Source organism: Streptomyces sp. NPDC002403, from assembly GCF_053593015.1.
In genome coordinates this window covers 1-56,929 of record NZ_JBSFBQ010000045.1, presented here as the reverse complement: position 1 = coordinate 56,929, position 56,929 = coordinate 1, and the positions used below count along the sequence as shown (strand labels likewise).

The 56,929-nt window shown below is 68.8% G+C and carries 48 protein-coding genes, 5 pseudogenes and 1 riboswitch (1 of these 54 cut by a window edge); of the genes and pseudogenes, 18 read left to right on the top strand and 35 right to left on the bottom strand.

The genetic code is table 11. The features are described from left to right. The 5 genes in view from ACWCPY_RS33565 to ACWCPY_RS33545 are tightly spaced (at most 2 nt apart) and all read right to left on the bottom strand, a layout consistent with a single transcriptional unit that may run on beyond the window. Positions 1-994: the 5' portion of a LacI family DNA-binding transcriptional regulator gene (locus ACWCPY_RS33565; RefSeq protein ID WP_451271395.1), read on the bottom strand. The gene continues 113 nt to the left of window position 1, outside the view; the window shows 994 of its 1,107 coding nt (coding positions 1-994); it begins with the start codon at positions 992-994; the stop codon falls past the left edge of the window. Continuing rightward, entirely contained in the window at positions 910-2,667 is a 1,758-nt protein-coding gene (locus ACWCPY_RS33560) for a glycoside hydrolase family 36 protein (protein WP_451271393.1), read from the bottom strand. Before ACWCPY_RS33560 ends, ACWCPY_RS33565 begins: the two co-directional genes overlap by 85 nt. 2 nt (positions 2,668-2,669) lie before the next feature. Beyond that, the gene (locus ACWCPY_RS33555) at positions 2,670-3,536 is read right to left on the bottom strand and encodes a carbohydrate ABC transporter permease (RefSeq protein ID WP_451271391.1); all 867 of its coding nucleotides are present in this window, start codon (positions 3,534-3,536) and stop codon (positions 2,670-2,672) included. Continuing rightward, on the bottom strand, positions 3,533-4,459 hold the full coding sequence (locus ACWCPY_RS33550; RefSeq protein WP_451271389.1) for a carbohydrate ABC transporter permease: 927 nt from the start codon (positions 4,457-4,459) through the stop codon (positions 3,533-3,535). Before ACWCPY_RS33550 ends, ACWCPY_RS33555 begins: the two co-directional genes overlap by 4 nt. Next, positions 4,456-5,766 (bottom strand): ABC transporter substrate-binding protein, encoded by a 1,311-nt coding sequence (locus tag ACWCPY_RS33545; protein ID WP_451271387.1) that lies wholly within the window; start codon positions 5,764-5,766, stop codon positions 4,456-4,458. The genes ACWCPY_RS33550 and ACWCPY_RS33545 overlap by 4 nt, the downstream gene beginning before the upstream one ends. 246 nt (positions 5,767-6,012) lie before the next feature. Between ACWCPY_RS33545 and ACWCPY_RS33540 the strand changes: the two genes are divergently transcribed. Next, a complete protein-coding gene (locus ACWCPY_RS33540; RefSeq protein ID WP_451271385.1) occupies positions 6,013-7,968 on the top strand; it encodes a hypothetical protein in 1,956 nt (651 codons plus the stop codon). A 328-nt stretch (positions 7,969-8,296) separates the two neighbouring features. Here the strand turns inward: ACWCPY_RS33540 and ACWCPY_RS33535 are convergent, their stop codons facing one another. From ACWCPY_RS33535 to ACWCPY_RS33495, 9 genes and pseudogenes are all read right to left on the bottom strand, one after another. Further along, the gene (locus tag ACWCPY_RS33535; protein WP_451271383.1) at positions 8,297-8,992 is read right to left on the bottom strand and encodes an HAD family hydrolase; all 696 of its coding nucleotides are present in this window, start codon (positions 8,990-8,992) and stop codon (positions 8,297-8,299) included. Between the two features lie 60 nt (positions 8,993-9,052). Next, positions 9,053-12,094 (bottom strand): alpha-mannosidase, encoded by a 3,042-nt coding sequence (locus ACWCPY_RS33530; RefSeq protein ID WP_451271381.1) that lies wholly within the window; start codon positions 12,092-12,094, stop codon positions 9,053-9,055. Positions 12,095-12,397: 303 nt separating this feature from the next. Beyond that, positions 12,398-12,841, bottom strand: a pseudogene (locus ACWCPY_RS33525) (alpha-amylase family glycosyl hydrolase); the annotation flags it as partial. 79 nt (positions 12,842-12,920) lie between these two features. Continuing rightward, positions 12,921-14,675 carry a glycoside hydrolase family 35 protein gene (locus ACWCPY_RS33520; protein WP_451271379.1) on the bottom strand — a complete coding sequence of 585 codons (1,755 nt, stop codon included), beginning with the start codon at positions 14,673-14,675 and terminating at the stop codon, positions 12,921-12,923. Positions 14,676-14,723: 48 nt separating this feature from the next. Next, positions 14,724-16,682, bottom strand: coding sequence for a glycoside hydrolase family 5 protein (locus ACWCPY_RS33515; RefSeq protein ID WP_451271377.1), 1,959 nt, complete (start codon positions 16,680-16,682; stop codon positions 14,724-14,726). 88 nt (positions 16,683-16,770) lie between these two features. Continuing rightward, positions 16,771-17,616, bottom strand: a complete 846-nt coding sequence (locus tag ACWCPY_RS33510) for a carbohydrate ABC transporter permease (protein ID WP_451271375.1) — start codon at positions 17,614-17,616, stop codon at positions 16,771-16,773. A gap of 5 nt (positions 17,617-17,621) precedes the next feature. Continuing rightward, positions 17,622-18,614 (bottom strand): carbohydrate ABC transporter permease, encoded by a 993-nt coding sequence (locus tag ACWCPY_RS33505; RefSeq protein WP_451271373.1) that lies wholly within the window; start codon positions 18,612-18,614, stop codon positions 17,622-17,624. Then, a complete protein-coding gene (locus ACWCPY_RS33500) occupies positions 18,611-19,885 on the bottom strand; it encodes an ABC transporter substrate-binding protein (RefSeq protein ID WP_451271371.1) in 1,275 nt (424 codons plus the stop codon). Before ACWCPY_RS33500 ends, ACWCPY_RS33505 begins: the two co-directional genes overlap by 4 nt. A gap of 141 nt (positions 19,886-20,026) precedes the next feature. Then, positions 20,027-21,184, bottom strand: coding sequence for an ROK family protein (locus ACWCPY_RS33495; RefSeq protein ID WP_451271369.1), 1,158 nt, complete (start codon positions 21,182-21,184; stop codon positions 20,027-20,029). A gap of 156 nt (positions 21,185-21,340) precedes the next feature. Here ACWCPY_RS33495 and ACWCPY_RS33490 point away from each other — a divergent pair, with 156 nt between their 5' ends. From ACWCPY_RS33490 to ACWCPY_RS33475, 4 genes are all read left to right on the top strand, one after another. Next, positions 21,341-23,458: an alpha-galactosidase gene (locus ACWCPY_RS33490; protein ID WP_451271367.1), complete on the top strand. Its 2,118-nt coding sequence runs from the start codon at positions 21,341-21,343 to the stop codon at positions 23,456-23,458. A gap of 44 nt (positions 23,459-23,502) precedes the next feature. Continuing rightward, a complete protein-coding gene (locus ACWCPY_RS33485) occupies positions 23,503-24,363 on the top strand; it encodes an alkaline phosphatase family protein (RefSeq protein ID WP_451271365.1) in 861 nt (286 codons plus the stop codon). Between the two features lie 709 nt (positions 24,364-25,072). Next, positions 25,073-25,258: a hypothetical protein gene (locus ACWCPY_RS33480; RefSeq protein WP_451271363.1), complete on the top strand. Its 186-nt coding sequence runs from the start codon at positions 25,073-25,075 to the stop codon at positions 25,256-25,258. A 49-nt stretch (positions 25,259-25,307) separates the two neighbouring features. Further along, positions 25,308-25,808 carry a pyridoxamine 5'-phosphate oxidase family protein gene (locus ACWCPY_RS33475; RefSeq protein ID WP_451271361.1) on the top strand — a complete coding sequence of 167 codons (501 nt, stop codon included), beginning with the start codon at positions 25,308-25,310 and terminating at the stop codon, positions 25,806-25,808. A 79-nt stretch (positions 25,809-25,887) separates the two neighbouring features. On the opposite strand, the gene ACWCPY_RS33470 is transcribed toward ACWCPY_RS33475, so the two are convergent. Beyond that, entirely contained in the window at positions 25,888-26,634 is a 747-nt protein-coding gene (locus tag ACWCPY_RS33470; RefSeq protein ID WP_451271359.1) for a DUF2071 domain-containing protein, read from the bottom strand. Further along, the gene (locus ACWCPY_RS33465) at positions 26,631-26,963 is read right to left on the bottom strand and encodes a metalloregulator ArsR/SmtB family transcription factor (RefSeq protein ID WP_362449092.1); all 333 of its coding nucleotides are present in this window, start codon (positions 26,961-26,963) and stop codon (positions 26,631-26,633) included. The genes ACWCPY_RS33470 and ACWCPY_RS33465 overlap by 4 nt, the downstream gene beginning before the upstream one ends. 375 nt (positions 26,964-27,338) lie before the next feature. On the opposite strand from ACWCPY_RS33465, the gene ACWCPY_RS33460 reads away from it, so the two are divergent. Together ACWCPY_RS33460 and ACWCPY_RS33455 are read left to right on the top strand one after the other, a co-directional pair. Further along, the gene (locus tag ACWCPY_RS33460) at positions 27,339-27,743 is read left to right on the top strand and encodes a nuclear transport factor 2 family protein (protein WP_451271357.1); all 405 of its coding nucleotides are present in this window, start codon (positions 27,339-27,341) and stop codon (positions 27,741-27,743) included. A 1,433-nt stretch (positions 27,744-29,176) separates the two neighbouring features. Next, positions 29,177-30,709, top strand: coding sequence for an amidohydrolase family protein (locus ACWCPY_RS33455; RefSeq protein WP_451271355.1), 1,533 nt, complete (start codon positions 29,177-29,179; stop codon positions 30,707-30,709). A 390-nt stretch (positions 30,710-31,099) separates the two neighbouring features. Here the strand turns inward: ACWCPY_RS33455 and ACWCPY_RS33450 are convergent, their stop codons facing one another. The 6 genes and pseudogenes from ACWCPY_RS33450 to ACWCPY_RS33425 all read right to left on the bottom strand — a co-directional run bounded on the left by ACWCPY_RS33450 (position 31,100) and on the right by ACWCPY_RS33425 (position 37,332). Next, positions 31,100-31,624 carry a DUF1877 family protein gene (locus ACWCPY_RS33450; protein ID WP_451271353.1) on the bottom strand — a complete coding sequence of 175 codons (525 nt, stop codon included), beginning with the start codon at positions 31,622-31,624 and terminating at the stop codon, positions 31,100-31,102. A 243-nt stretch (positions 31,625-31,867) separates the two neighbouring features. Then, positions 31,868-32,326, bottom strand: coding sequence for a hypothetical protein (locus ACWCPY_RS33445; protein WP_451271351.1), 459 nt, complete (start codon positions 32,324-32,326; stop codon positions 31,868-31,870). Positions 32,327-32,530: 204 nt separating this feature from the next. Next, positions 32,531-33,053, bottom strand: a pseudogene (locus tag ACWCPY_RS33440) (hypothetical protein). 143 nt (positions 33,054-33,196) lie between these two features. Beyond that, a complete protein-coding gene (locus ACWCPY_RS33435; RefSeq protein WP_451271349.1) occupies positions 33,197-33,652 on the bottom strand; it encodes a hypothetical protein in 456 nt (151 codons plus the stop codon). A 345-nt stretch (positions 33,653-33,997) separates the two neighbouring features. Continuing rightward, positions 33,998-35,062, bottom strand: a complete 1,065-nt coding sequence (locus ACWCPY_RS33430) for a 2,3-butanediol dehydrogenase (RefSeq protein ID WP_451271347.1) — start codon at positions 35,060-35,062, stop codon at positions 33,998-34,000. A 269-nt stretch (positions 35,063-35,331) separates the two neighbouring features. After that, positions 35,332-37,332 carry a hypothetical protein gene (locus ACWCPY_RS33425; protein WP_451271345.1) on the bottom strand — a complete coding sequence of 667 codons (2,001 nt, stop codon included), beginning with the start codon at positions 37,330-37,332 and terminating at the stop codon, positions 35,332-35,334. 295 nt (positions 37,333-37,627) lie between these two features. On the opposite strand from ACWCPY_RS33425, the gene ACWCPY_RS33420 reads away from it, so the two are divergent. After that, positions 37,628-38,266, top strand: coding sequence for a LysE family translocator (locus ACWCPY_RS33420; protein WP_451271343.1), 639 nt, complete (start codon positions 37,628-37,630; stop codon positions 38,264-38,266). 226 nt (positions 38,267-38,492) lie between these two features. After that, entirely contained in the window at positions 38,493-39,053 is a 561-nt protein-coding gene (locus tag ACWCPY_RS33415) for an SMI1/KNR4 family protein (protein ID WP_451271341.1), read from the top strand. A 164-nt stretch (positions 39,054-39,217) separates the two neighbouring features. On the opposite strand, the gene ACWCPY_RS33410 is transcribed toward ACWCPY_RS33415, so the two are convergent. After that, positions 39,218-39,706 (bottom strand): universal stress protein, encoded by a 489-nt coding sequence (locus ACWCPY_RS33410; protein ID WP_451271339.1) that lies wholly within the window; start codon positions 39,704-39,706, stop codon positions 39,218-39,220. Between the two features lie 5 nt (positions 39,707-39,711). Continuing rightward, on the bottom strand, positions 39,712-40,968 hold the full coding sequence (locus tag ACWCPY_RS33405) for an SLC13 family permease (protein WP_451271403.1): 1,257 nt from the start codon (positions 40,966-40,968) through the stop codon (positions 39,712-39,714). Positions 40,969-41,199: 231 nt separating this feature from the next. Between ACWCPY_RS33405 and ACWCPY_RS33400 the strand changes: the two genes are divergently transcribed. Together ACWCPY_RS33400 and ACWCPY_RS33395 are read left to right on the top strand one after the other, a co-directional pair. Then, positions 41,200-42,114 carry an aminoglycoside phosphotransferase family protein gene (locus ACWCPY_RS33400; protein ID WP_451271337.1) on the top strand — a complete coding sequence of 305 codons (915 nt, stop codon included), beginning with the start codon at positions 41,200-41,202 and terminating at the stop codon, positions 42,112-42,114. A gap of 113 nt (positions 42,115-42,227) precedes the next feature. Beyond that, positions 42,228-42,590 (top strand): annotated as a pseudogene (locus ACWCPY_RS33395) (GNAT family N-acetyltransferase); the annotation flags it as partial. Positions 42,591-42,648: 58 nt separating this feature from the next. Here the strand turns inward: ACWCPY_RS33395 and ACWCPY_RS33390 are convergent. From ACWCPY_RS33390 to ACWCPY_RS33380, 3 genes are all read right to left on the bottom strand, one after another. Beyond that, the gene (locus tag ACWCPY_RS33390; RefSeq protein WP_451271335.1) at positions 42,649-43,467 is read right to left on the bottom strand and encodes an alpha/beta fold hydrolase; all 819 of its coding nucleotides are present in this window, start codon (positions 43,465-43,467) and stop codon (positions 42,649-42,651) included. Positions 43,468-43,622: 155 nt separating this feature from the next. Continuing rightward, positions 43,623-44,288, bottom strand: a complete 666-nt coding sequence (locus tag ACWCPY_RS33385; RefSeq protein WP_451271401.1) for a DUF4097 family beta strand repeat-containing protein — start codon at positions 44,286-44,288, stop codon at positions 43,623-43,625. 381 nt (positions 44,289-44,669) lie between these two features. Then, positions 44,670-45,260 (bottom strand): isochorismatase family protein, encoded by a 591-nt coding sequence (locus ACWCPY_RS33380; RefSeq protein ID WP_451271333.1) that lies wholly within the window; start codon positions 45,258-45,260, stop codon positions 44,670-44,672. A 457-nt stretch (positions 45,261-45,717) separates the two neighbouring features. Here ACWCPY_RS33380 and ACWCPY_RS33375 point away from each other — a divergent pair, with 457 nt between their 5' ends. From ACWCPY_RS33375 to ACWCPY_RS33365, 3 genes and pseudogenes are all read left to right on the top strand, one after another. Further along, positions 45,718-46,800: a hypothetical protein gene (locus ACWCPY_RS33375; RefSeq protein ID WP_451271331.1), complete on the top strand. Its 1,083-nt coding sequence runs from the start codon at positions 45,718-45,720 to the stop codon at positions 46,798-46,800. After that, entirely contained in the window at positions 46,785-47,285 is a 501-nt protein-coding gene (locus tag ACWCPY_RS33370) for an inorganic diphosphatase (RefSeq protein ID WP_451271329.1), read from the top strand. Before ACWCPY_RS33375 ends, ACWCPY_RS33370 begins: the two co-directional genes overlap by 16 nt. Positions 47,286-47,377: 92 nt before the next feature. Further along, positions 47,378-47,584, top strand: a pseudogene (locus tag ACWCPY_RS33365) (phosphopyruvate hydratase); the annotation flags it as partial. Between the two features lies 1 nt (position 47,585). On the opposite strand, the gene ACWCPY_RS33360 reads toward ACWCPY_RS33365, so the two are convergent. From ACWCPY_RS33360 to ACWCPY_RS33350, 3 genes are read right to left on the bottom strand one after another with little or no spacing between them, the layout of a single operon-like run. Then, positions 47,586-48,122: a SixA phosphatase family protein gene (locus ACWCPY_RS33360; RefSeq protein WP_451271327.1), complete on the bottom strand. Its 537-nt coding sequence runs from the start codon at positions 48,120-48,122 to the stop codon at positions 47,586-47,588. Between the two features lie 4 nt (positions 48,123-48,126). Beyond that, positions 48,127-48,915, bottom strand: coding sequence for a hypothetical protein (locus ACWCPY_RS33355; protein ID WP_451271325.1), 789 nt, complete (start codon positions 48,913-48,915; stop codon positions 48,127-48,129). A gap of 27 nt (positions 48,916-48,942) precedes the next feature. After that, on the bottom strand, positions 48,943-49,428 hold the full coding sequence (locus ACWCPY_RS33350; RefSeq protein WP_451271323.1) for an inorganic diphosphatase: 486 nt from the start codon (positions 49,426-49,428) through the stop codon (positions 48,943-48,945). A gap of 31 nt (positions 49,429-49,459) precedes the next feature. Beyond that, a riboswitch (Fluoride riboswitch) is annotated at positions 49,460-49,524 on the bottom strand. 150 nt (positions 49,525-49,674) lie between these two features. Here ACWCPY_RS33350 and ACWCPY_RS33345 point away from each other — a divergent pair. Next, a pseudogene (locus tag ACWCPY_RS33345) lies at positions 49,675-49,928 on the top strand (fluoride efflux transporter FluC); the annotation flags it as partial. Positions 49,929-49,974: 46 nt separating this feature from the next. On the opposite strand, the gene ACWCPY_RS33340 reads toward ACWCPY_RS33345, so the two are convergent. Beyond that, positions 49,975-51,567, bottom strand: a complete 1,593-nt coding sequence (locus ACWCPY_RS33340; protein ID WP_451271321.1) for an oleate hydratase — start codon at positions 51,565-51,567, stop codon at positions 49,975-49,977. A gap of 225 nt (positions 51,568-51,792) precedes the next feature. Here ACWCPY_RS33340 and ACWCPY_RS33335 point away from each other — a divergent pair, with 225 nt between their 5' ends. After that, a complete protein-coding gene (locus tag ACWCPY_RS33335; protein ID WP_451271319.1) occupies positions 51,793-52,338 on the top strand; it encodes a YciI family protein in 546 nt (181 codons plus the stop codon). A 114-nt stretch (positions 52,339-52,452) separates the two neighbouring features. Here the strand turns inward: ACWCPY_RS33335 and ACWCPY_RS33330 are convergent, their stop codons facing one another. Beyond that, entirely contained in the window at positions 52,453-53,961 is a 1,509-nt protein-coding gene (locus tag ACWCPY_RS33330; RefSeq protein WP_451271317.1) for a carotenoid oxygenase family protein, read from the bottom strand. Between the two features lie 398 nt (positions 53,962-54,359). On the opposite strand from ACWCPY_RS33330, the gene ACWCPY_RS33325 reads away from it, so the two are divergent. Continuing rightward, positions 54,360-54,866 carry a DUF6624 domain-containing protein gene (locus ACWCPY_RS33325; protein ID WP_451271315.1) on the top strand — a complete coding sequence of 169 codons (507 nt, stop codon included), beginning with the start codon at positions 54,360-54,362 and terminating at the stop codon, positions 54,864-54,866. Between the two features lie 74 nt (positions 54,867-54,940). Here ACWCPY_RS33325 and ACWCPY_RS33320 read toward each other — a convergent pair whose 3' ends face one another. The 3 genes from ACWCPY_RS33320 to ACWCPY_RS33310 form a co-directional block, all read right to left on the bottom strand. Then, complete coding sequence (locus ACWCPY_RS33320; RefSeq protein WP_451271313.1) at positions 54,941-55,177, bottom strand: hypothetical protein; 237 nt, start codon at positions 55,175-55,177, stop codon at positions 54,941-54,943. Beyond that, a complete protein-coding gene (locus tag ACWCPY_RS33315) occupies positions 55,174-55,578 on the bottom strand; it encodes a DUF6221 family protein (protein WP_451271311.1) in 405 nt (134 codons plus the stop codon). The genes ACWCPY_RS33320 and ACWCPY_RS33315 overlap by 4 nt, the downstream gene beginning before the upstream one ends. A gap of 146 nt (positions 55,579-55,724) precedes the next feature. Beyond that, positions 55,725-56,528 (bottom strand): TSUP family transporter, encoded by an 804-nt coding sequence (locus ACWCPY_RS33310; protein WP_451271309.1) that lies wholly within the window; start codon positions 56,526-56,528, stop codon positions 55,725-55,727. A 145-nt stretch (positions 56,529-56,673) separates the two neighbouring features. Between ACWCPY_RS33310 and ACWCPY_RS33305 the strand changes: the two genes are divergently transcribed. Then, positions 56,674-56,929: helix-turn-helix domain-containing protein (locus ACWCPY_RS33305; RefSeq protein ID WP_451271307.1), on the top strand; the 256-nt coding region annotated here is incomplete at its 3' end.

Below are 56,929 nucleotides of genomic sequence, written 5' to 3'. Positions count from 1 at the left end.
CTTCGAGGGCGAGCCGGTCGGCCGGCTGTCTCACGGTGGTCAGGGGCGGATCGACAAACTCTGTGATCATGGAGCCGTCGTAGCCCACGACGGAGACATCCCCAGGGACCGAGAATCCCTGCCGGCGGATGCCGCGGATCGCGCCGAGGGCCATGTAGTCGCTGGCTGCGACGATGGCGGTGGCACCGAGCTGTAGCAGGGTATGCGCGGCTGCCTGACCGCCTTCGACGGTGTAGGACTGCCTGATCACCCAGCGTTCGGCGTCCTGGCTGCCCCGTTTGGCCATGGCGTCGAGGAAGCCCTGCACACGCCGGTCGGCCGGGTGGTTGCCAGTCGGCCCGGATGCCATGCCGATGGCGCGGTGACCGAGACGGTGCAGATGGTCCACGGCCAGTTCGGCTGCCAGCGCGTCGTCGGTGGAGAAGACGGGCGCGGGAACGTTGTCGGCGAACCCCCCATTGACACCGATGTACGGAATACGTCGGGAGCGCAGCATCTCGTACGTTTCGGTGTCGGCACCCTCCACGGTGTTGGACGAGGACAGGAACACGACGGCCGCGATGCCCTTGTCGATGATCGAGGCGATGAACTCCCGTTCCTGGACCCCTCCGGGAAATGCCGGGCACAACACGGCCTTGAGTCCGTGTGGTGCCAATGCCGCCTCGATGCGTTCGGCGACGTCGGCGAAGAAGGGGTTGGAGACGTGCTCGGTGATCACCGTGACCAGTTGGCCCTCCACGGGCCTCTCGTAGCCGAGTTCTGCCATGGCCTTTTCGACGGCGTCCCTGGTCTTCGTCGCCACTCCTTGACGCCGGTTGATGACCCGGCTGACGGTGGCCTCGCTCACACCCGCCCGGGCAGCGATCTCAACGATGCCGACCTTCATTCGTCCCCTTTTCGCTGGCAGGGTCATGCGGTTTTCCGGATCGAGGCAAGCCCCATGTTCGGCACCGGCAGGTTGTGCAGGCCGGGGGTGAGCGTGATCCGGGTCCACTCGATGATACGGCCGGAGGGATCACGGATCTCGGCCTCCACCTGCGCTCCCTCATCCTGGACCTCCAGCACCAGCCGGTTCTGGGCAGTCGCGTTGATCAGGACCGTCTCGCGATGGACCGCAGGCTGCACCGGTACGGTCCTGTCGCTGAACACGGACACCACGTTCACCCCGTCCGCTCCGGCCTGCACCAGAGTGTAGAGATCGTCGGGGCGGCCGGGCTCGATCATTCCGTCGAGCAGTTGGGGGCGCAGGCGGCGCCACTGGGCCAGCCAGAAGCGGACCGCTTCGGCGTGGTCCTCGGGGAGTGCGTCGAGGCGCACGGAGACCTGCGGAACAGAGTGAAGTGCCCCGATGAGCTGTCGTGCGGCGGTCGACGCGGGGGCCGTGGTGTCCCACAGCAAGGGGTCCGAGTGGACGACACCGCCGACGGCGAGCAGCCCGGTGTCGATCGTGCGGACGCGGTTGGCCGTGGAGTCGGCTGGGCAGTCGAAGGACCTGAGCATGTTGCCGAACGCGGCCATGCCCGGACCGACGTAGGGTTGACGCAGCTCCAGTAGCAGATCGGATCGCTCGGCGAGCAGCGCGGTGCGCAGTTCGGTGAGCAGGAGCGTGAGTGCCTGCCCGACATCGCCCCTGCCGTCGCCTGCGTAGGCCATGGCTTCGTCGAGGAAGTCGACCTTGAGTCCGTCGAGACCGTAGGCACGCACCAGGCGCACGCACAGGCGGACGATGTGGGAGCGGACTTCGGGGCTGCGTGGATCGAGGACGTGAGCACCGGGAACCTTGGCGAGGGCCGGGGCGTAGGGCGCCCATTGCTCGTAGCAGTCGGTCCGGGGGCCCAGGAGCAGGGGCGCGACCCAGGCCATGTAGCGCAGTCCGAGTCGGCGCACGCGGGCTACGTGCGTGGCGAAGTCGGGGAACTTGTCGGGGTCGGGGAGCCAGTCCCCCACCCCTGCGTATCCGCGGCCGCTGCCGAAACGCTGCCAGCCGTCGTCCAGGATGAGCGTGCCGAAGCCCATGTCCGCGGCGAGTGCGGCCTGCTGCTCGACGGCTGTCGCATCGACCTGCTGGTTGAAGGCGTACCAGGTGCAGTACAGAGGCAGTCGGGCCGCTTCGGGAACTGGCATGGCAGCCGGGGTCTGCTCTTCGTACCAGCCGCGCAGCAGGCGCATGGCCGAGGCAACTGAGGGGCTGCGTGGTACGAAGAGGATGCGGTGCGGTGTGGTGGAAGGCGGCAGTTCGAGGTGGACGACGTGGGTGTCGTTCTCCTCGGACACCCCGAAGCGCAGGGCGACCTCGGGAGCGGGGTCGGCTGCGGCGAAGGCGAGCAGTGTGGCGCCTGAGTAGTCGTAGAGGCAGCCGGCGGCGAGGCCGTCGATGAGGCTGACCCTGGACCTGCCTTCCCAGTCGGCGACCAGGGTCCGGCTCCAGCCTGCCTTCGGGTGCCAGTAGCCGGCTGTATCGCCGAGCGGGGCGGAGAGCCGGATCTCCACTGGTGAGCCGGTGGCTTCGACTTGCAGCATTCGCAGGCCGCCGGGCACTTGGGACAGTGTCCAGGCGGGCTCGACGCCCGGGGCCAGGACAGCGATCTCCACGGTGTCGAGCAGTGGCTCGAAGGTGGCGGGCGCCAGTTCCGCGGTGGTGACGGCCTCGGTGGGCTGGGTGCTCACGATCACTCCTTGACAGCGCCGGCGAGCAGGCCGGAGACGAAGTGGCGTTGAAGGGCCATGAAGACGATGATCATGGGAATGGCGGCAACGGCGGTTCCGGTGAGGATGGCCCCGTAGTCGGTGTCGTCGACGCCCTGCAGTGAGGCGAGTGCGACGGGAATGGTGAGGGAGGCGTTATCGCGCAGCACGATCAGGGGCCAGATGAAGTCGTTCCACTGGTAGAGGAACAGGAAGATGCCCAGTGCTGCCAGGGCGGGCCTCATCGGCGGCAGGACGACCCGCAGGAACAGACGCAGTTCGCCGCAGCCGTCCATGCGGCCGGAGTCGAGTAGTTCGTCGGGCAGCGCGGCCATCGACTGACGCATGAGGAAGATGCCGAACGGCAGTGCCAGATTGGGCATGATCACGGCCTGATACGTGTTGAGCCAGTGCAGCTCGGCCATCATCTTGAACAGCGGCACCAGTGTGACCTGGGTCGGGATGACCAGTCCCAGCATCAGTATGCCGAAAAGTGCATCACGGCCCTTGAAGCGGTACTTGGTGAAGGCGTAGCCGGCCAGGGTGCAGACGGCGCCTGCGCAGACTGTGTAGATGACCGCGATGAGCAGAGAGTTGAGCACGACCTGCCCGAAGGATGCGGTCTCCTGCAGGCTGGAGATGTTCTTGCCCAGGTCGCCGCCGGGAAGCAGTGGCGGCGTGGAGTCGAAGATCTCGTCGGTGCTATGGGTGCTGGCGATGACGAGCCAGTAGAACGGAAGGAGCACGCCGGCGAGCGTGATGGCCAGCCCTGAGGTCAGCAGGATGCCGCGGCCCGGGCGGTGCAGGCCGGTGCGTGGTGCGCGGGCGGCGCCAAGTGCGGGGATCGTCATGATTTGTCTCCCAGGACCCGGAACTGGATCAGGCCGAGGACCCCGATCAGCACCGCAAGGACGTAGGCGATGGCCGACGCGTAGCCGAAGTCGAAGTACGTGAAGGCGTTCTGGTACAGGTACACGCCGATGGTCAGCGTCGCGTTGTCGGGGCCGCCTCGGGTGAGGATGTACGGCTCGTCGAAGATCTGCAGGGTGCCGATGGTGGAGAGGACCGTGGCGAGGAGGATCGCCGGACGCAGTCCCGGAAGCGTCACGTGACGGAAGGACTGCCAGGCTCCGGCCCCGTCGACCGAGGCGGCGTCGTACAGCTCCTTGGGAATGGTCTGCAGGCGGGCCAGCAGAATCACCGCGTTGTAGCCGGTGTAGTGCCAGGTCAGTGCCAGACCGAGGGAGATCTTTGCCCACAGCGGATCAGTCAGCCACGGTACTTCGCCGATTCCGACGAGCGAGAGCAGCCAGTTGACCAGCCCGTACTTCTCGTTGAGCAGGACGGAGAAGACGACACCGTACGCCACGAGGCCGGTGACCATCGGCATGAAGAATCCGAGCCGGAACACCGAGCGCGCCCGCAGGAAGGCCGAGTTGAACGCGACGGCCAGGCCAGTGGCGAGCGCCAGCATGATTGGCACCTGGACCACCAGGATGACTGCCGTGTTCTTCAATGCCGTCCAGAACAGCGGGTCGTCCAGCAGACGCTTGTAGTTGTCCGCTCCGACGAAGGTGTCGACGCCGTCGACCGTCTTGTGGAGACTGAGAATGAACGACCAGCCGATCGGGTACAGCTTGAAGGCGGCGAACAGCAGCACGGCGGGCAGGACGAAGGCGTACGGCGCGAGACGGCGGGCGCTCAAGCGCGGTGGTCGGGAGTCGCGCACACCCGCCGTTGGCACCGTACGGGTCGAGGAAGTGACAACGCTCATCGGGCGACCTGGCGTCCGGTCTGGGAAGCGAGCTGGTCCGCCGCCGCATGCAGCACCTCGGCCGGGTCGGCGCCCTTGAGCAGCACCTTCGTCTGGGCGTCGGTCACCACTTTGAGCGCTCGGGCATAGTCTGAGGTGTAGTTGAACGCCGGCGAGGGCGCCTTGAGGGCACCGAAGAAAATCTCACCCTTCTTCTGACCGCCGAAGAACTTCGACGGCTCGTGGAAGACCGGATCGTCGTACGCCTTCAACAGGGCCGGGGCGATCCCCTTGCCCCGGTAGATCCTGACCTGCGACTCGGGCCGCGTCAGCGCGAACTCCACAAAGTTCCAGGCCGCGGCCTGGTGCTTGCTGGTACCGGCAACGGCCAGGTGTGTGGAATTCACGGTGGCGGCGGTGGCCCCGCCGCGGCGTACGGACGGGGGCAGACGCACACCCCACTTGCCCGCCTGGTCGGGGACCGTCTCCTCGATGATGCCGCCGAACCAGGTCGGCCACGGCAGGACCGCCGCCGTTCCCTTCTTGATCGAGCTGATCAGCGCGTTCCAGCCGCCGGAGATGTCGCTGACAAGTCCGGCGTCGTTCATCTCCTTGATGAGCGACATGGCACGCACGGCCTCGGCGGAATCGAGGGTGATGTCGCCGCCGGTGTTGAAATAGAAGCCGCCCTGGAGCTGGAGCAGCAGCTGGAAGAAGTTCGCCGAGTCCTGCTGCGAGGCGGGCTTGTCAATCCCCAGAAGGTACTTGCCCGTCTTCTTCTTGATCTTCTTGCCGGCCTCGATCGCGTCGTCCCAGGTGTCGAGCGCTCCGACATCGACACCGGCTTCCTCGAAGACATCGGCACGGTAGTAGAACCCGGCCGAGTTCGCCTCCCACGGAAGCGCGTTCACCTGTTCGCCCTTGGGCGAGACCGTCTCCCACAGGCCCTTCGCGAAGGAGTCCCGGTACTTGTGGGCTCCCAGCTTGCCGAGATCGGCAAGCTGGCCCGGGAAGCGGTCCACGTATCCGGGCAGGTAGTCGACGCCTATGTGCAGTACGTCCGCGAGGCCCGCCCCTCCGGCTGCCATACCCGTAGTGATCTTGTCCCAGATTGCCGGGTTCCCGATGTCCTGCACAGTCACCTTGATGTCCGGGTACTTCTTATTGAACGCCGGAACCAGCGCCCGCAACTCCGCCGCCGGGCCCTGCCAGCTCCACACGGTGATTGAGCCCTTGGTGGCGTCACCGACATCGCCGCCCTGAGCGCCCGTGCTGCCGGTGCCGGAGCAGGCGGTCAGGCCACCGAGGCCCGCTCCTGCGGCAAGCACGCCGCCCACTCCAAGAACTCTGCGACGACTCATGTCCATGAGATGACCACCTCTACATGCGGCTCGGGCATCGACCGAACGTCGGGTCGACTGCAGGGAAGTTAGCAACCGGTCAGACATACTTGCAATGCTTGATTGAAAACTTTCTGATCGATTCCGCATCGTAGGTCTGCAGAACTATTGCAACCCGTCGAGCGCCGCTGCTAGCTTGCGGCCACTCACTCGAGCACCGCACTGGAGTACTCCATGAGGCATCGCCGTCCTGCCCGCCTGGCAGTCGTAGCCACACTCGCCACACTCGCCCCGCTCACACCACTGACCCTGGGCAGTCCGGCCATCGCAGCCACCTCAGCGCCGGCCCTCAGCAATCCCGGCTTCGAGGACGGCACCGCGGGCTGGACGTTCACGTCTGGCACCGGAGTCGCCACCAACGCACCGCACGGTGGCGCAAAGCTCGTGTACCTGGATGCCGGAAGCGGCAACAAGGTGGCGCAGACCATCACAGCGTCCGGTGACGGTACGTACGACTTCTCCGCCTGGATCGCCACCGGCGGCACGGGGGGAAGGTTCGTCGCCCGGGTGAATGGCGCGCAGACCGGTGCGGTGGATCTGCCCAGCCGGTCCGGCTACGCCCGGTACACGATCAGCCGGGTGTCCCTGAAAAGCGGCGACCAGTTGGAGCTCGCCTTCGAATCCGGCAGCAGCTGGGTCAACGCCGACGACATCATGGTCTCCCCGGCAGCCCCTGTCGACCCGGTGATCTCGTCCTCCGACCCCAAGATCGTCGAGATGTTCGACTGGTCGAAGCGCAAGGCCAACAGCTGGGTCCAGATGCCCGGCACGACCGGTCCGCTGAACGTCGACGAGGGCAACCGGTCCGGAACCGGCACCGGCACGTACGGCCCGTCCTACTGGGCCGGGTATGCGCATCGGAGCGCCTACTACTCACGCGACATGGTTCACCAGCTCGCCGGCGCCTCCATCCTCGGACTGAACGACGCGAACAAGGCCATGCTGCGTGCCTTTGCCGGCTCCGCGACGTCCGAGCACAAGTACTACCCCGTATGGGCCATCAACTTCGACAACAAGACATACCTCTCGATCGACTACCGGAGCCCAACCTCCTTCGTCCGAGAGGTCCCGGCCACGTTCGAGCTGGTGGAGAAGGCCAGGCACGCCTACCGCTGGAGTGGCGACAGCACGTACGTCAACGACAGCACGCTCTGGGACTTCTACAAGCACGCGACCAAGGACTTCGTCGAACTCCACGACGCCAACAAGCCCAACGGTGTCGCCGAAGGCACCGGCAACGGCATCTTCGCGGGCGCCGCCAGCTACAACGAGGTCGGGGAGGAGCACCTGGCCGAGTCCGGGGACTCCATCGGATCCCAGTACCAGGCATACCGGGCGATCTCCGACCTGGCCGCCGCCAAGGGCGACGAATCCCTGTCCAAGGAGTACCGGCAGAGGGCCGACAGCCTCAAGGCGTACTTCAACGACACCTGGAGCGGCTCCGGCTCAGGGGCCGACATGGTCCGCGGCTACACCACCGACGGCAAGTCGCTCACCGGCTGGGGCAAGGAGAACAGCTGGTTCATGCCCATGAAGCAGATCATCAATCCGGGGGCGCGCGCCGAAGCCTACCTCGACTATGTCGACGAGCAGGCCAGCGGCAGCGGCAAGCCGTCCAACATCGAGGCGATCAGCTACCTGCCGGACACCTTCTTCGCCTACGAGCACAACGACACGGCCTGGAAGTGGATGCAGTACGTCTACGACAAGCGGAACGACCAGCACCCGGTGGCCAAGCAGGGCCCCAACGGGGACTACCCCGAAATCTCCTACACCTTGCTGAGCCAGACCGTCGAGGGCCTCATGGGCGTGCAGCCCAACGCCCCGGGGCGCGCCCTGAGCACCCAGTCCCGCATGCCCGCCGGAATGGGCTGGCTGCAGATCAAGGACATCAAGATCGGCGGCAACACCTTCACCCTGCGTCATGACGGTGCCACCAAGTCGACCCTGACCAACTCCACGGGTTCGGCCCGCTACAAGTGGGAGGCCCGCTTCCCCGGCAGCCACTCGACGATCAAGGTCAACGGCGTCCCCCGAAGAGCCAAGACGAAGACCGTCAACGGAAAGACCTGCACCTACGCAAAGGTGTCCGTCGCACCCGGACAGAAGGTCACTGTGCAAGTCTCGTAACGAGGGCATGGTGCCGAGGCCGAGCCGCCGCACCGGCAGATCCTCACCAGATCTGAACATCTCCGATAATTCGCACTCCTGATGGACAAGTTGAAGCAGTCCGGCCGACTACACCCCCCGAAGGTCCGCCGCTGCCACCGGGTTTCCGCGTCCGGGCGGTCACTGCCGCTGTCCGGACGGTGGGGTGGAGCAATCGGGTCGTCCGTCCGCCGAATCCTGTTCTCGTGGTCGACGTGCGGTGGTGAGCCGGCTGCCGCCGCCCTCGCAACGGCAGTCCCGAAGGTCTGGAGGCGGTTGCGAGGTCGCCGAGCAGACGCAGGAAGCGACATCAGGTGGTCGGCTTCGTCGGAACGGTCAGCGTGGACAGCAACGCCAGGTCGGCCTGCTCGAGGCTGTCCAGCAGGGTGATCCGGTCGGCCTTGGCGATCGGCACAGTGGAGGGAACGGCCAGCACCGAGCAGCCGGCCGCGCGCGCGGAGGCGACCCCGGTCGGAGTGTCCTCGACGGCCACGCAGGCCGCAGGGTCCAGCCCGAGCCGATCGGCGGCGGCCAGGTAGGGAGCGGGGTCGGGCTTGGTGTGCTCGGTGTCCTCGGCAGCAAGAGTGACGGTGAACCAGTGATCGCCGAGGCTGCCGAGGACCAGGTCCACTACGCGGCGAGGGGAGGCCGAAACCAGCGCGGTAGGCACGGCGGCGTCGCCCAATTCGGCGAGCAGCTCCAGTGCGCCGGGCCGGGGGACGACCTCGGCGGCAACCTTGCTGCTGAACGTGTCGCTGAGAATCTCGGCGATGGCGTTCGCAGTGAAGCTGGTCCGGGTCATGCGGCACAGGTGGGCAGCGGTGTGTTCGACAGCGCGGCCGAGCACCTCCGGCAGGTCCTCGTCGGTGAGGGTGTGGCCGAGACCGGCGGCGACTTCGGCCGCGGCCCGGAGCCAGAGACGTTCGGTGTCGACCAGTGTGCCGTCCATGTCGAACAGGACAGCGGCGGGGGGTACGGGCACGGCGGTCCTACCTTCTTCGGTCATGGCTTGATTGATCACTCGTAAGGTCGGTGGCCCCGGGGTTCCATTTCCGGAGAGCCTCGGTCAGTCGCTCTTCCGGGGCCTCAGCCGGAGAGTGAGGATCTGGAACGGGCGCAGCGCCAGGTGCACTCTTCGGCCGTTCGCTTGTACGGCGTCCGTGGTCCCGCGGGGGTCGAGTTCGCGCTCCAGCAGATCGGTCTCGACCACGGAGGCCAGAGGGAATCCGGCGGTCAGGACGGTTCGGGTGCGTCCCCCGCATGCCTCGTAGAGGCGTACGACGATGTCGCCGGAGCGATCGTCGGCGAGTTTGACCACTTCGATGACAACGGTCTCGTTGTCCGAAGTGACGAGCGGCTCGACCTCGGCCGAGCCGAGGAGGCTGCGCTCGGGCTGATTGAACGCGTAGCCCTCGCGGACGGCGTCGGCGATGTCGGCGCCGATCACGAAACCGTATCGCAGGCGGTGGTGGCCCTGGTCGGCATCCGGGTCGGGGAAGCGGGGAGCACGGAGCAGAGAGAGCCGGACGGTGGTGGTGGTACCGCCGTCTGTGCGGACGTCCCTGGTGACCTCGTGCCCGTAGGTCGAGTCGTTGACCACAGCCGCGCCCCAGCCCCGTTCGCCGAGGTGCAGGAAGCGGTGGGCGCAGATCTCGAACTTGGCGGCGTCCCAGCTGGTGTTGGTGTGGGTGGGGCGCCGGACGTGTCCGAAGGGGATCTCCGCGCTGGAGTGGTCGGCCCGCACGTCGAGCGGGAAGGATGCCTTGAGGAGCTTCTCCTTCTCGTGCCAGTCGATCTCGGTGTCGATGTCCAGACGCCGGGAGCCTTCGGACAGGGAGACCAACTGTTCGATGCGGGAGTCACCGAAGGTCCGCACGATCCGGACACCGCCTTCCTCTGCGATGACCGAGTCGGCGTCGAGGAGGTTGTGAACGGTGTTGCGGTAGAAAGCGTCGATGTCCCAGGCGTCGTACTCGTTGGGGAAGTCCTGGTGAAGCTGGAGGAGGTTGGCGACGGCTCCGGGGGCCAGCGCTTCGCGTTCGTCCGCGATGTCGTACGCCGAGGTCACCAGGCCCTGGGCATCGACCCGGACGCGGACCAGGCCGTTGTCCAGGGCGAAACCTTCCCCGCACGGGACCGGGGCGACGGGTCGGCCCGGCGGCCGGGTGCGGAGCGTGGCGCCGTGGGCGGGGACACCGTCGCGGGCGAACGGAGTGGCGTTGAAGACCACGGGCAGATCGCCTTCGCCGGCCAGGGCGCGCTGGGCGGCGTCCGTGATGGCGCACAGCTCGGCGGCGACGGCGCCGTAGGTCTGCTCCGCCTCCCGGTGAACCCAGGCGATGGAGGAGCCGGGCAGGATGTCGTGGAACTGGTGCAGCAGGACCGTCTTCCACAGACGGTCCAGGGCCTGGTACGGGTACTCGGATCCGGTGCGCAAGGTGGCGGTCGCCGACCACAGCTCGGCCTCTCGCAGCAGGTGCTCGCTACGCCGGTTGCCCTGCTTGGTCCTCAGCTGGCTGGTCAGCGTGCCGCGGTGGAACTCCAGATACAGCTCGCCCTGCCACACCGGCGCGTCGGGGTATTCGGCGTGTGCCCGCTCGAAGAAGTCCGAGGGGCTCTCGATGACGACCCTGGCCGAGCCCTCCAGATCGACGAGACGCTCGGCCCGGGCCAGCATCTCCCGGGTGGGGCCACCGCCGCCGTCTCCGTAGCCGAACGGGAGCAGCGAGCTGTTGGCCGCCTCCTTGTCCTGGAAGTTTCCGACGGCATGGGCGAGTTCGGCGCCGGTGATCTCGGCGTTGTAGGTGTCGACCGGCGGGAAGTGACTGAAGATCCTCGTGCCGTCGATGCCCTCCCACCAGAAGGTGTGGTGCGGGAACTTGTTGGTGGTGTTCCAGGAGATCTTCTGGGTGAGGAACCACCGGATTCCCGCCAGTTTCATCAGCTGCGGCATGGCCGCGTTGTACCCGAAGGTGTCAGGCAGCCACATCTCCTCGGTCTCGACGCCGAACTCGTCGAGGTAGAAGCGCTTCCCATGGATCAACTGCCGGACGAGAGCCTCACCACCGGTAATGTTGGTGTCGGGTTCCACCCACAGGCTGCCGACAGGCAGGAACTGCCCCTTCTCCGCCTTCTCCTGGACCCGGGCGTAGACCTCGGGGCGGTGCTCCTTGAGCCAGGCCAGCTGCTGGGCCTGGGACATGGCGAAGAGGAAGCCCGGGTGTTCGTCCATGAGATGGGTGACGTTGGAGAGTGTCCTGGCGACCTTGCGGATGGTCTCGCGCAGCGGCCACAGCCAGGCGGTGTCGATGTGGGCGTGCCCGACGGCGGACATGCGGTGGGCGCTGGCTGCCGCAGGGGCGGCGAACGCCGGGCGCAGCACCTCGCGGGCGGCGGAGGCGCTGCCGGCGATGTCCTGCAGGTCGACTTCGTCCAGGGCCCGCTCGATGGTGTGCAGGAGCTGCCAGCGGCGCGGGTCGGCCTCGGGAAGTCCGCGCATCAGCCCCCCGAGGACGTCCAGGTCCTGGGCGAGTTCCCACACCTGTGCCTCGAAGACCGCCAGCTCCAGTCGGAGCAGCTGGTACAGGGGCGCGCTCTCGGAGCCGGCTCCCGTCATCCAGGAAGGCCGGTCCCCGGTCCGCGACGGGATGTGGTCATCGACCAGATTGGGGTTGGCAGCGGCCTCGACGTAGTAGGTGAAATCCTCGCCGCCGGCCGCCGGGTCGCCGACCGGAATATAGGCGTTGCGGGGGTTGAGGGCTTTCACCACGCTTCCGTCCGCCCGGTAGACCAGGCCCTCGGCGGAGAAGCCCGCGCCGGTGACGTTGAAGCCGAGGTCGATGACCGCCTCGACCCGCAGGCCGGCCCACTCCTGCGGAACCCTGCCGCTGATCCTGAACCAGCTCGTGGACCAGGGCGGCCCCCACCGGTGCCCGAGGGTCACGGGTTCGTACGGTGCGGACAGGCCGTCGGCCACGGGGACCGGCTCGCCCGGCACGCTCCAGATCGCGATCTCGACCGGGGCGGTACGGGCGTGGACCGCGGGCCGGATGCGCTGGTTCAGCACCCGGTCGAGCCGCTGCTCGGTGAGGCGTCGCTTGCTGTGCATGGAATCCTCTGTCGTCGGTGGAGGGCGGTGTTCATATTGCGGTCGGCTCGCCGACAGGAGCGGTGTGGAGACAGGGGGCGTCAGACCGTCCGCCACACTGTGGCGTTCGCGTCCAGCTCGAAGCTCGCGCCGTGGGAGCCGTCGGTCGGGCCGACCGGGGAGCTGGCGAGCAGCAGACGCCCGGGGACGGGGATGCGTACCGCCTCATCGGTGGTGTTCGTCGTACAGACGAAGCCCTGGCGGCGGAAGACGAGGACGCCCGCAGACGCGTCGGTCCATTCGACGGCGTCTCCGGCACCGAGCCCCGGGGTGGAAGTGGTGCCGCTCCCGGAGCGCCGATCCCGTGCCCTCCTCCGGCGCGCGGAGGAACCACTCGTGCTGGTCGCAGGAGTGGCTGGGCACGAGATCCACGATGATGCGCAGCGCGGGCCCATGGGCGTGCCGGATCAGCTCTTCGGCGTCGAGCAGCGTGCCGAGCGTGGGCTCGACCGCACGGTGGTCGGCGATGTCGTAGCCGGCGTCGGCCTGCGGGGAGGCGTAGAAGGGGTTCAGCCACAGGGCGTCGACGCCGAGTTCCTTCAGATACGACAACCGGCTGCGTACAACCGGGAGGTCGCCCATGCCGTCGCCCTTCCCGTCGGCAAAACCGCGCGGGGACACCTGGTGGATGACGGATTCTCTCCACCGGTTCGCCGGGGATCCGGTCGTGGCGGCGATGTCACGGGCGCCGGCAGGGGGCTGGGGCATTCTCGGTCCTTCTGGAGGTTCATGTCTGCGTGGCCGGTCGGTCCAACTGGCTGAGGCCTGTTGTCCGGTGTCACGGACGTCAGTCCTCGACGGGGCCCAGGTCGGGATTGCCCCGCAGTTCCACCGTGCGGGTGGTGGCGCCGTGGAGTTCGAGGACCGTGATCTCGTTCCGGCCGGCGTTCAGGATCGGTGCGGGGACGTAGAGAGTGGTCTGCGGTCCTCGGGACCAGTACCGGCCGAGTGCGAAGCCGTTGATCCAGACGTGGCCCTTGGTCCAGCCGTGCAGGGCGATCCAGCCGTCGGCCGGCTGCTCGATGTCCAGGTGCCCACGGTGGAACGTGGGGCCGACCGGGGGCAAGGCGGACTCGAAAGCGGTGAAGGACAGCCGGCCCAGATCGTCGAGAGGCAGCGGTCGGCTGTACCAGCTCTCCGGCGCCAGTGCGTTGACGGAGACCTCGCCGAGCAGTCCCTTGCGGTCGTGCATGCCCTGCCCGTAGTTGACCCTGCCCTGGTTCTCCACCAGCACGGCCAGTTGTGCACCATGACGGGGGGTGTGGAAGGCGAGGGCGTGCTCATGGTTCTCGCGTTCCAGGACGCCGACCGGCTGGCCGTCGACGAAGACCTGGGCTCGGTCGTGCACCTCGGCGATGCGCAGGAGGGTCGGCCCGGCCGCCCGGAGCGCCGTCTCGTACAGGACGAATCCGAAGGACTGTCCGAGCTGTTCCATGGCCTGCGGGCGGTCGGCGTGCACCGCGCTGCCGAGCCGCTCGCGCTGGTCCAGGAGCCCGGCACATGCGGTGAGTTCCACGGCGGCAGGGGCGAGTTTGGTTGCGGGAGCGGGCACCGGCTCCTCGGGGACGGGCGCGTGTCGGGCGATGACCTCGCGGAAGGCGGCGTATTTGGGGGCGGGATCGCCGGCCTCGTCCAGAGGCGCGTCGTAGTCGTAGGACGTGACGGTGGGGCGGTACGTGCCCTTGTCGTTGGCGCCGTTGGTGAATCCGAAGTTGGTACCGCCGTGGAACATGTAGATGTTGACCGAGGCGCCGGCCGCGAGCAGCCGGTCGAGGTCCGCCGCAGCGTCGGCCGTGCTGCGGGTGACATGGGTGCCGCCCCAGCGGTCGAACCAGCCGATCCAGAACTCGCTGCACATCAGCGGCCCGGACGGCTGATGCTTGCGCAGTTCGGCGAGCCCGGCGTCCACCCGGCTGCCGAGATTGACAGTGCGCAGGACGCCGTCGAGGCCGCCGCGCCCCAGGTCGGAGGGCTGGTCGCAGGTGAACAGCGGTACGTCGACTCCGTGCCGGTGGAGCAGCTCCGCCAGATCCTCCAGGTAGCCGGAGTCGTCGCCGTACGCACCGTATTCGTTCTCCAGTTGCACAGCGAGGATCGGGCCGCCACGAGTGGAGAAGTAAGGAAGGACGGGCGGCAGCAGGGCACCGAGGTAGTCGTCCACCGCTTTCACATAGCGCGGGTCGCGGCTGCGCAGTTCGATGTCCTCGTCGGCGAGCAGCCAGGAGGGGAGGCCGCCGCCCTCCCACTCGGCGCAGATGTACGGGCCGGGGCGTAGCAGTACGTGCAGGTCTTCGGCGGCAGCCAGATCGAGGAACCGGGGGAGATCGAGACCTGCGTCCAGCCGGAACTCTCCCGGATGGGGCGAGTGGAGGTTCCATGGGACGTAGGTCTCGATCGTGTTCAGTCCCATCAAGCGCGCCTTGCGAAGCCGGTCGGCCCACTGCTCCGGATGGATCCGGAAGTAGTGCAGCCCGCCGGAGATGATCCGCAGCGGTCGGTCGTCGAGACGGAAGCCGTCTGCGGCAACCTCGAGTCGTGGCATGGCCGTGGTCTCCTCGATGATGGAACTGATGGAACTGATGGAGGTGGGTCAGCTCAGCGGACGGCAGAGCAGTGCGTCGGGAACGCCGCCGTGGTTCCACTTCCAGGTGAAGGCGACGCCGGCGATGTACTCGTTGTCGGCGCACTGACCCTTGTAGTGGCCGGGAGCCCAGTCGCTTTCGATCGAGCCGCCGGTGGCGGGGCGGTTGTCGCCTTGGTCGAACCAGACATTGCGGCCGTTCAGCGGCAGCGGTACGGCGGACGGCGCACAGAGCAGGCCGGCCATGGAGTTGCCGTTGACGCTGTATCCGACGGCGAAGGTGTTGTCGGGGCACTGGAGTTTGTTGTAGCCCGAGGCCCAGTCGCCGTGGGTGACGTAGCGCTCGTCATGGACGGCTACCCAGTCACCGGCTCCCTTGGCGGGCCGGCTCGCGTCGGTGCACAGGCCGCGCTTGTCGCTACGGCCAAGACCGGTCAGGCGCTGGCTGTCGGGGCAGTTGCCCTTGCGGTAGCCGGGGCTCCAGTCGCCCTGGGCGAGCATGCGGGAGGAGACGTTGTGGTCGCGGAAGTCGAGGTCGAGCATGTTCCAGTGGTCGACCTGTGCGACCGGACCGGTCGTTCCCGAGGCGTTGACCAGCTTGTTCCAGTCGGCGGACCGCCAGTCACCGGAGTCGCTGAGGCTCTGTCGTTTACCGGCGGTGTCGTAGGAGATCAGGGCCCAGGTGTCCTGGGGCGCACCATTGGCACCGGTCCATCCGACCAGTGGCCAGATGGCGAAGTCAGTGTCGTTCTCGACCAGGATGTCGGTGAAGTTACCGAACCAGGTCTTCTCCTTGGTGTCCTGCGATCCCCGGCCGCCGGCACCGAACTCACTGATCCAGACGGGGGCGGTGAAGTGCTGGCCGGACTGGGTGACGAACAGGGCCTCGTCGTGTACCAGCTGCTTCAGCTTTTCGAGCGGGAAGTCCTCGTACGGCCAGTCGTTGGTGTGCCCCGGTCCGCTTTCGGCACCCGTGTAGTTCGGGCCGGTGTAGCCGTAGAAGTGCGCGGCGTAGACCAGCTTTCCCGCGGTGATCAGGGTGTTGGAGAGTTCACGGACCGGGGTCAGCATCGGCCTGCCGTAGTCCAGCCCGTCCAGCGGGATGCCGTACCAGTTGATGCCCTCCATGATGATCAGCATGTCGGGGTCGGCCTGCAGGATGCGGGTGCCCGCCAGCTCGAAGGCCGCGTATGTGTCGTGGTCGTCACCCCAGCCCCAGTTGGGGTCGTCCCAGGTGTCGCGGCGGATCTCGTTGCGCAGGTCGGCGCCGACGACACGCTTGTTCGCCTTGTAGCGGTTCACCAGGAAGAGCCAGTCGTCCTGCCACTGCTGGGCGGACTGGCCGCTGTTCCAGCGTTCGTTTCCGTCCAGGCCGCAGCAGAAGCGGTAGGAGGTGGTGTGGTTGTTGAGGATGACCGCGAACCCCTCGGCGGTCAGGGCCGCCACCACCGCGTCGAACACCTGCAGCGGAGTCTTGCCCTTCAGCTGCGGGTTGGCCGCGACTGCGGAGTCCGGTACGACCGTGGTGTCGCGCATCATCGCGTTGGCGAACGGCAGCCGGATGCTGTTCAGCCCGAGCTCGTGGAAGTCGGCCATGATCTGTGTCATCGGCGCGCGGTCCAGGCCCAGCGGGAGGTTGTGCGACATCTGGTCCGCCTGGTGGTTCGCGGGGTCGTTGACGTCGCCGCTGCCTTCCCAGGTGCCCTGGGCACCGGCCCAGTTGCCGGCCTTCAGCTTGAAGCGGTTGCCGTTGGCATCGACGATGTACCGCCCGCGGGTACTCAGCGGCGCCGTCCAGGAGGCTGCCAACTGCGGTCCGGTCATGGGAGTGGCGGTGTCGGTGGCGCTGTGGGGCACCGCGACGGAACCGGAGGTTCCCACGAGGACGAGGGTGACCGCGGCTGCCGTGGCGGGCAGGATTCGGGAGAAGAATCTCCTGACGGCGGGAGCCGACCTATCGGATCTCATGATTGTCCCCTCCAAGGGTGGGGGTGGGTGTGGGGGTTGGATCTTCAGGTGGTGCGGCCCGGACCGGTGGTCCGGAGTCAGGTGCGGCTCAGCCCTTGAGGCCGCTGGTGGCGATGCCTTCGACGATGTAGCGCTGGGCGACCAGGAACATGGCCACCAGTGGGGCGATGGTCACGACTGCTCCGGCGAACAGGCCGGGCAGATTGATGGTCTGTGAGGTGAGGAACGTCGACAGGGCGATCTGGGCCGTCCACGCGGACGGGTCCTGGCCGATGACCAGCGGCCACAGGAAGGCGTTCCAGCTGTCGATGAAGGCGAGCGCGCCGAGCGAGGCGATCATCGCCCCCGACGACGGCAGCGCGATCCGGCGGTAGAGGCCGAGCCAGCCGAGCCCGTCCAGGCGTCCGGCCTCCTCGATCTCGCTGGGGAACTGAAGGTAGAAGTTGCGGAAGAGCAGAACGGCGAAAGGGTTGAACAGCCCGGGTGCGATGATCCCCCACAGCGTGTTGACCCCGCCCATGGAGCCCACGACGACGAAGGTGGGAACGAACGTCACCGAGCCGGGGATCATCAGCGTGGCCACGACCAGGGCGAGCATGACACCGCGCCCGGGTACCGGGATCCGCGCGAGGGCGTACCCGGCGGCCGAGGCGAGGAGCGTCGACACCGGGGCGGTGATCGCGGCGATCAGCAACGAGTTGCCGAGGGCCTGGCCCATGTGCAGGGCCGGGTCGCTGAAGAGCGAGCTGAAGTTCTCCCAGTGCATCGTCGACGGCCACCAGGTCCAGTCCGGTGCCGTCAGGCCCTGCGTGTCCATCAGTGCGTTGCGCAGCATCAGGTAGAAGGGCGCCAGGAACACCGCCGTCAGCAGGCCCGCCAGCAGGCCGCGCACGGACCGGCGTACTACCTGCGGCAGTTGTCGTGTTGTTGTCATGTTGCTCATTCCTCACCCTTGCCGAAGCCGGTGAGCCGGCCCTGGATCAGGGTCACACCGACGATGAGGGCGGTGAGCACGAAGGCTCCGGCCGATCCGAGGCCGTAGTTCTGGGAGCCCATCGCGGTGTCGTAGAGGTAGCCCAGGGGGGTTCGGACCGGGGCCGCGGCCGACCCGGACAGCCCGCTGTTGAACAGGTTGTAGAACTCGTCGAACGCCTGGAAGGCGGCGATGAACTGCAGCATAAGGACAGCCACCGAGGTGTTGCGCAGCATCGGCAGAGTGATCCTGCGCAGCAGGCGCAGGCCGGTGGCGCCGTCGAGCGCGGCGGCCTCGTACATCTCCTTGGGGATGGCCTGGAGCCCGGCCAGGAAGAGCACCATGTAGAAGCCGACCTGGAGCCAGAGGCGGAGGGTGACGAGGACGACCCAGTACAGCGGCGGCGAGGTGGTCTGCAGCCACGGAACGGCATCCATGCCGAACCATCCGCCGACCGTGTTGGCGATGCCGCTCGGCAGCCCGTTGAACAGCGACATCTTCCACAGCAGGGAGGCTGCGACGTAGGAGACGGCGGCCGGGATCAGGAAGGCGGTGCGCAGCACGGCCCGGCCGCGCCGGATCCGGTGCACCAGCAGCGCCAGCCCCAGCGAGGCGGCGAACGTCACGGGCACGATGAATACCGTGAACAGCAGGATCTGGCCGAGCGACTTGCGGAACACCGCATCGGAGAGCAGCGCCTGGTAGTTGTCCAGGCCGACCCAGTGCCCCAGGGCGATGGTGCCGCGGGCCTCGCTGAGGCTGAGCAGGAAACTCCAGCCGATGGCGACGTACTTGAAGAGGCCCAGGCCGATCAGCAGGGGGCCGGCGAGCAGTGCGAACGCTCCCCAGGCGCGCCGGTCCGGGCGGGAACGGCGGACGGGGGCGGTGCCCCGCGGCTCGGCCGCGGGGCATCCGGCACGCTCGTGGTGAAGCGTGGGTGGAGGTGCGGACTTCATCATGCGCGCTGCTTGTCGATCTCGCCCTGGGCCTTCTTGGCCGCATCGGCCAGGAGCTGCTCCGCATCGCCCTTCCCGCTGACGATCTTCGCTGCAGCCGCGGTGAAGAGGGAGCTCACAGCGGTGTTCCAGGTGCTGGGGTTGTTCCTGCCGTACTTGGCGGCCAGCTCGACGGTCTCCTTGGCCGGCCCCTGGGTGAGCTTGTCGGCGGTGGCGGCGACGGACGTGCGCGGCGGGATGTGGAGGCCGTAGCTCTGCGACCAGTCCGTCTGGAGGTCGGTCTGCTGGATCCAGAGCCACTGGACGAACTTCTTGGCCGCGTCCACGTTCTTGCCCTTGGCGTTGACGCAGGTGCTCCAGCCGCCGACGCGCACCACGGGCTTGCCGCCGGGCTTGAAGGCGGGCCACGGCAGGACGCCGAAGTCGTCGCCGAGCGCGGTCTTGATGGCGGGCATCGACCAGAGGCCGCCCCACTGCATCGGGACGGCGTTCTGGGTGAGGGCGGCGGGGTCCCACCAGTCGGTGGTGAAGCCGAGCAGCAGCGACCGGTCGTCGTGAAGGCGCTTGAGCCCGGCCACGGCCTCGGCGGCCTGGGGGGAGCCGAAGCCCGCCTTGCCGTCCTCGGTGACGAGGTCGCCGCCGTTGGAGAACACGGACAGGATGGCACTGTCGCCCAGGCCGTCCTGGCCGACGAACAGACCCTTGGTCTTCCTGGAGCTCAGGGCCTTGGCCGCGTCGGCGAGCGCGTCGAAGGTGTCGGGCGGGGTGATGCCGGCCTTGGACAGCACGCTCTTGCGGAAGTAGAGCATCATGACGTCGTCGAGCGTCTTGACGCCGTAGAGCTTGCCGTCGACGGTCACCATGTCGCGGGCGCCTGCGTTGAAGTCGGACTTGGCGCTGCCGTAGATGTCGTCCAGCTGGGCTATCTGGCCCTGCCGGGCGAGGCTCTCGCTGAAGTCGCCTATCTCGAAGACGTCCGGGGCGGCGTCGGTGAGCAGGGTCGCGTAGAGCTTGCCGGAGTAGTCGCCGGGGGTCCAGGTGACCTTGACCGCGATGTCCGGGTTGGCCTTGGTGAACGCGGTGGCATAGCGGGTGAGGGCCTGCTGGGTGCCGGCCTCGCCGTAGGCGTGGGACCAGACGTTCAGAGTGGTCTTCGCCCCGGAGGAGCCACCGCCGGCCGGGTCGGTACTGCAGCCGACCGCCGCTCCGGCGACGAACAGGATGGATCCGCCGAGGAATCCTCTGCGGCTAAGCTTGGAGCTCCGTGCACTCACTTCGCGTCCTTCAGGTTGAGAGGGTTGGGTGTACGTGTTGTTGTCCGGCGCAGCCGGTGTCCGGCATTCACAGTTGGCAGACGGTGATGGACATCGGTTGCGCCGGAAGCTTGGGCCGACGAGCGGGATGGTGACACTCGTTCAGGGGAACAGGGCCTGGATGCCGACGACGGCGGCGCCGCGGGCCCACTCCTCCCAGGGAAGCGGACGCAGGGTCAGCGGGCATTTCGCTGCTGCTTTGAAGCAGTGCGCTTCGTAGGCGTCCCTGATGTGCATTCCGAAGAGGTCGTAGGTGTCGAGCCCCTCGCCTGTCACGACGACGCGCTCAGGACCTACGAGGTTCACCAGTGTGGCGATGCCGACGCCGATGGCGTGGCCCGCCCTCGCGAAGACGCCCTGCGCGGCGGGATCCCCACCACGGGCGAGCTGAACGGCGCCGTCGAAGTCCAGGTCCGGGTCGTCGGTGGCACAGCGGATGGCGGCGAGGACGGCATCGCTGGAGGCGATGGCTTCGACGCAGCCGACCTGGCCGCAGTGGCACCGTGGCCCGGCCGGGTCGATGCTGATGTGCCCCATTTCCCCGGCGACGCCGTACGCGCCGGCGACCAGCTCACCATTGATGACGATCCCGGACCCGATCCCCGCTCCGATGGTGACCAGCGCGAAGTACTCGGTGCCGATGCCCTCGCCGAACCAGTGCTCGGCGGCGGTGATGGCCTTGACGTCGTTCTCCACGGTGACGGTCAGGCCGGTCGCCGCGGCGACGGTCTCGGCCAGCGGCACGTCGCGCCAGTTGGGGAGCACGGAGTAGCGGACACGCCCGCAGGGGCGGTCCACGTCGCCGGAGACCGCGATGCCCAGGTGCCGGGTGCGGGCCCGGTACTCGGGTTTCGCGTCGAGAAGTTCGGCGACGAGTTCGGCCAGCAGCCCGCATACGGCGGCCGGGTCGCGGTCGCCCAACGGTCGGCTGGCGGTGGTGCGCATGTTGGCCCGCAGGTCGCAGACCGCGCCGAAGAGGGTGTCAGCACTGATCTTCACACCTACGACGAACTCCCGGTCGGGAGTGACGGCCAGCGGATTCACGGGGCGTCCGGCCCCTGGAGCGGTGCGCTCCGGGGGAAGTTCGTGCAGGTAGCCGTCGTCGATGAGTGGTCGCGCGGCCTTGGTCACAGCGGTCGAGGACAGACCTGTCCGGCGGGCCAGCTCCACCCGGCTGAGCGGGCTTTCGGCCAACAGCAGGGTGAGGATGGCGGTTTCGGCCGGTGCCGTCACCAGCGGTCGCGAGTGGTTTGGAAACACGGCGGCAACCTACGATAAATAAATAACTTCGTCCAGTATTGATTTTCTCGTTCGAGCGGCCCTACGCTCTGGCCCAACTCCGGCCACTTCAAACGTCATTCGGCGTCTCTGTTTGACCGGGCCCTCACCGACGCTCGACACCCCTCGGGACCTCCTGTGCCTCCCACGCCCTCATCCGTTTCCTTCGACCCCACCTGCGGGCTGGTGGTCCTGCGGACCCCGAACAGCGTCTACGCCGTGCGCATCGGCGCCGACGGCAGCCCCCGGCATCTGCACTGGGGGGAAACGCTCGACACCGACGCCCTCTGTGGACTGCCCGCAGCCGCCTCACCTGCCGCGAGCAGCTTCGAGACAGACCCCACCCCGGACGAATTGGCCCCGCAGACCGGTGCTCGGTTCGGGCCGGCCGGCCTCCAGGTGCGGTTCGCCGACGGCACCCGGGGCGCCCAGTGGTCCTACACCGGCCACACGGTCCGGGACGGAGAACTCCGTATGCAACTGGCCGACCGCAGCTACCCGTTGGCCGCCGAACTGGGCTACCGCGTCCGCCCCGGCAGTGACGTCATCGAGCGCTGGGTGGAACTCACCCACACCGGAGCCGACGACTCGGGCCCCATCACCGTCGACCGGCTGGACTCGGCCTCCTGGACGCTGCCGGCACTGCCCGACTACCGGCTCAGCCACCTCGTGGGCGGCTGGAACAGCGAGTTCCAGCTACAGCGCGACCGGCTCCCGGTCGCCGAGACCGTGCTCACCAGCCGCCGCGGCGTCACCAGTCACCACGCCAGCCCCTGGCTCGCCCTCGACGACGGCACCGCGGACGAGGAGGACGGCGAGGTCTGGAGCACCGCCCTGGCCTGGAGCGGAAGTTGGCGCATCACCGTGCACCGTGACCCGGTCGGCCGGACCACCTGGACCGGCGGCTTCGGCCACGAGGGACTCAGCTGGACCATCCAGCCCGGCCAGAGCCTGCACACCCCCGTCTTCGCCGGCCTCTACACCCGCGGCGGCTTCGGCGCCGCCAGCCGCGCCTGGCACACCCACATCCGCACAAGCGTCCTGCCCGCCCCCGACCAGGACCGGCCCGTCGTCTACAACTCGTGGGAAGCCACCGGCTTCGACGTCGGCCAGCCCGGCCAGCTGCACCTGGCCCGGCTGGCCGCACGCCTGGGCGCCGAACTCTTCGTCCTCGACGACGGATGGTTCGGCGGCCGCACCAGCGACCGGGCGGGCCTCGGCGACTGGACACCCCGGCCCGAGGCGTTCCCCGACGGACTGCGCCCACTGGCCGACGAAGTGCACCGCCTGGGCATGGCGTTCGGGCTGTGGGTGGAGCCGGAAATGGTCAACCGCGACAGCGACCTCTACCGTGCCCATCCCGACTGGGTCATCCACGCAGCAACTCGGGACGCGACCGAACTGCGCAACCAGCTCATGCTGAACTTCGCCCGCCCTGACGTCGAGGCCTGGGCCCATCGGACCCTGGACCAGTTGGTGCGCGACCACGACATCGACTGGTTCAAGTGGGATGCCAACCGGGTCGTCACCGAAGCCGGATGGGCCGGCCATCCGGACCCCGACCGGCTGTGGATCGACCACACCCGCGCCGTCTACCGGATCATGGACCGCCTCCGTGCCGACCACCCCGGCCTTCGCATCGAGGCCTGCGCGGGCGGCGGCGGACGGGCCGACCTCGGCGTCCTCGCCCGCACCGACCAGGCCTGGACTTCCGACAACACCGATCCCGTCGACCGGATCAGCATCCAGCACGGCTTCAGCCAGCTCTTCCCCGCTCAGGCCATGGCGGCCTGGGTGACCGACAACCCCAACGTCACCACCGGCCGCACCACCCCTCTCCGGTTCCGTTTCCATGTCGCCATGGCGGGAGCACTCGGCCTCGGCGGGGATCTCACCGCCTGGTCCGAGGAGGAGCTCGACGAGGCCACCGCGCTCGTCACCCGCTACAAGCAGATCCGCCCCCTGGTCCAGCACGGCCGCCAGCACCGCCTCCACGGTCCCGACGGAGTATCAGCCGTGCACTATGCGTCCCAGGACGACACCGAACACGCCGTCCTCGCCTGGCGCCCCGCAGCCCGCTTCGGCCACCCGGCCCCCGGGCTCGCCCTGCCGGCCCTGGATCCCGCGGCCCACTATCTCGACATCGACGAGGGCATCACCCACAGCGGCGCCGTCCTGACCCGCCGGGGCATCGACCTGCGGCTGCCCTCCGGCGACTACGCCAGCCGCCTGATCCGGCTGCGCCGCACCGTCTGACGCCCGCTCCCATTCTCTGCCCGACCCACGAAGGAACCGAGAACATGCCCACACCCCGCGTCCTGGTCGTCGGAATCGACGGCGTCCGCCTCGATCTGCTGCCGATGCTGGAAACGCCCAACCTCGACGAAGTCGCGAACGCCGGTTTCCTCGCGCCCGTCCACATCGACGACGACACACCGACCATGTCGGGCCCCTGCTGGACCACGATCGTCACCGGTGTCGGCGTGGCCAAGCACGGTGTCTGGGGCAACAACTTCAGCGGGAACCGGCTTGGGGTGTTCCCCGACTTCACCACCCGGCTGGCCGCCGAGCAGGGGCTGCGGACCTTCGCGGTCGGCGGTTGGGAACCCCTGTTCCTGGCCCGGCAGGGCGGCCCGGTCTTCGCGGCCCCGAGCAGGCTCTCCTACATCGCTCCGCGCGAGGACACCCCGCAGGGCTGGGCGGAATGCGACCAGAGCGTGACCGACGAAGCCGCAAGAGTTCTCAGCTCCGGCGAAGACCTCGACGCCTCCTTCGTCTACCTCGGCGCCGTCGACGAGACCGCCCATTTCCTCGCCTGCGGAGCCGAGTACCGAAGCGCGATCGAGACCGCCGACCGGCAACTCGGACAGCTCCTCACTGCCGTACGTGAACGTCCCGACGCCCGGTCCGAGGAGTGGACCGTCCTCGTGGTGACCGACCACGGCCACCGCGACGAGGGCGGCCACGGCGGGCGCAGCACATTGGAGCGCACCGCCTGGATCGCTGCGAACGGCCCCGGCATCGCCTCCACCACCCCGCCGGACAGCCTCCGCCATGCCGATGTCGCCGCCCACGTCTACGCCGCCCTGGGTATCACGCCCGACCTGCACTGGACGCTCGACGGACGGCCCTTCCACTCCCTCACGCCACAGACCGCCTGACGTCGGCAGGAGACCGCCGACCGGCGAAGACCGCCGGCCGGCGCCCCCAAGGCGCGGCAGCCAACCATAAGGACGCCCACTCGTGTCCCGCAGGGAGGTCCCCTCCGTGGATACCACGTCCCTCTACTCCATCGACTTGGCCGCCTTCGACCCCGGCGGTGGGAAGACGGTGCGAGCACCACCGATGTGGGCGACACACGAATCAGCCTGCGTACCCTCGCCGACAGGGCCACCCTGCCCCTGTCGCACGACGAAGCTGCCGGGACCGAGGCTCTTGTCACGGCAACCGCGCACGTCACCGTGACCCTGCGCCTGGACGCCCCACTGGGGACGCCGTGGGCTTCCGGCACCCCGACGCCGGCTGGGAGCGCACCCTGCCCGCCGATTGGTCGGCATGGCGCAGCCTGTCACTCCTCCGATCCGCACCCGTCGGCTGCCTCTGCGACACCACCGGTCGCAGTCTGCTCGCTCTCGCCGCCGACCGCACCGTCCGGGAGTCCTGGATCCGCTTCGGTGTTTCCGAGGAGCGCAAGCGCTTCGGCGTGTGCCTGCGCTTCTCCCTCGCCGCCGGGCAGACCTGCCGAGTCCGTATATCCGCGCCGGGCACCACCATCAGTGGCTCGCCGGCCTGCCCGACGGAGAGCCGCTACCCGTTCCGGGGTTCGCCCGGACGCCCGTCTGCTCGACCTGGTAGGCCTTCACCCAGTACGTGACCGCGGCCGAGGTCGAGGAGGAGGCCGCCCTCGGCTGCGGGCAGCTGTTCCTGGACGACGGGTCGGCCGGCCGTTTCACAGAGATGATCTCCGGCTACGAAAATCTCGCCAGAGCCACGGTCACGCGTAAGCCGACGCCTCCCAAGGTGCAGGCTGACAGGTTCATCGGCCGCTGGGAGTAGGTCCCGCGCCTCATCCGTGCTTCAAGCCTCCCGGCTAGGGTCTGCACTCATGAAGACCACGGAGATGACTCATCGTCAGATGCCGGAGCGCAGGCGCGACACGCTGGAGCGGCTCGTTACGGAGCGGGATGTCTGGGTGTCGACAGCTCACCCTGATCACGGGCCGCACCAGGTGCCGCTGTGGTTCATGTGGGATGGGCAGGCGGTATGGATGTGCACCAGTGCAACTTCCGTGACTGCGCGGAACGTCCGCACGGAGCCGCGCGTGCGGCTGGCACTGCCGGACACCTTCGATGTGGTGCTTATTCAGGGTGAGGCGGAGTGCTTCCCCAGCCAGGAGGTGCCCGATGACGCGGCGCAGGCATTCTCCGACAAGTTCGGGTGGGACCCGCGGACGGAGGAGGCACCCTTTCTGTATGTGCGCGTGGTACCAAAGACCGTGCGCGCTTGGCGCGGCGAGCCGGAACTACGCGGCAGAGTCATCATGCGGGACGGGACGTGGCTGGGACAGCGGCCGTCCAATTCTCCGGCCCGGTCACCGGAACACTGACGGAGAGACATGGTGGCCAACTGGATGACACAGTGACCACCTGAAGGCTCTCAGCCACAGATGCGTGCGAGTGACCGCTTCAGTTGGCGAGTTGAGCATCTCTCCCGGGAGCCATGGCCGGGAGTGGCCGCCAAGTGGCAGGGATGTCACGCATGACCAGAACGCAGTCCAGGGTCGCGCTCCCCGGCGGGAAGCGGTCCGGGTCGTCGAAGAAGGACGACCCGATGGAGCGAACCCGGCCGGCTTCCATGTGCCAGATGTCGGTCCGCAGTTCCATTCCGTCCAGGTGACGGCCGGAGCTGGTGGCCGAGAAGCCCTTTGCCCCGCTCCGGAAGAAGCGGGAAGCCTCGGCAAGGTCGGCGAAGAGCTCACTTCCCCGCAGCTCGTCGGACAACTCGATGGTGACGTCCACTCGTGTATCGCCATCCCATGTCGCCAGCGCGACGCGCATCTGACCGGGCCTCTCGTGCACCTCGAAGTCGGCGCGGCCGTGTTCACCGGGGAAGAGGCGGCCTCCGGCCCAGGCGTTCAGCCGAGAGGAAGTGTCGCGCCGTGGGATGTAGACGCCGGTCTCGACGCCGTCCGGCCCGTCCCACTCGACGGCGATCCGATGTGCCGCGTTCTCGCTCCGCAGTCCGAAAGCCTTGGGCATCCGGGCGGGCCGGGCCTTCCCCAGGCGTAGCAGGCAGATGCCCGCGACCGCGTGGCCGTGCACCAGTTGCGGGCGCAGCGGCCCGGGGAGCAGGCGTGCCGCGACATCCGGAGCGACTCGATAGTTCACCAGTAGTCGTCGTTCAATGACACTGGACAGTCGCGGCTGCATCATGACCCCTCGCTCTGCGCCCCGGGGCGCCATTTGGTGTGGCGAAGCACGATCTGCTCGGGGCAGACGACGCTGAGGAACCGGCCGATGCAGGTGGCCAGCCGATCCTCGGCCAGCATGTAGAGGATCCGGTTGCCCTCCCGTCGCTCGGTGACCAGCCCGGCTCCCTTGAGTACGCCGAGATGCCGTGAGATGGAGGGCGCGCTGATCGCGAATCTGGCTGCGATCTCCCCGGCCGCGAGCTCGCCGCCCCTGAGGTCCTCGAGGATCTGGCGCCTCGTCGGATCGGCGAGAGCCCGAAAGGCTCCCGCCTCGTCCTGAGCTTCTGTCATACCTAATATTTAGCACCTTGGCTAAATATCTAACAAGTGGTCCCGTGCCCCTGTCGGCAGGTGCGGCTGACCGCTTCGGCCCAAGCCCGCCAACCGGACCGCTCACTCGCCACCTGATGCACTCAGGCGCAACTCGTACTCAATTGCGCGAGGGCCTCCACTTCCCGGGTACCGGCTGCCCCCGGCTAGCACCGGACGACGAGATCACCTGACCGGAGCGCCATCGTGGCGGTCCGGTGCCGGGAGAGCGCAGACCGTGGTGACCGCCCCCCTCGATCCGGCCAAAGGGACGACTTGGCAGCCAGGGCCCGCCTCGTCGCGGGTCGGCTGTGGCCCGGAGTGCCTAGGCTGTCACTGCTACGAAAGGGCGGTGCCATGGATGCTGACTCCCGAACCAGGGCCGCGATCGAGGAGCATTGGCGGGCCTCGGAACGAGGGAACACCGAAGCCGAGCACGCCATTTACGCCACGGACGCGATCCTGGACTACCCGCAGTCAGGTGAGCGGTTCCGGGGCCGAGCGACGATCTCGGCGCAACGCGGCGGGCACCCGGCCGACCGACACTTCACCGTCCAGCGGATCACCGGCCATGCGAATCTGTGGGTGAGCGAATGTCTCATCACCTACGACGGCGTGCCTTCGTACTCGGTGAGCATCATGGAGTTCGCCGGCCAGCACGTGGTGCACGAGACGCAGTACTTCGCCGACCCCTTCGGAGCGCCGGCCTGGCGGGCCGCGCTCGCGGAGCCGATGCCGGGCCGAACCATCACCGGGGCCTGATTCTTGGCCTCGCTCGGGTCAGCCGAGTGACCAGCCTGTCGCTTTGCTGAAGTTCCAAGAACTCCAACTGCGATGACTTGAGGCGCCTCCAGTAAATGAGAGCGCACGCGGGGCAGGGAAGGCTTCATGGATCTCGTCGCGGATATCCCAGCGGGTCCGCGGGCGGCAGAACCGGTGCACGTGGGCGAATGCGTGCTCCACGAACCGGAGTTGGGTTCCGAGTCCGGAACCGTGCTCGGTGCCGCGCCCGGCCGTCTGCGGCTTCACGCCGAGGTCCCATACCAGCCGCCGGTACCTGTCGTGGTCGCGTCCACGGGCGGCCAGCACCCCGTCCGGGCGGCGTCCGGCCGACCGCACTTGCCGCGCACGGGCGGCACGGCTTGGAGGAGCGGCATGAGCTCAGTGACATCGTTGCGGTTGCCCCGGTCAGGGTGGCGGAGGACGCCGGTGGCGTCGGTGACCAGGTGGTGTTTGCTACCCGTTCCGCCCCGGCCGACAGGGCTTCGACCGGTCCTTGCTCCTCCCCTTGACGCCCGGATGTGCGAGCCGTCGATGGTCCGTCCGGGAGGAGTCCAAGGCGTTCGCGCTGCGGAGCTCGGCGAGGAGGACCTCGTGCAGCCGGGGCCAGACATCGGCTTCGGTCCACGACGCGGCACTCCTTGCCGATGTAGCGGGGGTGCCGCTGGATGACCACACTTGGAGTGGCCGACGGGGCCAAAGAGCCATGTGATCGTGGACCGCCCGCAGTCCGATGACCTCGCCGTGGTTACCGTGAGCCTTGGCCGGCCGCAGCGGAATCCAGGCGGTGGGGGCGGTGTTCGGTCCTCGGCCGAGAGGAAGGCGCGTCCGGCCAGGTATCCCCAGAGCTCCCCCAAGACGCTCGCGTCCGTAGACGTAGACGTAGACGCCGCCGGATGCCGGATAGACGGCGACGAGCCGGGCGGAGGAGGTGGCGTAGGCGCCGCTGGAGCTCGTCCGGGCTCCCGGGCGGGGGCGAGGTGGGGCTGTTCAACAGCGTCTCTCCTTGTCGGTTGCGGCCGCCCGCGGCTGCTGCGGTCCGCGCAGACGACAGGCGATCGACCTGAACACGCAATGGCGTCGCCATGCACCGCACCGATAGAGCCGGACGCCGCTGCCACTGGATCCCGGAGAGCGCCACGAGGAACTGCACACACTCGTTGTGTGAACCGACCGCCCTGCCCACGGCCGAGGACCTCCTGCCGGGGGACTCAGCTGCGGACCGCCTTCCGAACCGGATCGAAGCCACTCGGTGTTGCACTTCGGCGACGAGGGGCGCGGTCCCGGAGTCACGCCTCAGCGGTCGACAGGGCCGCTCACGTGGTGGTGCCACTCCCCGCGGTGTTGCCACCAACACCCCGTACCCACTGCCTGGAGCCAGTGACCCGTGATCCGGCCCGGACGAGAGTGGTGGCATGACCACTCGACGCGAAGTCATCGCCTCCTCGGCCGCCCTCACCGGCGGCGTTCTCCTGCCCGCCGCAGCGCCCACGGCAGCCGCCGCCCGGACGACACCGGACTGTACGGCGGCTGCTTCCGGTCAGCACCCCGGCCGCGACATCGCCCTCACCCACGCCACCGTCCTCGGCGCGGGCACCGACCGCACCGTCCTCGTACGCGACGGCCGCATCATCCGGATGGGCCGTTCGGCCGAGGTCCCGATTCCCCGGGGGACAACGACGTACGACCTGACCGGCAAGTACATCGTCATGGGCGGCCTCATCGAGTCCCATGTCCACAACCAAGGGCCCGAGACCGTGCTGCCGCCCCTCTTCCCGCTCAATGGTGTGACCGCGGTCCGCGAGATGTGGGGCGGACCTCTCCACCACGAGTGGCGCGACAAGGTTCGCGCGGGCAAGCTCCTCGGCCCGCGCTGGGTGATCGCCAGCTCGATCATCGACGGGCAGCCCTCGCTGTGGGCCAACGACATCGGCGAGCGCGTCATCGAGGTCGCCGACGCCCCGTCCGCGCGCCGCGCGGTGCGTGAAGCGAAGGCGAACGGCGCCGACTTCATCAAGGTGTACTCGCGGCTCACGCCAGAGGCGTACGAGGCGATCGCCGACGAATCCCGCCGCCAGGGCCTGCGCCACGCGGGCCACTGCCCCGACACCCTTCCCATCGCCCGGGCGAGTGACACCGGGCAGCAGTCCATCGAGCACCTCCACGCCCTCCTCCTCGCCACCTCGGCCCAGGAGGCCGAGATCCGGCGGGCCATGGCAAAGGTCCGTATCGACCCCGACCTCGGCACCAGTTTCGAGCGCTACGCGAGCTGGTTCCGGCAGGTGCACGCGGTGGAGTGGCAGGCGGTGCAGACGTACGACGCCGGCCGTGCACGCGCCCTCTTCGACCGGCTCGCCGCCAACGGCACCCACGTCGTTCCGACCCTCACCGTCCATCATTCGCTGGAGCGCACCGACCAGCTGCCCACCGAATCACCGGAGTTCGCCTACCTGCCCGGCTGGATGACCGACTACTGGCCGGCCATCTGGTCCGCCCTGACCGCGGGTCGCACCGCGCGGGACACCTCGCGCATCCACCGGATCTACGAGCACCGGCTGCGCCTCGTTGCTGAACTCCATCAGGCCGGTGTGCAGTTGCTCGCGGGCACCGACACCGGCACCGGCTACGCGGTTCCCGGCTTCTCCCTCCACCACGAGCTGGAACTGCTCGTCGAGGCGGGACTGCCCACACGGGACGTCCTGCACGCCGCAACCACTGCGCCCGCCCGGATGCTCGGCCTGCCGGCCGACCGGGCCGATCTGCTGGTTCTGGACGCGGACCCGCGTACCGACATCCGCCATACGCAGCGGATTCACTCCGTCCTGGTCGACGGCCGGTATCTGGACCGTGCGGAACGCCTGCGCCTGCTGGCCGACGTGGCGCGCGCCGCTGCCGCGAGCGAGCCCCCGGTCGCGGGCAACGCGACTCCCCATATCTGCGTCCACTGACCGCCCGGCAACGTACTCGCGGGACGGCAGCACCTTCGTTGCCCTCCACGTCCGCCGGGCCGAGGTGGTGAGGTCGCCGTGGAGGAGAAAGGCCGGGGCGGGGGCCTGCTCCTCCCTCGCGGAGAGTCGCGACGCAGACGAATCCGTCCAGTACCCCGGCGGCCCGTCGGGCGGCGTTCTTGGATGATGGGCCGCCGGGTGGCTTCAGGCGCCGCAGGTGTCGGGCATCCGGGACAGGGTCTCGGCCGCGCCCGGGGCGGCGGTGAACCGGCAGTTGGCCTTCAGCCCGATCGGAAGGACAGACCGAAGAATCCGCTGACGGCTCTGCACCTGTGGACCAGCACGTAGTCCCTCGGTCGCTCGTGGAGCCGACTGAGGCGAAAGCCGGTATCAGTCCCACCAGAGCACGACGAGGAGGTTCCGTTGGGACGCTCCGAGGTAGAACTCCCTCAAGGCATCGAAATGCTCGAGCAGGTACTTCCTCGGGCCTCCTGCGATCGTGTCGGCTCCGTAACCGATCAAGGCAGCGGCTTGTGTGTCGTCGGCCGGCAAGGCGGCCAGTAGCGCCGGCATGTCCATCTGCCCGAGCAGTTCTGAGACTCGGGCTACTTGAGCGGCGGAAAGGGCTGCGGGAGCGGGTCCGAACGGGCCGATGGCATGCGGGTGCGTGTTGAGGAAGCCCAGGTCGATCACCGTGTCACCGTCGGTGGCCTGTCGCAGGGCGTCCAAGCGGACAGTGTCGAGAGCTGCCAGTTCACAGACCCGTCCCAGTAGCGCCGGCGCCCAGTCGAGGTCGAGCATGTCCCACGGCGGCGGATCCCAGCGAGGGTCCCCGTCCGGCGATTCGCCGGCTGAACGGCGGCAGTCGGCAAGATACCCCGCCGAGATGCGAGCAATCTGCTGAGTGACGGCCATGACGGCAGTATCCCGACGATGTCCAATGGTCTTCCTGCTTCGGTGTCCTCCGGCGTCGTGGGCAGTCGCCCTTCTGCGCCGACTTGGTGGGCGATGCCGAAGACGCTGACGAATTCGCCCGCGGCGAGTGCCTCGCGCCGGGCGGCGCGGGCCCGTTGGCGCCGGTGGGATGTGACGACCTGGACACCGTCGTGCAGGGAAGACGTTGCGAGCTGATTCCTGAATGGAACCGAGAAACAGTGCCTAGCCGTGCGTCGCAGTGCTGTAGACGTACAGGGCGACCACACCGGTGACGCAGGCAAGGATCACCCATGAACCGAAACTGGTGTGCTTCCCCATACCTTTGGGCCGCACAGCTTTCCTGGAACGACTGGTCCGCCCCGATGCTGCCCGCGGCACGACCGGCGCCGCATCGGCCGCCGCCTCAGCAAGCAGGCGACGGCAGGTCGCGGCAAGCACGTCTGTAGTGGCGGAGAGGGGAACCACAGCTTCCGAACGCGCCGGAGCGGTGGTGCCACCGTCCAGGATGCGCCCCGCTCGTACGAGGACTTCGTCCCGGCCGCCCGCCGGAGCAAGACTGATCCACCGCCGTACATGCTCGCCCCGGATGACCACACCACCGGACCGCTCCCGGTAGACGGTGTGTTCCCGCCACAAGATCTCCGCCAACTCGCTGGCGGTCTCTCTCAGTTGCGCACTCATGACCTCTCCCCCCGCCTCACGGCGAATCGAACAAGTATCGCACTCTAGCGGTAGGCGCAGAGGGGCATCCAACAGCCCCGGGAATGGCAGGTGGCTCATTTCCTCACCCCCCGCACCGGGCCTGGGACGACGTCATGCACACCTACGCCAATCAGGGGTGCGAGCGCGTCGAAGTCACCAGCAAGTGGCTACGGCCCACAGCCGTCATGCAGCGGGATCCACGTTCCACGCCTCGGGCAGATCACTGCCGCGGAAGACGCAGACGAAGTCGTCCTCACGCACGATGTTGTGCTCCTGGCAGCGGGGACAGCGCCGGAACACCACTTCATGCGTGAAGCCCGACGGACGGCCGAGCCCGACCTCATCCAAAGCACAGGCGACTGCCGGCCAGGAGCTGACGTCCGGGCAGTACCCCGGTTGAATGGTTGCTGACATCGACCACGACCGATCGGGCTGCCTCACGGGTGAAGCCGATCTCCCCGGCACTCAGGACCGCTTCTCCGTCGGCACAGGCCACGTGTTCGCTTCGTCGCGGCGCCAGCCGAAGCGCGGCGTCCGTGCCGACCACAACGGTGAACGGTTCGACCAGCTCCGCTGCCGATCTCTCAGCGACCCAGCTGCCGAAGTCAGCCGCCGATCCGATCCGCCGGCCGCCCCTGCCAGGCAGGACCGCGGCCTTCAGGTCGACCGGTCCGACATACCGGTAACTCCGCCCCCGCACGCTCATGTGCGCCAACCTAGAGCACTTCCGAATCACGCCCGGGCACCGCCGCCGAGTCCGGTTCCGAGACGGAGTTCCCAGACCCGGCCCCTGAAAGCCATCGCGTCACGAAGCACACCACCGGCGACACGACCACCACTTCCTGCTGCTCAAGTCCGCATCACGGCCAGGCGCATGGCTTCCATCAGCTCTTCCCGGGCCGCACGGAAGACTCGGCGCGCATCAGCACATTCAGGGTCGTCCCTCCGCGCACCATCCACCACCGCATCCCGGTAGAGGGCGAGCTTGTAGCCGGCGTCCCTGGCCTTCGTGACGACATGTGCCGGAGCCAGCAGTTCGAGCTGGTACTGCTTGACATGTACTCCATGTTCCAGCAGTGCGCTCTGTATCTGCTCCTGCTGCACTGTGTTCGATGCACGGCTTGCCTGGCTGATGACGTCCCTGGCCTGTGTCAGCGCTTCCAGGAACTCAACGTACGAAGACCGCAACATCTCTCTGTCACGCTCGCCCGTATCCCTGCGCCACCTCAAGCGATCCGCCAGGAGCGTGCTGCCGACACCGATGACCGCTCCCAGCATCGTGCTGACCAATGTCGTCCATTCCATACCCGCAGAGTACGGATCCCCTCCAACGGAGCAGCCGTCTTCGCCGGGCAGCCCAGCGCTCGCGCACACGTTCCCGGCCGCCCGAGCGGGCCGGTCGGCGAGGCCTGTGGCCCCGATCGGCACGTGGCCCGCGGCAATCCCGCGGGCCGTCCCAGGCAGCCGTCCAATCCAGTTCCGGATGTCCCTCTGCCCTCTCGGGAACCCGGGCATCATCGGCAGCACGAGCCGGGACCGGGCCAGAGCCCCGGCGGCAGGGTCCGGTCAGACGGGCTCGCCGCCATCGGCCTCCGGGCGTGAGGCGGTACACAACGAGTTCCGGGGCCCGTGAGCGAATCTGCCGACGCGTCAGGAGCCAGGGGCCACCAAGATCTTGACGGCCGTCTCGTTGTGATGGATCAGGGTCTCGAAGCCTTCGGTCACGAGGTCGTCGAGGCCGATGGTCTTGGTGATGAACGGCGCCAGGTCGATGCGCCCTTCCTGTACGAGCTTGATGGTTTGCGGGTGGGAGTTGACGTAAGCGATCGTGCCACGCAGGTCGACCTCCTTGAGGACGAGCTTCTGCATGTCCAGCGACGCCGGTTTGCCCCAGATCGAGATGACGGTGATGACGCCGCCGGGCCTGATGGCGTCCAGCAGTGTGTCGAGGACGACGTTGACGGACGTGGCCTCGAAAGCGACATCCGCGCCCTTGCCGCCAGTGAGGCGCCGGACCTCCTCGGCAACGTCGGAGACGGCGGGGTCGATGACGTGGTCGGCGACCTTGGCGTCCAGCGCCTTCTGCCGGCGCAGCGAGCTGAGCTCGGTGACCGCGACCTCGACACCCATCGCCTTGAGCACCGCGCAGGTGAGCAACCCGATGGGGCCTGCGCCGCCCACGAGTGCGAAGTCGCCCGCCTTGGCGCCCGAGCGCTGGAACGCGTGGTACGCCACCGACAGCGGTTCGATGAGTGCCGCCTGGTCCAGCGGGACATCTCCGACCGGGTGGACCCACCGGCGTTCGACGACGATCTTCTCCGCGAGCCCGCCACCGCGGCCGCCCAACCCGATGAAGTTCATGTCGGGCGAGATGTGATAGGTCGGGTTGTTCTTGCTCGTGTCGACGTCGGGGCGCAGGATGTAGGGCTCGACGACGACGCGATCGCCCGGCTTCAGACCGTCGACGCCTTCGCCCACCGCGTACACGACACCGGACATCTCGTGACCGAGCGTCACCGGGGCGGACTCGCCCGAGACGGGGTGCGGGTGACCGGCCGGCGGAACGAAGATCGGTCCGTCGAGGTACTCGTGCAGGTCGGTGCCGCAGATCCCGCAGTACGCGACATCGATGCCCACCGTGCCCGGCCGTACGGCGGGTTCCGGGACGTCCTCGATACGGATGTCACCGCGGTCGTAGTAGCGTGCAGCCTTCACTTTTGGCCGGCCCCTTCGTCTGTTGTCTGCTCACGTCTCGTGTCGAGTCCCCCCGTGGAACGAGGTATGCACCTCACACGACACATTCACATCAATAGCTAACAGTACGACCCAATTCGGACGCGCGCTCGTGCCAACCGCCTGGGCACGACAGCACGCCCTGTGTCCGCCGCCCCGTTGCCCCTGTCCGGCACAACGCCGACGCTCCTGTATTGGCAGGAAACCTGGTGGCCGACCGGCCCGTTTTCGGTACGCCGACAGACCGGTTGTCAGGAGCAGGGCAAGGCAAGGACGTCATCGATCGCGGACCTGATCATTTCGTCCTGGAGGACCGCCCGGTGGTCACGGTACGTCGACAGCGGCCGGTCGAATCCCTGCACCACGCGCAGGACTGCCGGCGCCCCCGGGGAGACGGTTCCGATCCGGGCGAGGGCCCGCAGCGCGTAGAGAAAGCTGCCGTAGCTGTCGCCGCCGAGGGCGATGGGAGGGAAATGCTCCTCCAGGACGGACACGCTCGGCTCCGGTTCGCCCGTGATCGACCAGAGCGCGACCGCCGCTCGTGGCCGCAACCAGGTGTCGCCGTGCTGCATGAGCTGCTGCACCCGGTCGGCATAGGGTGCGGCCGCCGGGCCGAAGTCGCCGAGAAGGTCGACGGGACCGTAGAGCGGTCCCTCCTGCGTCAGCACCGCCTCGCCGATCATCCGCAGCGCCGTGTCGCGGTCGCCGCCGAGGCGCCAGGTCGCCCATGCCACCTTGTGGTGGTTGCCGGAGTGGTCGAGGACAGTGCACCGGCGTACGGCGGACTCGGCGGAGGCTGCGGCCGGTCCCATCGCCACCAGCGCGTCGACTGCGTACAGCGAGTACCGGGCGTCGTCCAGCAGGGCCACCACCTCTGGCAGCGCGGGCGCCGCGGCCGGCCCCCACGCCTGGAGTACGGCCAGGAAGGAGCAGGTCAGCGCGCCGCCCTTACCGTCGTCGCGGAGCAGCTTCCGTACCCCGGGCAGGAGAATCTCCGCGTGTGCTCGCAGTGGGGCCAGTACCTCCTCGACCTCCGGCAGGTGGGGATCGCTCACGCAGTATCCGCGGGAGTACTGGTCTCGGTACGGCGCGTAGAGACGCTCGACCAGCTCCGGCAGGGCGCGCCGGTCACCCATGCGGGTCAGCGCCCACCGGGCGTGATCGCCCACAGTGCCTTCGAAGAACTCGTCCTCGCCCAAGTCGTCGAGGAGCGAAGCCAGTTCGTCAGCGTACGGAGCCGCCCGGGCACCCAGCGCCGCGAGCAGGTGGGCCGCCCGGTACCGTACGCCGTCGTCCGGGTCGCGGAGCAGTGCGCCCGCGTGCGGCAGCAGCGCGGGCGCCGCGGAGCGCATCACCACCAGCAGCCGCCATGCCTCGTCGAGCGCGGCCCGGCACAGCAGGGTGTCCCCGTTCCGGCGCGCCGCGTCGACGAGTCGGACGACGAAGGAAAGTGCCGTCTGCGGAGTGTCCTCGAGCAGGCGGGCCGTCCAGGAGAGAACGTCCTCACGGGTGAGCGGGCCGTCGATGTCCGGCATGAACCAGAGCTCCTCGAACTGCGGGCGCACAGCCGGGTCGGACAGGACCTCGACCAGCAGGTCCAGCTCGCGGACCGGCGCCAAGGGGTCGAACGCGGCCCAGGAGTGGACGGCCGCGACCCGCATGACGGGAGTGCCGGTCCGTAGCACGCCGGTCATGACCTCTCGTACCCGTTCCACCGCGCTCGCATCGCCGGAGCCGGCCGTGAGGGTTCCGAGCACGAGCAGCGCGGGAAGCCGCACCGTCGGGTCCATCTCGGCCTGCCAACGCTCCAGTAGCACGTCGACACTCTCCGCGATGGGCAGGGCCTCCCTTCGCACCCCGGGCAGGGGGTCCGCGAGCAGGGCCAGGAGTCTGGGCCGATGGAGCCGCCACACCTCGTGCCATGCCGCGTCCGCGCGCCCCTCCCCTGCTTCGGACGCCGCCCCGGACAGGCCCGTCACCAGTTGAACGAGCGTGGCCCGGGCACCCATGTCCGGATCGCCGACGAGAGCGACGACCAGCGGCAGCACAGCGGTCGCGACGGGAATCACACCTCCGGTGCCCGGCGCGGCGTATGGGAACAGAGGGTTGCAGTCTTCCGCGGTCGCCGTCGCACCTTTGGCCACCAGTCTCCGCAGGGCGCGCCGCAGCTCCGCGGTGGGGCCATGCCCGAGCGCCGACTCCAGCCGCTCCCACGGCACATCTTCCAGTGCCTCACCCACGGTGCGTGCCACTCATGCCCCCACTGACCTCAGCCGAACGGTTCTCCGACGGCCATCCTGTCATCGAAGAAGAACCTTTGAGGGTCGCTCACATGGTGCCCATCTGGCTGCCCGGCGCTCTCTGCAAGAATCCGCGTGGTGCTCCGGAAGGTTCGATGACGACAACTGCCGTGCTCCGCATGGGCTGGTGAAAATCCCGCTGCTCACCGCACCGGGCGCCATGGCCAGGGCCGTATCCTCGGTCCGCACCCGGGCCCTGAGCGAAAAGGGCTGAAGGGCGAAGCCGGCCCGTGCTTACATGGGTGCCATGGTGTCTTCCGAGCGCTTGCTCGCCTTCGCAGCCATGTCGTTCCTGCTGATCGTGGTCCCCGGGCCCAGTGTGCTGTTCGTGATCGGGCGGGCGCTGACACAGGGGCGGCGCGCCGCGCTGACCTCGGTCGTGGGCAATACGCTGGGCGCCTATGTGCTCATCGTGGCTGTGGCTCTCGGGGTCGGGGCGATCGTGGAGCGCTCCCTTCTCGTCTTCACGGTGCTGAAAATGGCCGGTGCCGCCTACTTGGTATATCTGGGTGTCAAGGCGTGGCGACAACGTGGCTCGCTGCAGGCCGCGTTCACTGCTGACACGACAACGCAGGGTGGCCTGCGCACGCTGTTGGAGGGGTTCGCGGTCGGCGTGGCCAACCCCAAGACCATTGTGTTCTTCGCCGCCGTGCTTCCGCAGTTCGTCGACCGGAGCCAAGGACACGTCGCGGTGCAAATGCTGGTGCTCGGGCTGGTCTTCAACATCATCGCAGTGGCCTCCGACAGCATGTGGGGACTGATCGCGGCAACCGGGCGGGACTGGTTTGCCCGCTCACCCCGGCGGCTCTCCCTGGTCGGAGGAGTCGGCGGGCTCACGATGATCGGCCTCGGTGTCACCGTCGCCGTGACGGGGCGCAAGGACTGATTCCGTACCGGAGCGGCGACCGGGCCGGCCAAGGCCGGCGACGCGTACGGCGTGTGTTTCGCTGTGCGCAAGGCGGTGGCACTCGGTCCGGTCCGGATGGTGACGCCGTTGCAGATCGGCCGGTCGACGACGGCCGTGCGGCCGTACCCGCCTGCGACGCCCTGCAGGAGCGCGGCCGGGCGACTCGCTGGGGTCGTGTCACAGCCGGCTGGTATCTATAGGCCGCATGAACACCGAGCACGCAGATCCTGATGACCTCGCTGCGATTCGTGGAGCCTTCGGCATCGACGACGGCGGTGAGTCCGCACTGGGCTGGGAGGCGGTGCGAGCCTTCGAATCGGAGCACGGCATAGTCCTGCCCGAGCCCTATCGGACCTTTGTTGCGGAGGTCACCGACGGCTCTCGCTCCGGACCGCCGGACTTCGGGCTGGTGGGACTTGCAGAGCTGCCTGACGACTGGGGTGACGGCCGGGGGGAACGCGACCTGAGCCGCCCCTTCCCGCTCACCTCGAGTTGGCTGTGGGATGAGGACACCAGGCCGTCGGAGGAGATCGATCCGATCCTGGACCGGATGTTCAATCACGGGACGATCGTGCTCGGGACTGACGGCTGCGGCATGTACTGGCACCTCGTCGTCACCGGCGCGCATCGCGGACATGTCTGGTTCATCACCGGCGAAGGGGCGGCCCCATTCGGATCCGGGTTCGGGTTCACCACGGCTGAACCCGGATTCGCGGGGTGGGTCAAGCACTGGGCCGCCGACAAGCCCTGGTTCGACGTGGCATGACGCGTCGGGCCGTGTCTCCTGATCGATCCCGTGGCGTCGACATGTCGCTGGGCTCGTGGACGGGGCCCGGCAGACCACCGCCCCGAGCTCTCTCGACTCGAAAACGGTCCTGTCGCTGCGGGCTGGTCCGTCTGCGGCCGCCGGGCGGTTCGTTTCTCGTAGAACTAGTGGTGGGGTGGCAGCGGCGGGATGGTGGCATTCCTGGGCGCGGTCTCCGGCCAGACCAGCAGGACGGGGCAGGCGGCGTGGTCGACGATGAAGCGGCTGGCCGGGCCGAGACTGCGGGGTCCGACATGGGTACGGTCGCCGTCGCGGGCAAGAATGAGAAGGTCGGCGCCTTCTGCGGCGGTCACGACTTCCCATTCGACGCGGCCCGAGCGTTCTTGGCAGGTACACGGGCGTCCCAGCCGCTGGGCCGCACTGGTCAGCAGCTGTTTCGCGGACGCGGCAGCCAGGTGTTCCACTGCGGTTCCGGGGTCGCGGTCGGGGCGCGCGCGGCCCAGCAGTCCGGCATAGGCGCCGTGGGCGGCGCCCGGCGCCTCATGGCCGGTGACGTGGAGCAGCACCAGCTCGGCGCCCACGGGCGTGTGAGTGCGGGCGGCGTCGACGCAGGCGGGCCAAGTCCCCTCCACGATCCAGACAATGACGGTCACGGAATTCAGCCTCCGATCGCTTGGAGTGAGACCCACAGTGCCACCACGGAGAGCACCAGGGCGGCGGGCACGGCCAACAGGCCGAGCCGGGTGAACTCGCCCAGGTCCACGTCGGTGTCGTGTTCACGCACGATGCGCCGCCACAACAGGGTGGCCAGCGAACCGGCGTAGGTCAGGTTGGGTCCGATGTTCACCCCGAGGAGGACTGCAAGGACGGCGCCCGGGCCGGTGGGGGCGGTCAGCGGCAGCAGGACCAGGACGGCGGGCAGGTTGTTGATGACGTTCGCCAGTACGGCTGCCAGTGCCGCGAGGGCGAGGAGGGCCGGGAGGCCGGTGCCGCCGGGAACCATGTGGCCCAGTACGTCCGCGAGGCCGTTGTCGACCACCGCCCGGACCACGATGCCCAGGGCCAGGACGAAGGCGCAGAACGGCAGGGCCGCGGCCCTGACGATCGCCGTGGGGGTGGTGCGTCGCCGGGCCAGGGCGCGGGCCGCCAGGACGACCGCGCCTGCGGCCGCCGCCCAGGCCGGATCGATGCCGGCGAGCGAGGTCAGGACGAAGCCCGCCAGGGTGCCCGCCACTGTGAGCAGGGCGAACAGAGGCAGTTCGCGGGGCTCGTCGGCCGGCGGGGCCTGGGCGCCGGCGTCGAGGTCGGTGGCGAAGAAGCGGCGGATCACCACGTACTCGGTACCGATGGCCACCAGCCAGGGCAGGGCCATCAGGGCGGCGAAACGGGTGAAGGTCAGGCCACTGGCGGCAAATGCCAGAAGGTTGGTCAGGTTGGAGACCGGCAGCAGCAGTGAGGCGGTGTTCGACAGGTGGGTGCAGGCATAGACGTGCGGTTTGGCGCGGGCGCCGAGGCGGGCGGCGGTGGCGAACACCACCGGGGTCAGCAGCACCACCGTGGCGTCCAGGCTGAGGACCGCTGTGATCAGTGAGGCGGTCACGAACACGAGCACCAGCAGCCGGTGGGGGCGGCCGGCCGCTTGGCGGGCCATCCAGGCGCCGCAGGCGTGGAACAGGCCCTCGTCGTCGCACAGCTGGGCCAGGACCAGGACGGCCGCGAGGAAGCCGATCACCGGGCCCAGCCGGGCGGCCTCGGCCGCCGCGTGGTCCAGCGGGATCGCGCCGGTGGCGATGACCACCCCGGCTGCGGGAACGGCCACTACTGCCTCCGGCCAGCCCCACGGCCGGATCACCGCGCAGGCCAGCACCGCAAGGAGGAGGGCGGCGGAGAGTGCTTCCGCTAGTGAGGCGTTCAGGGGCCGAGCCTTTCCGGAGTGGAGTCCTGGCGCAGGGAACGACCACGCCGGGCGTCTGTCATCGAGTACACCGGAGCCCGGTGGCGCTGGTGAGTCCGCGCAGTCAGCTGTTGCCGGCTCTCGGGTGAAACGGTAACGATTATGGCGATATGCAATCTCCCGGGATGTGTCGGTGGCGAGAGTGGACCTGTCCCGCGCCCGCCACCGTCGGCGAGGCTATCGTTGCTCCGCATGACCCACACCGAGATCGAGATCACCGCGGCGTTGGTCCGGGACCTGCTGCGCGACCAGCACCCCGACCTGGCCCACCACCCCCTGAAGCTCGGCGCGCGTGGTTGGGACAACCAGCTGTGGCGGCTCGGCGACGACCTCGCCGTCCGGTTGCCGTGGGCGACACGGACTGCGGACGAGTTGCTGCGCAAGGAGTACACCTGGCTGCCCGCCCTTGCCCCGCACCTTCCTCTGCGGGTCCCCGTCCCGCAGCGCCTCGGTGAGCCCTCGGAACGGTTTCCACGGCCCTGGATCATCACCACCTGGGTGCCGGGCGAGCCCGCCGACTGTGCCCCCGCCACACGCGCCGCGGAGGCGGCCGACACCTTGGCCGCCTTCCTGACAGCTCTTCACCGCCCCGCTCCCGCCGGGGCGCCCGCCGGTCGTGACCGCGGGGGGCCACTGGCCGACGCCACCGAAGGGTTCGCCAAGATGCTCGCCTCGGCCACCGAGCTGGGGCTGATCCCCGACCCGGACGCCGTACGCGCGGTCTGGGAGGACGCCGCCGCCGCGCCCGCCTGGGAGGGCCCGGCACTGTGGCTCCATGGCGATCTGCACCCCGCCAACGTTCTCACCGCGGACGGCACCTTCTGCGGTGTGATCGACTTCGGCGATCTCTTCGCAGGCGATCCGGCCTGCGACCTCGCCGCCCCCTGGGCACTGCTGCCGGACGGCGGCGTCGACCGCTTCTACGGGGCCTACCGGCCGGCCCCGGACGACGCGACCCTGCGTCGCGCCCGTGGCTGGGCGGCGCTGCGCGCCCTCTCCTGCATCCTCATCGGAGATGCCGGCGTCCACGGCCGCCCCGGCGGCAAGCCCACCTGGGGTCCGCCCGCCCACGCCACGCTCCGACGCCTCATCGCGACGGCCCGTTGAACGACCGGGCCGAGCAGGCCACCGGAACAAGGCGGGCCCTGCCCGGCTGCTGGACCAGGCTGCTGAGCGGTCACTTCGGTGGAGTCCGCTCGAACCGTCCGCGCCGTTGACGAAGGTGCGCGTTCGACGGGTCGGGGTTCACGGACGAGCGCCGGCACGCGATGGCGGCCGGGTTGCCGTACGCCGACGCCCGGTGCCTGGTCGCGTACGACGACCGGGACAATGCGGTGGCGGCGGTGACGGTGTGGTCGGCCGGTCGGGGCAGGCCCGGACTGCTCGAACCGATGGGCGTCCACCGGGAGCATCGCCGCCGCGGCCTCGGCGAGGCAATCACCGTGGCCGCGGCGCTCCAGGAGCTGGGCTCGTCAAGTGTGCTCGTCCGCACCCCGAGTTCCGATGCCGGCGCTGTCGTCACCTACAAGGCGGCCGGTTTCCGGCAGCGCCCAGAGGTCCAGGAACGATACCGGAGCGCCTGAGGTCCTGCTCCTCGGGCGGCGAGGGTGTGCAGTTGTCGTCGGTGCGGTGGTCGTGTCTTCAGTGTCGCTCGTGGCCGAGGCCCGCGATCTCCCGTATGGCCTCGGCGATGGCCGGGGACTCCTTCTTCAGGATCGCACCGTGGTTGCTGGCGACCTTCGCACTGATTCTGATGTTTGCGTTGCGGGCAGTCACCGCGTCGAGGCTGGTCCGTATCCGCTCCTGCTCGTCACCGCGGCTTCCGAGGGACGTCCCCGAAGCGACCACGTACCGTACCGGGACAGTGATGTTGTCCAGCACGGGACCCAGTTCGCGCTCGCGGGAGATCACACCGATCTCGATGTTGCTTTCCGCCTGCTGTTCGGGAGTCATCCGCGGGGCCAGACCAGTCGGGCGCAGCAACGGCAGGAACCAGCCCATGCGCCGGAACATCTTCCTGATCCGCTGCTCCATGGCTTCGTCGAGCCAGTCGTACGGGAACGCGCCGTCGACCAGGACCGCGCCGAGGGTACGGTCCGGATTGCGGTCGGCCCAGTGTGCTGCCACGAACGCTCCGTAGGACCAGCCCACGAGCAGCGCACGGTCCACGCCCCTGGCCGCGAGGACGGCATCGACGTCCCGGACGGCTGCCTCGAAGGAGTAGTCCGCCGAGCGCTTCGATTTCTTGCCGCGGGCCCGCTCGTCGTAGGTGATGTGCCGCCACCCGGTCCCCAGTTCGGCGAGGACCCGCCGCCAGTACCCCTGGGTGGCGAACTGGCCGTTGAGGTAGACCACCGGGATGCCGGGACCGCAGGTGTCGGTGACCGCCAGGGCCGTGTCGTCGACCGGGACCATGCCGGTCCACTGCGAGATGGTCGAGGATGTGCTGTTCGTCGTCATGTTTCCCCCTGGTCGGATCAGGCGTCCTGTACGGCTCTTGTCCGGGACCTGCATGCGGATCGCGGGCCTCGCGGGTCGGGTGGCCGGGCCTCGGGAACGAGCGGCAGGAGCTCGGTCGTGGTCGGCCCGGCCGGATACCTCTGGTTCCGGTTCTGTCAGAGGCTGCGGGCGGTGATGTCGCCGCGAGCGGTGGTGGCGCGGATGTCGAGTTCGGCGGTGCCGTTGTTCTTGAGGGCGTTGCTGATGCGGCCGTGGTCGGTGCCGGCGTCCAGGACTGCCGGGACGCCGGCGGCGGCGCCCACCGTGATGTCGCCGGACCGGGTGCGGAGCGCGACCGTGCCGCGTACTGCCTCGGTGATCCGGATGTCGCCTCTTGTGGTGCTTATCTCCGCGGGGCCGTTGAGCCGGCCGACTTCGACGTCACCGTCGATCGCGGTGAGGCGGACGCTCTCCGCCTCGTCGATCCTGATCTGGCGGTACGCGCCTTCGAAGGCAAGGTCGCCGAGGCGTCCGACGCCGCGGAGCTCGGCGCCGGCGGTCCTGGCCTCGACGCGGGAGCCGACGGGCAGTCGGACGGTGACCTCCAGGGATCCGGAGGGGCCGGAGAGCCGGGTGTCCGGGGTCGAGGCCGTGATCCGAAGGACGCCGTCGGCGCAGGCGACGGTGGTCTGCTCAGCCGTCTTGGTGTCGCGGCTCCTGGAGGGGTTCGCGGGCAGGACCTCGACGGTGGTGTCGGCGCGGTTGGAGGCGATGAACTGGATACGTCCGGCGGGAATGTCCAGGACGGCGGAGATCGGGGCGGGGGTGTCGAACTTCTGCATGGTGTCTCCCATGGCGCTGACTGTTTCTGACACAGGAAACGCTACGTTGCTTTCCAAAGTTCGACAACATATTCATTGCACACGATTTACGTTTACGCAGGCGGAAGCATTGAAATCGTTGCAATAGCTATGAAGCTAACGCAACGTCAATCGCTCAGTCATTGCAATGAATAGAGGATGAACGCTACGACCGGCCCACCGTGCCACCGGAGGCGGGGCCCACTGGCGCGGACCTCGGTGCGCTTGGGCAGCAGGGGCCGGCCGAAGCCTGGGCGCAGATCCCGGGCCTCCATGACCAACCCCTGCTGAACCTGCATGAACGCCCCATGAGAGAAGATCCGGCACACTCCGCACACGGACTCCGTGTTGGGGCCGACCTGATCAGGCGACAACGACAGGTTCGCCGCTCAGCGCCACACCGGCCCGGCGTAGCTCGTCGAGTGCCGTGCGCGTGGTGTCTGGGGCGACGCCGGCGGTGTAGTCGAGCAGGACCTGTACCGCAAAGCCCGCCCGTACTCCGTCCAGCGCGGTGGCTTTGACGCAGTGGTCGGTTGCGATGCCCACGACGTCGAGGTCGGTGACATCGCGGGCCTTCAACCAGTCGGACAGCGTCGTCCCGTCCTGGGTGAAGCCTTCGAATCCGCTCTTGGAGGCGGAGTGCGCTCCCTTGAAGACGACCTCGTCGACGTGCCCGGAGTCCACAGCAGGCGCGAAGTCCGGGTGGAACTCACCTCCTTCGCTGCCGACGACGCAATGCACGGGGAACGAGTCCTGGAAGTCGGGGTTCTCGGAGAAGTGGGTGCCCGGATCGATGTGGTGGTCACGGGTGGCCACGACGAAGGCGTACTGCTCGTCCGAGCGCCGAAGCAGCTCGGCGATGGCGGCGGCCCGGTCCGCGCCGCCCTTCACCGGAACGCTGCCGCCCTCGCAGAAGTCCTTCTGCACATCGACGATGATCAGTGCACGACGCATGGGGAATGCCCTTTCCCTCGGATACAGCCATTCCCTCGATGGTCGCCCTGCCGCCAGTGGACGGGCGCGCCACTCGCCGGTCGTTCACCCGAGCGGCGCGGCACGCACGGCAACGCGGTGCAGCACTCCCTCCCCTCACCCGCAGGAACCGCAGGGACAGTGAAGTCCCGCAGCGTGCTCCCCTCAGCCGTCGAAGCAGGTCAGCACGGGCGCCCTGCACGAAAGCCGGTGAACTGGGGTGAAGCGCATACTGGAAGTGCACGCCGAGCGTGCCGGTGATGGGGCTCACCGCAACCGCGGTCGATGACCGCTGACGGTCCCTGGTTGTCTCTCTGCGACCAGGAGGAACCATGCCCACGCCCACAGAGCCCCGGCCGTCGGCACATATGCCCGGTGGGCCGAGTGGTACGGCGCCGCAGGACCGGGCGAGGAAGGTCTGCGGGGAGGGGATCGCGCCGTGACCGGCACGGCCCGGCCCCGCAAGGGTCTCCCGCTCCGCGGCCAGGCGGACGGTCGGCATTGGCCGGACCGGTCGCGGCGGGGCGCGGCGGCGGAGCACGAGCGGCGCGCCCTGAGCGACGCTCTGCACCTGCTTGAGGGCGGGCTGTGCGCCGTGTGCCGGGAGCGCGACGAGTGCGCGGCGCGCCGGCTGTCGTATTTCGTCATCGAAACCCATACGGAGCAGGGCACCCGTACCCGGGGCGAGGAAGCCTCGGGATTCCGTCCCGCGCACACTCGGCGCCTGCTCGCCGATGCTTCGGCCACATGGCTGATGCCTCAGGTACACGACCCGGCGCTCGCCGGAGGGATACGGCTGCTCGACGCACCGGACACGCGCCGTGCCCGATGTCCGTGCTGTGTGGCGGGTGATGACACGATCGCGCGGGCGTCGGAGACTCCGCTGCACGGCTTCGGCCGCGTGCAGATCCGGGATGCGGTGCAGCAGGGCGCGCTCTGCCTGCCACACACGGCATCGCTCGCCGCACGTGCCCCCTACGAGCACGGTCCTCATCTCGCCGACGCGGCACCCGCGTTCCCGGAGGAGGGGCGCCGCGGCCTTGTACGGCCGGCCGGTACGGATGAAGACGCGCAGGCCCGCAGCGTGCTCTTCGACCGGATCGACCCCATTCTCCCGGTCGAGGAGGAGCAGCAGCGCTCGGTGACCAGCTGCTGGAGAGCCGACGCGGACGTGGGCTGCTGCCCGCTGTGTCTGGCCGAACACCGAACTGTGCGACGCCTGTTGACGTGGGCGGCGGCCACGGACCGCGGGCGTCCCTCGGGCGAGGAATCCGTCCTGTGCGCCCGCCACCTCCACGACCTGGCCGCTGCCGACGGGCCGGATGTCGCCGCTGTTCTCGCCGCCAACCACGACCGGTGGAATACGCGGCTCAGCCGATTCCGCGGACTTCTGGCCGAAGGCGGAAAGCGGCGCGCCGGCGCCGGACTGCCGGCCCCGCATGAAGGCGTCCCCGACCGCTCCGAGGACGTACCGGAGTACCAACACCCCATCGCCAGGAGGAAGTCATGGAGTTCGACGTGACGGTGGAGATCCCTCGGGGATCCCGCAACAAGTACGAGATGGACCACACACTGCACCGCATCCGTCTGGACCGGCTGCTGTTCACCTCCACCAAGTACCCGGCCGACTACGGCTACGTCGAGGGAACACTGGGCCGCGACGGCGACCCGCTCGACGCGCTCGTCCTGGTAGGCGAACCGACGTTCCCCGGCTGCCTCGTCGAGTGCCGGGCTGTCGGCATGTTCGTCATGAAGGACGAGAAGGGGCCCGACGAGAAGGTCCTGTGTGTCCCCGCGCATGATCCGCGCTATGCCACCGTGCAGGACATCGGTGACATTCCCACCTTCGACACCTTGGAGATCACCCACTTCTTCGAGGTGTACAAGGATCTTGAACCGGGCAAGTCCGTCGAGGGATCCCACTGGGAAGGACGGGCCGCGGCGTATGCGGAGATCGAGGCATCCCGCGAACGCGCCCTCAGCGAAGAGACCGGAGAACCCTCGTGACCGCTGCGGGCAATCCGGGTGGGCCGGCCCCTCTCCGGCACGGACAGGGACCCGGTCCTCCCACCCGGTCCCCGTCTCGCTGAGGAGGCATCATGCCAGTGCGTATTTCCGGGCTTCACGCCGTGGAGATTCTCGGCTCCCGTGCCCGTCCGACTCTCGCTGTCAGCCTCATCACCGCGGACGGCACCCGCGTCCGGGCGGGAGTCCCCTCCGGGGCGTCCACCGGCAGCCGCGAGGCGGTCGAGGTGCGCGACGGCGATCCTGCCCGGTTCGCCGGTCAGGGAGTACGGGCCGGCATCCTCACTGTGTGACGGTGGTACCGCGGGGGACGATGAAGTCGTCGAGCGTCGCCGTGCCCGGCGCGAGGTGGGACCACGACGGGCCGGTCGGCGACAGCACCGCGACCGCGGAGGTCGGGTACTTCACGCGTGCCCGCGCGAGTGACTCGGCCTCTCCGCCTCCTGCGAGGGACAGGACCAGGTCCTGCACTCCGGGCTGGTGCCCGATCAGCAGAACGGTCCGTTGCCGCTCCCGCACATCACGCAGAACGGCTACCAGGGTGGACGCGCTCGCCTCGTACACCCGTGGCTCGAACACCACCTCCGGTGACGCGCCCAGCTGCGCCGCCACCAGATCCCATGTCTGCCGGGTACGCCGGGCCGTCGAGCAGATGACCAGGTCGGGAACGTACTTCGCGTCATGCAGCCGACGTCCGACTGCCGGAGCGTCCCGGCGGCCCCGGCCCGCGAGCGGGCGCTGGTGGTCGAGGACGCCGTCCGGCCAGGCCGACTTGGCGTGCCGCAGCACGATCAGTCGGGCCGGGGCAGGCCTGGGCACGGTCTCACCCCGCTTCCCGCAGCGGAAGGCGGCCGATCTCACGGATGAGTTCCAGGCCGAGAATCCGGTCCAAGGAGGCGAAGGTCTCGAACTTCGCGCCCTCGGGCACGCCATCGGCCACCTCGGCGCGGAGCAGCAGGTCGAGTACAGCCGGCGTGCCGAGGTCCGCCGCCAGCGCGTCGGCCGCCGCGCGGCTCACTTCCCGCGGCACCGGTTTCGACGGCGAACACGCCCAGTGCGCAACCCGTCCCCGCCAGCGCAGCAGTGTCCGATCTGCCTCGACGACATCACCGGGCGTGAGGGTGAGCGGCCGGTGGTACGGCCGGCTGAGCAACCCGAGCCTGATGGCCAGCAGATCCTCGCACCCTGCCGGACGTCGCCCGTGCACCCCCGTCCCGTCCGCACGTCCCACCTCCACCCAGACCCCCGGTTCGACATCGTGCCGTCCGTCGCCGAAGACATCGACGTGGGCCGGGCCGCCAAGGGCGTCGAGCGCCTCTGCGCCGCTGCCGGTGAACGAGGCAGGGGGGTGCACTCCGAGCGCGGTCATGAAGGTCTGCAACGTCCTGACCCGCTCCGGTGACGGGTCGGGAAGCTCGCAGGCCCAGATCAGCTGGTGGCCGTCCGCCTCCAGCGTCCGCAACAGCACGTCCGCGACGACGAGTATCCGTGCGTGGAGCGGCCCTGGCTCGCCGTTGATGACCGGCAGGTGCACGCTCATGCGCAGCAGCCGATTGCGCGCCGCCGTGAGTGCCACCGCATGACGCGTACGGCCGTCAATGACCGTCGTCACAGCGAGTCCTCCTTCCGCCGGCGTGCGTCAGTCCATGCATCCGGTGAGCTGGAGGTAGGTGTGGTGGGCATCCGCCACCAGTCGATCGGCCTCCTTCCGGCTGCCGCAGCCCGTCAGCCGATACGTTGATCCGGGTGAGAGCCTGCCGAGCGCAGCTGCCCATGCGGCCGGCTCCGCGTGCCAGCGGCCCAGGTCCGCGAGGTCGACCAGATCGACGAAGGGCTCGGCCTCGGCGACGCACACCACCTCGTTCAGGTCACGTCGGCCGTCGCTCAGATGCAGCACGGCCACCGGCCAGGCCGGCACCTCGTCGCCCGGCCGCGCCGGCTCCTGCATCAGGACCATGGTCCGCACGGACCGGCCGTCCTCGCCCAAGGTGTCCTGAGCGCATCCTTCGCCCACGGGCCAGCCGCCGTCGCGGCTCGATTCATCGTGCTCGGCGGACTCCGGACTGCCGTGCCTGCCGATGGAGGACCCGATGGTCGACTCGACCTCGACCTTGATGCGAGGCACCGCGCCCACCTCCCGCAACGCCGGACGGCTGGATCACGCAGAGGCCATCAGCGCCGCATCGGCGCGGTTGCGGCGAGCCTCATCGCCCCATGTGTCCAGTGTCCCGCGCACGGCCAGGTGGTACAACCGCCGGCCCCGGCCGGATGGGAGAACGTTCGCGGCGCCTGGGAAGCTGCCCGGAGCGGTGATCTCGTTCTCATCGCACGGCGGTGGGGCCCGCCGTACCCGAACCGCGGCGACGACGCCGTCAGCGGCTGCCTCGCCCTCGGCCTGCTCACCGGCGCGGTCGCGGCCGGGTCGGCCCCACCCGCGGTACAGCTTTCATCGGCATCGGGTTGTGCGGGGCACTGACGACGTACTCCACCTTCTCGTACGAGACGTTGCGCCTGGCCCAGGACGGGGCACGCTTCTGCCCGGCGGCCAACGTCACGGCGAGCGTGGTGGCCGGACTCGGAGCCGCGTTCACCGGCGCGGCGCTCGCCCGGGCCGTCTGGAGGTAGTCGCCCCGCCCGGCAAAGACGCCGGGCCGACTGGGCTCCGGCGGGATCAGGCGAAGGCGGTTCTCAGGGCGGACCAGGCGATCTTCGGGTCGGAGAGGCCGTGGTACATCGTCGGGATCTCCTTGTCGACGCCGAAGTGGTGGTAGACCGCGAGCATGGCCGCGCGGACCGAGTACTCGACGGTGAACACCACGTCCTCGGGGATCTCGACGAACTGGCCGAGGAACGCGAAGTTCTTGGCACCGTCGGGAACGACCAGAGGCCGGTCGGCGACGGTGCGACGCTGGAACTGGGCGTCGATATAGGGCATCTGCACCGTGGTCACCTTGGTGGTGGCCCGGACCTCGTCGGCGATGTCGTCGAAGCCGAGGTGGCCGAGGAGCTCGTCGAGGATCTCCGCGCCGGTGCAGTCGTCCATCTTCTTCGGCACGTGGTCGCCGGGGACGTCGCCGAACAGCGAGTATCCCCACAGCGTGTACGTGTCCTCCTGCTGGTCCCGGAAGTGCGGTTGAGCCGGCACGACGACCGAGAGGAGCCAGCGCGAGTCCTTCCAGGTCATCAGGGCACCTTCGCCGGGGACGTTGCCGGTGTACTCCTGGATGCGGTCCAGCAGAGTTCTGCCGGTCATGGTGAGGGTGAAGGACTCCCACTTGCTCTCGTCGATGTTGCCGCAGAAGGCGGTCGGACGGCCGAAGTCGGGGGCCTTCTTGGCGATCGACTCCCACAGCCGCCAGGAACCGTCCCGCTTGTCGCGGATCAGCTCGGGAACTGTGGAACGGTCGCCGTACGTGGTGTCGGCCGTCATCGACCCGATCGTCAGGAACGTGTAGTCGTCCTCGCCCAGTTCGATCGTCCCCGACTCGGCGCCGTCACGCTCCAGGCGGAGTCGGAAGACCCTGCGGGCGGTGGCGTCGGAGAAGTCGATGTCGGTGACGGTCACCCCGAACTCGGTCCGCACTCCCTGGGCGATGAGCCACTCCTGGATCGGACGGATGACGGAGTCGTACTGGTTGTACTTGCTGCGCCGCACCCCGGACAGCGTGTGGATGCGGTCGAATTCCTGGACGAAGGCGAGGAAGTATCGCTTCAGCTCGATCGCCGAGTGCCAGGTCTGGAACGCGAACGTCGTACGCCACATGCACCAGAAGTTCGTGGTGAAGAAGTGCGGCTGGAAGAAGTCGTCGATACGACGGGCGCCGATCACCCGCTCGGGCAGCGCGAGCAGCCGGGTCATGTCGACGCGATCGCGGGCGTCCAGGCCGAGCCGGGAGGCGTCGGCGATGGTGCGATCGCTGTTGATGATCCGGGCCTTGGCGTTCGTGGGGTGCTCGATGTTGAAGGCCAGCATCTCCTGCCGTACCGAGATCGCCGGATCGTCCAGGGTCGGGATCGTTTCCAGGAGGTTCCACAGGCACACGTAGTGCTCTTCTTCGAACATCCGGCCACCACGGGTGACGTATCCGCCCTCGGAGGTCGGGGCGGGGGCTCCGTCCATCGATCCGCCCACGATCGGCAACTGCTCCAGAATGTGCACGTTCTCGCCGGGCACCCCCGCGTCCCGTACGAGGAAGGCGGCTGCGGCGAGCGAGGCCACGCCACCGCCGACGAGGTAGACCTGGGAGTTCTTCGATGCCGGCACGAGCTGACCTCCGGTACGGCGGGAACGAGCACGGAGCGGTCGCGGCGGACTGTGCGGCCCGCCGGCTCCCCACCGAGCCTCTCGCACCTCCGTACATCGCGCGAACGGAACAGGCCGGGCGCCATCGGCCCGGTCACCGGGGTTCACGGAGCCGTCGAGGCTGCCGAGCGGGCGTCACATGGAAACCCGCTCGACTTGATCGCCCTCTCGAAGAGACCCTGTGGCATGGAGTTCTTCTGCTATCACCGCGACCGGCCCGGCTCAGTGACGCTGCGCGCCGAGCTATTGGAAGACCACTGGTCCTATATGGACCGGTACGCGCAGGAGATGATCGCCCGGGGCCCGACACTCGTGGGCGACACGCCCACCGGCAGTGTGCACATCGTCGACCTGCCCGATGCCGTTGCCGCCCGCACGTTCGCCTTCGACGAGCCCGGTTACCAGGCCGGCGTGTACCGCGATGTGCTGGTACGACGATGGCGCAACCTGCTGGGGCGCACCATGTGGGACTTCCCCGGTGGCCGGACCGGTGGCAACCGCTACCTGGTGCTCGGCCTGGGCACGGGGCAGACCGCCGATCTCACGGTGCCGCTCCATCGGGACGAGCTGATCGCCTACGGACCACTGCTGTCCGACGACGGCACCGCCTGGCTGGGCACGGCGGCGTTGGTCCGGGCGCCGGACCCGGACACGGCACGTGCCGTTCTCACTGCGGAGCGGTACGCAGACATCGAGGTGCACAACTGGCAGTTCGGCGGACGGCGGTCCTGAGCGAGGAGTTCGGAGGCCGATGGCCGCGCGGCCGTTCGGGTCGTTCAGCTTCCCCGTGTCCGCCCGTACCCCCGGCGCATCGGCCTGACCACCGGTGCCCGGGCATTGCCCCGCTCACGCGTCCGGCACCCAGCTCCCGTGGAAGCCGAGCGGCACTCGCCCCGGCAGGTGGATACGGGCCAGCGGGCGGCCGGTGAAGTCCTGCGCGGAAAGGATCACCAGGTCGCTCGCACCGCGGTCGGGGTCGTGCACATAGGACAGGAGGTAGCCGTCGTCCTCGTCCCGTGACCCGCGGCGTGGCACGAACACGGGCTCCCCGGCTGCCGCGCCGACCGGGAATCGGTGCACCTGCCGGCTGCCCCGCAGCATGTCGTGCTTCACCAGGCAGTTGGTGAACCTGTCGTCCGGCGGGATCCCGTCGACCGTCTCGTAGGCACGCCACATCTCCGCCGCGCTCGCCGCGTACCCGAAGCGATGCCGGCGCGACACGAGGGACTCGTTGACACGGGGGAACTCCTGCGGCAGGTCGTCGATCCGAGTGCTGCGGACACGGCCCGCGCGCAGGTCGATGGTCCAGCGGTCGAGCACGGGCGTGCCGTTCGCGGAGGGTCCGCCGTTGCCCCGGCCCGCGGCGTAGAACGGTGCGGGCATCGTGGTGAGTTCCATGACGATGGTGTCGCCCTGGTCGTAGGCGTTGAGCGTGTGCGAGTAGTACACCGGATCGATCTCGAACCAGCGGACGGCCCCGCCGGTCCGGGGCATCACCCCCACCCGCATGGGGTGTTGCGGATTCCAGACATAGGGTACGGGTGCGCCCGCCTCGGCGGCCGCCATGTCGAAGGTGATCGGCACATCGACGATCACCACGTACTTCTCCGTGAGTGCGAAGTCGTGCATCATCGGCGCGTCCGCCACCGGAATCCTGGTGGTCCGTGCCACCCGGCCGGTCCGGTCGACCACGAGGTGGCGCACATGGTCCCAGGTCGGGTAGTACGCCACCGCGTGCAGTTCGTCCGCCGCCGCGTCGTACTTGGTGTGCGCGGTGAACGCGCCCTCCAGTGTGGAGCGGAAGTCGTAGGGCCGCACCGTGTTCAGCTCGCCGTCCAGTTCGTACGGCAGTGGTCCGCTCTCCTGGAGGGCCAGGATGCGCCCCTTGTACGGGATGATGTGTGTGTTGCAGGCGAAGTCGTCCGGCGGCGCCTCGCCCGGGTACGGCTCGCCCAGTTTCCGTGCCACCTGCGAGGAGCGCACCCACCGGTTGCGGTACCACTCGGCGCGCCCGTCACGCAGCCGCACCCCGTGCACCATGCCGTCGCCGAGCATCCAGTGGTGGGCCCGCGGATCCTCGACGCCCAGCACGTTGGGGCCGGTACGCAGGTAGCGGCCGTCCAGGTCGCGCGGGATCCGGCCGGTCACCTCCAGGCCGAACGCGGTGAGTTCCTCGGTGACCGGGGCGAAGGCCCCGTCCAGGAACGGGAACGTGTCCCCGCCTCCGGCTCCTGTGCCACCGGTTGCGGCCTGCGCCGCGGTGGCGTAGTGGCCGAGGCCGTAGCCTGCTACGACGCTCCCGGCCGCCGCGAGTGCCGCTCCGTGGAGGATCCGTCGGCGTGTGTGACCGGTCATCGCTCTTCCCTCTCTGTGATCGGTGCCCGGCGGGTCCTCGCCGGTCCTGGGAAAGAGTCTGCTGCGCCGGCGAGGGCGAGTCAGGCGGCCTGAGGCCCGTGTACGGGGGTGGTGCTGGTGCCACCCCCATAGGCCCACCACCAAGGAATCATCCCTGTACGAAGATGAATTGACGGTAAGTCACACATGGTCCTCGACTCGCGGGAGTCGGATGCAATCGGAGGGAAGTCGCCCTCGTCACCGACACGCGGACCTGCGCTCCGACTCCGGGCGTGTATCCATTATCGCCGTGTGCCGGGACTCCTGTCACCGTTCTCCGTAATGATCTTTGCACCCGCTATGCGCCTTAGGGTTCCTGACAACGAGTTCAAGTCACTTGCTCGACCCTGGAGTTGAAAATGACGCACGACATTGCCGCGCTGGTCATGGAACTTACGGACATGGCTGCGGCCGATCACCGGTCCTCGATCCGCGCGAACAGCGACGATCCCGCCGAGCAGTTGGCGTGGCGCCGGTTGACCGCACGGCACGGTGACCGGCTCGGCGAGATCCTGGATGAGTACGGATGGCCGACGGCAGATCTGGTCGGCGAGGAGGCCGCACGTGCGGCCTGGTTGATCGCCCAGCACGCCGATCGGCAGCTCGACATCCAGCGCCGCGCCCTCCGACTGATGGAGCAGGCGGTGTCGGCAGGCGCGGCCCGCCCGCGCGAGCTGGCCTTTCTGCGCGACCGCACGCTGGTCAACGAGGGCCGCAAGCAGCTCTACGGCACGCAGATCGCCGGTGTGAAGGACGGGGCACCGCTTCCGTGGCCCTGCGAAGAGCCCGACCGGATGGACGCACTGCGTGCGGAGGTCGGCATCGAGCCCTTCGACGAGTACGTCGCCAAGTTCGCGGTGGCCTGACGGCCCTTTCGCAGTCGCCTCCGGCGGATCGGATCGCTCCTCGGGTGCGGGCCCGTGCCGAAGGCCGAGCGCGGTCAGCGGATGCGCAGGGCCTCGTCGATCCTGTCGCGCAGTGTGCGTGCGGCCTCGGGTGACAGGAGCGCCTCCATCTCTCCGTCGTCGTGGAGCGCAAGGCGGATGTGGTCGTGATGGCCTGTGGTGGCGGCATCGATGCTGATGGTCGGATCGCCCTCGGCACGGAAGCGAGCGGTCTCGTCGAAGCCGTTCAGGGCCCGGATGTCGGGGCCGGGCACGCTGGACCGGATGCTCATGGCCGCCATTCCTCGCGGTAGTCGGGGTGGTCGGCATAGGGCAGGGTCAGGTGGCGGAAGACTTCCAGCAGGACCGTGCGTTCCACACCGGCCGTGAGCTTGTTGAAGGAGTCCGGCAGCGCCGCACTCGTCTCCGGCTCCTCGTACCGCTTGAGCAGTCCACGCTTGGCCTCGACTTCGCGCAGGGCGCGAGCCGGGTCCTGGTGGGCGATGTGGGCGGCGTGCTGGTCGCTCACTCCGGTGTTGTGCGTGACCACCATTCCGGCGTCGTCACTCACCAGACCGCTCCCCGAGCCGTGATCCAGCCAGCGGAGCCCGTCAGTGCCGCCGCCCCCGGCAGCGCGCGCCACGGACTCGTCCTCGTCGAGCCTGTCACGAAGGAACCGCATCAAGTCGTCCATGCGGCCATCCTCTCGTACCGGCTGGGCCGGGACGGAAGGATCGGTGAACCGGGGGCGACGCCCGATCTTGACGAACGGCCTCGTCGTCGGCAGCCATCGATGTCAACAGGTGGCGCCGTCGGCGGACTTCGCCGCGAAGCGATCAGTCAGGCCAGGAACACCATCGCGACCGTGACCACGAAAAGCAGTCCGATGTAGGCCCAGGCATGGATGCGGTCGGGAATCCTCGGCGGGCGTCGCCGCAGTACCGCGATGACCGGCAGGGCCCCCAGGAGCAGCGCCGAGGCTGCGCGGAGGTCGATGAGGCCCACCAGCCGCACCTGCGCGTGCATGGCGGCGGGAACCGCTGCCACGCACAGGGACACCGCGGTGGCCGGCAGTGCGATGGCGAGGGTCAGGGGGTTGGCCAGTGCGGTCGCCACGCTCATCGTGTGCCCGGCCCGTCGCATCGCTGGGACGGTCATGACGCTGCCGCCGACGCCCAGGAAGGCGGCGACCGCACCGATCGGTGCGCCGAGGGCGGAGGGCAGCGGACGCGGGGCGTCCGCTGCTGTCCCGGCGTGGATGCTCGGGCGGAGGAAGCCGGGGCGCAGGAGCAGGTCGGTGATGGTGAGCGCGACGTACGCGACGAATGCCCAGTGGGCCAGGGCGGACGGAGCGAGGCGTGCGGCGAGCGCACCGGCCGAGGCGCCGGCCGCCAGAAGCAGGAGCAGCATGCCGCTGCCGCGGAGCGAGAGGAGTACCCGCCGCGGCGTGACGGCCGTCGCGAACCCCGCGTTCACCACCATCACCAGGGCCGAGGTGGCCGTCGCCACCCGCATCGCGTCCGCGCCGAGTACGGCGTCCGCCCAAACCACGACCGGTACCGCGACGAACCCTCCACCGAATCCGAACAACACAGTCGTCACCCCGGTGAGGAGCCCGACCCCGATCAACATCACGAAGTCCATGCCTCCCACCTCATCAGCCGCGGGGGCCTGCTCGCATGCGATGGTCGGCACACTTCTTTCGCGTGTCAGCCACTAGTGTCCTGAGTCGGAGATTCATCGTTGGTTGGGTATGAGTCGTCCGGGTCCGAAGATTCCGCCGTTGTTGGTGACTGATGCCCAGCGGGCGGTGCTGGAGGGCTGGGTGCGTCGCCGGACGACGGCCCAGGCTCTGGCCCAGCGGTCGCGGATCGTGCTGGAGTGCGCCGAGGGACACTCCATTCTGGAGGTGTCCCGTCGGCTGAATGTTGCCGCGGACACGGTCCGCATCTGGCGGCGGCGGTTCATCGAACGCGGCCTCGAAGGGCTCTCGGACGAACCGCGACCGGGTGCCCCGAGGAAGATCACAGATGCCGACGTCGAGC

Excerpts from the sequence above, each read along its gene's own strand:
- ACWCPY_RS33400 (WP_451271337.1), top strand. The coding sequence starts at position 41,200 with ATGACCCACACCGAGATCGAGATCACCGCGGCGTTGGTCCGGGACCTG.
- ACWCPY_RS33445 (WP_451271351.1), bottom strand. The coding sequence starts at position 32,326 with ATGAGTGCGCAACTGAGAGAGACCGCCAGCGAGTTGGCGGAGATCTTG.
- ACWCPY_RS33415 (WP_451271341.1), top strand. The coding sequence starts at position 38,493 with ATGAACACCGAGCACGCAGATCCTGATGACCTCGCTGCGATTCGTGGA.
- ACWCPY_RS33320 (WP_451271313.1), bottom strand. The coding sequence starts at position 55,177 with ATGAGCATCCGGTCCAGCGTGCCCGGCCCCGACATCCGGGCCCTGAAC.
- ACWCPY_RS33475 (WP_451271361.1), top strand. The coding sequence starts at position 25,308 with ATGAAGACCACGGAGATGACTCATCGTCAGATGCCGGAGCGCAGGCGC.
- ACWCPY_RS33460 (WP_451271357.1), top strand. The coding sequence starts at position 27,339 with ATGGATGCTGACTCCCGAACCAGGGCCGCGATCGAGGAGCATTGGCGG.
- ACWCPY_RS33420 (WP_451271343.1), top strand. The coding sequence starts at position 37,628 with ATGGTGTCTTCCGAGCGCTTGCTCGCCTTCGCAGCCATGTCGTTCCTG.
- ACWCPY_RS33535 (WP_451271383.1), bottom strand. The coding sequence starts at position 8,992 with ATGACCGAAGAAGGTAGGACCGCCGTGCCCGTACCCCCCGCCGCTGTC.
- ACWCPY_RS33310 (WP_451271309.1), bottom strand. The coding sequence starts at position 56,528 with ATGGACTTCGTGATGTTGATCGGGGTCGGGCTCCTCACCGGGGTGACG.
- ACWCPY_RS33485 (WP_451271365.1), top strand. The coding sequence starts at position 23,503 with ATGCCCACACCCCGCGTCCTGGTCGTCGGAATCGACGGCGTCCGCCTC.
- ACWCPY_RS33540 (WP_451271385.1), top strand. The coding sequence starts at position 6,013 with ATGAGGCATCGCCGTCCTGCCCGCCTGGCAGTCGTAGCCACACTCGCC.
- ACWCPY_RS33515 (WP_451271377.1), bottom strand. The coding sequence starts at position 16,682 with ATGAGATCCGATAGGTCGGCTCCCGCCGTCAGGAGATTCTTCTCCCGA.
- ACWCPY_RS33470 (WP_451271359.1), bottom strand. The coding sequence starts at position 26,634 with ATGATGCAGCCGCGACTGTCCAGTGTCATTGAACGACGACTACTGGTG.
- ACWCPY_RS33315 (WP_451271311.1), bottom strand. The coding sequence starts at position 55,578 with ATGGACGACTTGATGCGGTTCCTTCGTGACAGGCTCGACGAGGACGAG.
- ACWCPY_RS33550 (WP_451271389.1), bottom strand. The coding sequence starts at position 4,459 with ATGAGCGTTGTCACTTCCTCGACCCGTACGGTGCCAACGGCGGGTGTG.
- ACWCPY_RS33455 (WP_451271355.1), top strand. The coding sequence starts at position 29,177 with ATGACCACTCGACGCGAAGTCATCGCCTCCTCGGCCGCCCTCACCGGC.
- ACWCPY_RS33505 (WP_451271373.1), bottom strand. The coding sequence starts at position 18,614 with ATGATGAAGTCCGCACCTCCACCCACGCTTCACCACGAGCGTGCCGGA.
- ACWCPY_RS33510 (WP_451271375.1), bottom strand. The coding sequence starts at position 17,616 with ATGACAACAACACGACAACTGCCGCAGGTAGTACGCCGGTCCGTGCGC.
- ACWCPY_RS33390 (WP_451271335.1), bottom strand. The coding sequence starts at position 43,467 with ATGACGACGAACAGCACATCCTCGACCATCTCGCAGTGGACCGGCATG.
- ACWCPY_RS33450 (WP_451271353.1), bottom strand. The coding sequence starts at position 31,624 with ATGGCCGTCACTCAGCAGATTGCTCGCATCTCGGCGGGGTATCTTGCC.
- ACWCPY_RS33325 (WP_451271315.1), top strand. The coding sequence starts at position 54,360 with ATGACGCACGACATTGCCGCGCTGGTCATGGAACTTACGGACATGGCT.
- ACWCPY_RS33335 (WP_451271319.1), top strand. The coding sequence starts at position 51,793 with ATGGAGTTCTTCTGCTATCACCGCGACCGGCCCGGCTCAGTGACGCTG.
- ACWCPY_RS33370 (WP_451271329.1), top strand. The coding sequence starts at position 46,785 with ATGGAGTTCGACGTGACGGTGGAGATCCCTCGGGGATCCCGCAACAAG.
- ACWCPY_RS33330 (WP_451271317.1), bottom strand. The coding sequence starts at position 53,961 with ATGACCGGTCACACACGCCGACGGATCCTCCACGGAGCGGCACTCGCG.
- ACWCPY_RS33555 (WP_451271391.1), bottom strand. The coding sequence starts at position 3,536 with ATGACGATCCCCGCACTTGGCGCCGCCCGCGCACCACGCACCGGCCTG.
- ACWCPY_RS33530 (WP_451271381.1), bottom strand. The coding sequence starts at position 12,094 with ATGCACAGCAAGCGACGCCTCACCGAGCAGCGGCTCGACCGGGTGCTG.
- ACWCPY_RS33385 (WP_451271401.1), bottom strand. The coding sequence starts at position 44,288 with ATGCAGAAGTTCGACACCCCCGCCCCGATCTCCGCCGTCCTGGACATT.
- ACWCPY_RS33520 (WP_451271379.1), bottom strand. The coding sequence starts at position 14,675 with ATGCCACGACTCGAGGTTGCCGCAGACGGCTTCCGTCTCGACGACCGA.
- ACWCPY_RS33380 (WP_451271333.1), bottom strand. The coding sequence starts at position 45,260 with ATGCGTCGTGCACTGATCATCGTCGATGTGCAGAAGGACTTCTGCGAG.
- ACWCPY_RS33435 (WP_451271349.1), bottom strand. The coding sequence starts at position 33,652 with ATGGAATGGACGACATTGGTCAGCACGATGCTGGGAGCGGTCATCGGT.
- ACWCPY_RS33465 (WP_362449092.1), bottom strand. The coding sequence starts at position 26,963 with ATGACAGAAGCTCAGGACGAGGCGGGAGCCTTTCGGGCTCTCGCCGAT.